Here is a 55,788-nt window from a genome sequence, read left to right on the forward strand (position 1 = left end):
GGCGAACAGGGAGTGCGCGTCCACGGAGAACACCTTGACCGCGCCGACCACCGTCAGGCCCCCACCCACCAGGAAGAACACCGTTCCGACCACCCGGAAGGCGGAGGTTCCCCGCATCGGCGCCGTCAGGCCCGACTGCGCGCGCTGCGCCTCCGCGAAGGCGATGAGACGGTCCACCACGCCCCGGAGGTTGAAGGCGAGGAAGCAGCCGATCGTGAACGCGGCGATGCCCCAGCAGAGCATGAACAGGTGATCGGAACCGGGGTCCGTCGTCCGGCCGGCGATCGGCATGGTCGTGCTCCTTCGGGTGCGCGGTGTTGCGGCACTCCTACCACGGGACGGTGGGGGAGGGAAGATCCACAACCGGCGGGCGGTCAGCCCCCGGACCGGGCCCGGCGCAGCAGGAAGGCGCCCGAGACGGCGGCCAGCACGGCCATGCAGGCGGTGAAGACCAGGCCCGCGTCCGGCAGGCCGAGCGGGCCGTCCAGCAGGCCCACGCCGATCACCGGGATCGAGATGCCCAGGTAGGCGACCACGAACAGCAGCGACAGCACCCCGCCGCGGTGGGCCTCGGGCGCGGCCGCCGCGACCTCGCCGACCGCGCCGCGCAGCGCCATGCCCTGCCCGGCGCCGCCGACCAGGGCCGCCAGCACCAGCGGGGCGAGGGCGTCGGTGGCCAGCGAGAGGGCGAGCAGGCCCAGGCCGCCGATCAGCACCAGGCAGCCCAGCGGGAGCGCCCGCCGCGCGCCCAGCTTCGGCACCAGCAACTGGCCGACGGTGGAGGCGAAGAACGCCGAGGCGACGACCAGGCCGACCACCGCGTGGTTGTGCACGCCCACCTCCTCGGCCAGGAACGCGGGCGTCACCGAGGTGAACACCCCCAGCAGCGAGAACCCGGCGAACGCGGCGACCGCCGCGGGCAGGAACACCCCGCGCACCTCGGCGGGCAGCGACGGCCGCCGCGGCCGCGCGGCGCGCAGCGGGCGCGCCCCCGGCACGCTCTCCGGCAGGGCGCGCACCACCGCGAAGGACAGCGCCAGCAGCACCAGGTGGACGGCGAACGGCAGGGTCAGCGGCCGCGCCGCGTACTGGGCCAGCAGCCCGGCCAGCAGCGGCCCGCAGCCCAGACCGCCCATGTTGGCGGCGGTCGCGGCGAAACCCGCCCGGCCCCTGCGTCCGGGCGGGGCCAGCTCCAGGACGTACGCGGTGGCGGTGCCGGTGAACAGGCCCGCCGCGAAGCCCGACAGCAGGCGGCCCGCGAACAGCCAGGCCAGGCCCTGCTCGGCGAGGAACACCACCGCGCTGGCCGCCGCGCACCCCAGGCCGACCAGCAGCACCGGCCGCCGCCCCACCGCGTCCGAGACGTTCCCGACCAGCAGCAGCACGCCGATCACCCCGAGCGCGTAGACGGCGAACACCACCGTCACCATCAGCTCGGAGAACCCGATCCGCTCCTGGTACAGCCCGTACAGCGGGGTGGGCAGCGTGGTGCCGGCCATGCAGACGGCGAACGCGGCCGCCGCCCCCAGGTACCCGCCGCTTCGACGATCGCTCACCTCCCCACCGTAGGCAGCGCACCGGAGCGGGGGGAACCGGCGCGCCGGGGGCGGACGGGGGCCCGCAGGTCGACGGGCCGATGCGGGCGAACCATCACATAATGGGCCGTATGGCTGACAAGACGAGCGGTGCGGACCGGCCGGCCTCGGTCACCGTCGGCGGCCGCGACGTGCGCATGAGGACCATCGCGTTCCTGCTGCTCGGTGTGCTGGCGATCTGGTTCATCGCCGTGAACACCGCCTCCGTGAGGATCCGGCTGTGGATCCCCACCGTCACGCTGCCGCTGTGGCTGGTCCTGCTGGTCACCCTGCTGGTCGGCGTCGCCCTCGGCTGGCTGCTCGGCCGCCGACGGGCCAGGGGCTGAGCGCCTCACGCGGCGACGGGCACTGCCCGCCGCCCGCCGCCCGCCGCCCGTCCCCGGAAAAGATGCGCCCCCGCCCGGACGGCGGTACGAAGGGCCCACGGACGGCGCACCCGGCAGCGGGGCGGCGTCCGCCGCCGCAGCACGAGGAGAGGACGCCGGGATGTTCGAGGAACGACGGGCCCGCCGCCAGGCCAACCGGGCCTTCGACCACGGGGACGGGGTCACCCGCTACCAGATGCGGCAGAAGCTCCTCGCCTTCGGCGACGACTACTGGATCGACGACGACTCCGGCGACCACGTCTACAAGGTCGACGGCAAGGCGCTGCGCCTGCGCAAGACCTTCCACATCGAGGACCGCTCCGGCCACCGGGTCGCCACCGTCCAGAGCCGCGCGCTGCGGATCAAGGAGTCGATGGAGATCGAGGACGCCGACGGCAAGCGGATCGCCATGGTCAAGAAGGCCCTGATCAACCCGCTCCGCGACCGCTGGCACATCGAGCAGGCCGACGGCCCCGAGCTCGACGTCCACGGCAACGTGCTCGACCACGAGTACACGATCGAACGCGACGGCCGGAAGGTCGCCGAGGTGTCGAAGAAGTGGTTCCGCCTGCGCGACACCTACGGCCTGGAGGTCGGCCCCGACGCCGACCACGCCACCGTGCTGGCCGCCGCGATCGCCATCGACGCGATGACCCACCCGGGCGACTGACGCACCCGGGCGACCGACCATCCGTGCGGCGGCCGCTCAGAACCGTCGCCAGCGGCCCTCGGAGACGACCTCGACCACTCCGTCGACCACCTTGACGGCGGTCTCGTCGTCGATGGCGTAGGCCGGGTTCGGCAGGGCGGCCGCCCAGCGTTCCGCGTCGGCCGTGGAGTTCTCCGGCAGGGCCGGGTGGTCCAGGTGCGGGAAGAGGGAGAAGTCGACGAGCCCCAGGGTCTCGTCGGTGCCGGTGGGCGACCGCCACTCGACGAACTCCGCCCCGATGCGGGGCGTCATCACCATGCTGCCGGCGCTGAGCCCCACCCAGACCTTCTCGGGCAGGGTGGGGATCAGCTCCGCCAGGCCGGACTGCCGCATCCAGTGGCACAGGTACAGCGCGTCACCGCCGTTGGCGAGCAGCACGTCGGCCTGTTCGACCCAGGGCAGCCAGCGCTCCGCGCCGATGCTGGGCAGCGCGGTGAGCTCCAGGACGCCCATGGACCGCCAGCCGAGCTCGCACATCGGGGTGCTGGAGCGCCCGGTGACGAAGCGCCAGGCCCCGGCCGGACTCCCCATGGGGTGCCCGTAGCCCGCGGTGGGGATGCACAGGGCGTCGGCCTCCTCGACGGGCTTGCCCAGCAGGTCGACCAGGGCCTGCCGGATGCTGGGGTTCTTCACCCCGGCGGAGGTGAGGAGCAGTTTCACGGTGCCTCCCGTACGGGGGTGGTCGTTCCTGCGGGCGGGGCGTCGGGCCGGGCCGGCACCAGTGTGGCACGCGGGAGCCGGCGGGAAGCGGCGGTGCGGCGCGCAGGAGTCAGGCGCCGTGGCCGAGTTGGGCCAGTGCCAGGTCGAGGGTGTCGGCGAAGAAGTCGGCGGCGGCGGTGTCCAGGCACAGCGGCGGCTTGATCTTCAGGACGTTGAGGTGGTCGCCGGTGGGCTGGACGACCACGCCGAGGTCGAGCATCCGGTCGCAGAGCTCGGCGGTCTCCTCGGTGGCGGGCTCCAGGGTGGCCCGGTCGCGGACGAGTTCGAGCCCGAGGTAGAGCCCGGAGCCGTGCACGGCGCCGACGATCCGGTACCGGTCGGCGAGCGCCCGCAGCCGCCGCTTCAGGTGGCCGCCGACCCGTACCGCGTTGCCCTGCAGGTCCTCGTCGCGCAGGGTGTCGAGGACGGCGAGGCCGACGGCGCTGGAGACCGGGCTGCCGCCGGTGGAGGAGAAGAAGTAGCCCTGGTCGCGGTAGCGTTCGGCGATCTCCCGGGTGGTGACCACGGCGCCGAGCGGGTGGCCGTTGCCCATCGCCTTGGCCACGCAGACCACGTCGGGGACGACCCGCTGCTGCTCGAAGCCCCAGAACCACTCGCCCAACCGGCCGTAGCCCGCCTGCACCTCGTCGGCGACGGCCAGGCCGCCGTGCCGCCGGACCGCCGCGTACACCTGGGCGAGGTAGCCGTCGGGCAGCGCGACGCCGCCCGCGTTGCCGTAGAACGTCTCGCTGACGAACGCCCCCGCCGGGCGCCCGGCGGCGGCCAGGGCGTCGACCACCGCGACCGCCTCGGGCGCGTAGCGGGCCGCGTCCGCGCCCCGGTGGCGGCCCCGGTAGGGGTTGGGGGAGTCCACCGTGTGGACCCAACCCGGGCGGGTGGCCAGGGCGTTCGGGTTGTCCTGGAGGGAGGTGGAGACCGCGTCGGAGGCGTACGTCCAGCCGTGGTAGGCCTCGCGCACGGCGACCACGTCCGGTCGGCCGGAGGCGCCGGCGGCCAGCCGCAGGCCCAGGTCCACCGCCTCGGAGCCGGAGTTGACCAGGAACACGGTGTCCAGCGGGTCGGGCAGCAGCGCGGCCAGGCGCTCGGTGAACTCCACCACCGAGGCGTAGTGGAAGCGCGAGTTGGTGTTCAGCCGCCGCAACTGCCGTGCCACCGCCCGCTCGACGCTCGGATGGGCGTGGCCCAGCGGGGTCACGTTGTTGACGATGTCGAGGTACGCGCGGCCGTCGGTGGACACCAGGTGGTGACGCCAGCCCCGTTCGATCCGGGGCGGTTCGGCGTAGTAGTGCTCCTGCACGGTGGCGAACACGGCGGCGCGCCGGGCCAGCAGGTCGGCCCGTTCGGTGCGGGCGGTGGCGGTGGCGGCGGCGGTGGCGTCCAGCCCCAGCAGCGGGGCGGGGTCGGCGGTCAGCGGCAGCCAGCCGGCCGCGTACTCGGGGCGCACCAGGGCCGGGACGGTCGGGCCGTCGGCCGCGCGCAGGGCCAGCCGGGCCGGGGCCCCGGCCGGGAGGCGGACCAGTTCCTCGCCGCCGCGCAGCTCGGCCCCGACCGGCACCGACGGCCGGGTCGCGGCGTCGAACTCCAGCACCAACACCCGTCCGTCGTAAGCGAGTTCCAGCAGTCCGGGTGCGGCGGTCAGCACCAGGGCGGCGCCGGGCGCCTGCGCCGGCAGCTCCTCGCCCGGCCACAGGTCGACGCCGGTGGCGACGGTGGCGGGGGAGACGGCGGAGAGCACCGGCGTCCGGGAGAGCCGGGCCCGCCCGTACGGGGTACGGGCGACGGCCGCGCCACCGGCCAGCACGGCCGCGGCCGCCCGCCGCTCGACCCCGGTGTGCGTCGTACCGGCGTGCGGCGAGTCGGTGTGCGTCGTACCGGTGTGCGGCGAGTCGGCCCCGAGCCAGGCCCCGCCGTCCATCGCGTCGGATTCGGTGGCCAGGTCGAGCAGGGCGAAGCGGTCGGGGGCGAGGCCGCGCAGTAGCGGGTGCGCGGGCGGGGCGGCGGCGGTCGGCGGGGCGGCGTACCCCGCCGCGTCCGCGACCAGGTGGGTCATCACCGGGAGCGGCAGGCGGGTGGCCTGCTCGAAGATCCGCCACTCGCGCTCCAGCGCGCCGGTGGCGTACGCGTTGTCCGCGTCGACGGCGGCCTGCTGCCGTCCGCTCACCACCAGCCCGGCCGCGCGCAGCACGACCAGCGGCCACAGCGCCGCCGCCTCCTCGGCGGACAGCGGCCGCAGCGCGTGGAAGGCGCGGACGGCGGGCAGCACGTGGTGCGGCTCCATCCCGTCGTGGTGGAGCAGCGAGGAGAGCGTCACGGCCAGCTCGCTCACCGCCCAACTCGCGGTCAGGTCACCGAAGTCGATGACCCCGTCGGGCACCGGCAGCGGGCTGTCGGGGCGGCGGACCAGGTTGTCGTCGGTCAGGTCCAGGTGCACCGCCTGCACCGGCAGGGCCGCGGCGACCTCCTGCACGCGCGACCAGGCCCCGGCGGTGGCCGCCAGGACGGCGGCCCGCCGCTCGGGCTCGGTGACGTGCCCGGCGAGCCGCTCGACCACCCGGTCCGCGTGCCGCAGGTCCCACTGCAGGACGCGTTCCAGGCCCGGGTGCCGGAAGTCGCGCAGGGCGGTACTGACCCGGGCGGCGACCGCGCCCGTCGCCGCGACCGTGCCGGGGGAGAGGTGGCGGCGCCCGGAGAGCGTCCCGCCGGGCAGGTGGCGCAGCAGCCGGGCGACGGCCGGGCCGCTCCCGGACTCCACCACCGCCCGGCGCGGGGTGCCGTCTGGGCGGCGCAGCACGGTGGCGACCCGCAGCCCGGGGTGGGCGGCGGCGACCAGGTCGGCGGCGGCGTCCTGCGCCTCGACCTCCGCCTCGCCGAACGCCGGGTTGGCGACCTTCAGCACCGCGAGGGCCGTCCCGTCGCCGTCCCGCAGCAGGAAGTTGGCGTCCTGCTGGCTGCCCAGCGCCTCCGCGCGGGCCGCGGTCCCCAGGTGCCGGGCGGCGAGCAGCTCGGCCTCGGCCGGAGTGGTCCGCGGGGCGGGCAGCGCCTCCCGGGCGAAGAAGTCGACGGTGCGGTGGTCGGCGTGCGGCATGGCGGGGGGTCCTCGGGGTGGAGACGGGCGGGGCGAGGGGAGGGCGGCGGGGCCGGTTCAGTCGGTGTGCCAGAGGAAGCGGTGGGTGTGGATCGCGAAGTACGGGAAGTTCTCCACGGCCGTGACGCCCTCGACGGCCCGGACCACGTCGTTGACGAAGTCCAGCAGGTCGGCCGGGCGGGCGCAGACCACCTCGACGAACAGGTCGAAGGTGCCTGCGGTCAGCACCGTGTACACCACCTCGTCGTGCCGGGCGAGCGCGTCGGCCACCGCCCGCGGGTCGCCGTCGACGTGCAGGCCCAGCAGCGCCATCGTCCGGTGGCCCATCGCCATCGGGTCGGTCACCCCGACCACCTGCACCTCCTTGGCGTCGATCAGGCGCTGCAGCCGCAGTCGCGCCGCGGACGGCGACAGGCCCACCTTGGGCCCCAACTCGGCGTAGGGGATCCGGCCGTCCACCTGAAGCTCCCGCAGGATGGCGCGGTCGATCTCGTCCATGGCACACCTCTTCGCTGTCGAAACGGCAACCCGGAAGGCCGCGAGGAGCACAATGCCCCACCTTGACGCTCGAATCAAGCGGAAAACCGCTCGGATCGAGCGTAGCGACGCGCGGATCGATCGCCGGGGCGGCTGCGGCGGCACCAGCGCCGCCGCGCCGCCGGGCGCACCGCGCACCGGACCGCCCGCACCGTGGGCGGCGCCCACACCCCCGCCCGCGGAACTGTGGCCCCTTCCCACATAGGCTCGCCACCTACCCGTTCCTACGGTGTGGCGACATCCCGCACTCCTCCGGAAACGGTGACCCCATGGCCAGCCCCACCCCCGCCGTGCACGGCACGCCCCCCGCACCCCGGCCGGCGGCCCTGCGCCGCGTCGTCGCCGCCTCGCTGATCGGCACCACCATCGAGTGGTACGACGATCCACTCGCCAAGTGCTCCGACCTGAGGGTTTGCTGAGTTCTGGGCTGCCGAGTCAGCACCAAACCAGCACCGTACCTATTGAGCGCGCGAAGACCAGCACTATGTCCGTAGGCGGTCGAGCGTGGAATTGGCAAGATCGCCGCCCACCTCAACGGCGAGAAGTACGCGGATGGGTACGACTCCCTGGAGCCGGCCGAGGTCGACTGACCAGAAGAACCCCTCGCCACATGGCGGGGGGCTCTTGCTGGAACGGTCGCCAAGCGCAACCTGCGCCGGAGGACCCGCATCCCCGAGGTCGTGGTCTTCGGCCTGATGCGGCCCGTCGCGCCGCTGGCCGACCGAAGGGCTCGCCCAGAGTCCTACAGCCAGTCAGGATGGGCAGCCCCGTATGTAGTGCGGCCCCTGTTGGGCAAGGCGCGGGTCAACTACGGCGGCGCTGCATCAGTCGTTCGATGCTTGGGTGTCGCGCGATCGCGTCCGTGTACTCGGTGGTGTCGTCGAACTCGCGGAAGTTGACGATCGGGTCGTCAGCGGCGTGCAGCATCGCGAGTGCACAGCCGAGGCAGAAGGTCTGCTCGGTGTCGAGGTCTAACAGGTTCGCGTACTGGCGGCACCCGGTCCACTGACAGAGCCTGCGGTGCCTGCCCAAGTCTCCCCCTGGCCGATGATCAGTTCTTGCGGTGCCGTCCGGAACCCCGTCGCAGCAGCGCGACCGGCGTGCAGGGCTGTGGGAAGGCTGGGGGCTTCGCCTCAGTGATCAGCCTGTACGCCTCGGCGTAGCTGTCGGCGACAGCGATCGGAATCCACTCGGCGCCGCGCCACTCCACAACCAGGTGCGCAGTGTCGGCGAACGGTCCTGCGGCGCGCTGGGCCTGCGGATCGAGGAGGATGGCGTCACGGGCCCCGAGGGGCGGCGTGAGGCCGGCACGGGCCTCGTACCAACCTTGTACGTTCTTGTCCTCTCCGAGCACGTCCACAGTCCTTCCCGTGTGGCGTCCTAAGGGTGAGGTTAGGCGATGCCAAGCACCGTGCACTGCTGCTTACCCTGAATGGCGCCGCCGGAAGCGATCAGGTCGAGCTGGTCGAGGAACGTCCACAGCGCAGCCCGGGTGTCCGCCACGAGCGCGTCAGCGGGGTAGCCGCTCAGGCCGGGCGGCAGCGCGGCACGCAGCGGAAGGTGCTCCGCGGCCTGGTCGAGGAGCTGGGCGAGGAGCCAGTGCCGCGTCAGCAACTGGATCCCGAAGGTGATGTGCAGGGAGCGCTGGACAGTCGTGTGCCCGAAGTGCACCCAGCCGCGGGGGATGAACAGCACCTGGCCAGCCTTGAGCGTCACTGTGACTGCGTTCGCCTCGATGTCGGCTCGCTGCTCCGCGGTGAAGCCGACCTTCGTCCACCGGTGGACGTCGAGCGGGTCTTCGATGATTGGGGGTGCCAGCCGCCACGTCTTCTCACCCTCGGACTGCGCGAGAAGAACGTGGTGGGTGTCCCAATGGGGCCCGTAGCCCATGGAGTTCGGCGGCGTGAGGTACACGTTCGCGGTCACCGGGTGACCGAGCTCCGCCGCGAGGTGCTTCGACGCGTCGCGTAGCGGCGCCCAGGTCACGTGCAGGCCGTTGAGGACCAGGGTTGCGGTGGGGTGGTCGGCGTTCGGCGCGTCGGGAACGAGCGCGCCTTCGCGAACGTGGCCGAGTTCGATGGAGCGAAGGGTCGGGTCGGCGACGATCCGGCGCGCATCGTCGCTGTCGAAGAGATCGGCCGGGTAGGTCGCGTCACGCTGGTAGACGACCGGTTCGGTGGGCCAGCGAGTGAGGAACGCTTGAGGATCGTCGACGAGACGGGTGATCACGCTCATGGTGGTGCTCCACTCGATCGGGGTATCAAGGGCGGCGGGGCTCCCCGGAGAATTCCGCTCTCCGGGGAGCCGCCGTGCGGGTGCAGGGAATCAGTCGAGGAGGTAGTCGAACTCGCCGGCCTTGGCGCCCTCGATCATGGCGCGGATCTTGGTCCGGGTCGCGGTGAGCGGCACCTGCGACTCGTCGGTGGTGATGCCGATGCGGATCGAGTCGCCCTCGATGGCGAAGCCGATGCTGTCGTCCAGGTGCTGCTGGTTCGACCGGCTCGACTTGCGCCAGTCCAGCCCGGCGGGCGCGCCGACGGGGTTGTAGTTGTGCACGGTGACGGCCTGGCTCACGGTCCTGTTCTCCTTCGGTTCGTCCAGTCCTCCCGGCGGCTGCCGGGGAGGGGTCGTGCTGACCTCCACCTGGTCGGTGGAGGAGTCTTGTCGGCGGCACCCGGAGTCACTTCGGGTGGGTCGGCCCTGCGATGGTCCGGGCCGAGCACGCTCTCCTGCCGGCCTCGGTGAAGCAGCGCCCGGCAACTATCCGCCATGAAGTGGGCATTGGCAGGGTGGCCACGTCGCGGCCGGGTGGTAGGCGTACGAGTCGGGGTCCGAGTCCACGACGGTGAAGCCCGAGTCGTCGTAACGGGTGCCGTCGGCTGCGACCTTGAAGGTGCGGATGTAAAGGCCCTGGCGCCGCTTCTCCAGGGGGACGAAGTCCGGCGACGTCACGTTGCTCGCCTTGGCCACGGTGATCACCGCAGACCCCGGAGTCGGCGACGGCGACCCGCCGCGATCTGAGAGAGGACCGAGCGCCGGCGCTCCGCCCGCGTGAGGTTCTCGACGAAGACCTCGTTGCCCCGGTGGTCGGACAGCCAGATCCCCCACGCGTGGTGGCCGCCTTCGACGATTTCCCGTCGTCGTTGCCGGGCGTCGGCGGTGAGCTGCACGTCATCCTCCTCCGTGTGGGGTGGGGTGCGGCGGCTCCTTCTCGTCGGGGACGCACTGATGGAGCCGCCGCGGGCAGCCAACCCGCGGGCCCCGAGACCGGATGTCCGGCTCCTTGCCGCGGATCAGCGTGACCAGTAAGCCACCGTCAGCTACCGTCTCCCAGAGCGAAGTCCATGCGCTTTCCAGGCGTTTTTCTTGCAACACCCGCGCTGAACTGGGGGTTTGGTGAGCTCAAGGCGTGAGCGGCTGATTGAGCGCCGCAAGATGCTGGGCTTTACCCAGGAGAAGTTCGCCCAGGCGAACGGAGTTGATCCCTCCACGGTGGCCCGGTGGGAGACTGGTCGAGCTGTGCCTCATCCGGCACAGCGGCCCCGGATGGCTGATCTCCTCCAGGTGACCCCGGAGGGCTTGGTCGATCTCCTGACCGATGCGCCGCATGCCGTGGTGGCGCAGCCCCCGTCCCTGCTTCCGGATGGTGACGAAGTGAAACGCCGCACGATGCTGACGCTCGGCCTCGGGATGGGTGCAGCTGCCCTGGTGTCCTCCACGCGGGCCGCAGCAGCCCCTGTCGAGGACGATCCCGTGAGCCGGGCGCTCTTCCGCCTTCCCGACGTTCCAGTGCCCTCACGAGCGGACCTGGACGCCTCCGCCGCCCGCGCCAGGCACCTGCTCCACGAGGCGCAGTACGCCCGCCTTGGGGAGGTGCTTCCCATCCTGATCGCCGGCGCACGTGCAGCCGAGGCCGACGATGTCGCCGCCCGCGCGTACGTCCTGCTCGCTCAACTGTCGATCAAGAACTACCACCCGTCCTACGCCCCGGTCGCCGCCACCTATGCGCGTGTCCACGCGGAGCGAACAGGCAATCCGGTGGTCATGGGCGAGGCCGCGCACTCCATGGCGATCACGATGCGTCGCGCCGGGGAGTACCGCGACGCGATCGATCACCTGTCCACGGCTGCTGCGAACCTGACCACCCAACCCGACCACCTGGCGATGCGCGGCTCCATGCTGCTCACCGCCTCCTACGCCGCTGCGCAGGCGGGTTGGCGCAGCGAGGCACTCGATCTGCTGGCGGCGGCGGAGGACACCGCTGCACGCCGTGAGAGCGCCGGGCGCACGCTGTACCTGTCGGGCGTCTTCGGGTATGAGCAGGTGGCCGGGTACCGGATCTCTGTGCATCAGGCCCTGGGGGAGACAACCGAAGCGATTCGAGCCGGGAGTCTGGTCGACCTTCGTTCGCTGCCGAATGCGGAGAGGCGCGGGCGGATGTGCATGGACATGGCTCGTGTCTGGCGTGACGCCAAGGAGCCCGAGCGGTGCTTTGCCGCACTCCGGGCCCTGGAGGGCCATGCCCCGGAGGAGGCACGGCGGCCGAAGGTCCGGGCGATCACGGCGGATCTTCTTACCACTGGTCGGGAGCTTCCCGGCCTTCGCGAGTTCGCGCAGAGGACAGGGGCGGCGGCATGACGGACGAGAACGGTCGGATCTTCCGCGAGGCATGGATCGCGGGCGTGACGAAGCACTACCCCGGCGAGCCCAAGCCGGGCTACATCGCACCGTGGGAGGAAACCCCCGAGTGGGAGCGCCAGTGCGCCGCCGCAGTCCTCGGCCAAGTCCGAGACTTCATCAGCGTGAGCGCCGGCAACACGGCGAAGCTGAGTCGCGAGCAGAAGGGCCGGTTCATCGCTACGTGCTGGATCGCGCAGATCCACAAGCACATCGAGAACCCGAAGCCCGGCTACGTGGCCGACTGGGATGACCTGCCGAAGTGGCAGCAGGAGACGGACGCGGACATCTTCGAGGCGATCGAACGCGCGTCCTGAGGCCGGACGAAGAGCCGCCTCGCAGTGAGGGCGGGCCCAGACCGCGATCCACGCCCCGCCTGGCGATCGTGCTCTAACGTGTGCGGTCTGGCGTACCACCGCTGGTGCCAGCTTGAAGAGTGAGGGGGGACGAGATGGGGTTGTTCCGCAAGGCGGTGTCAGTGAGCAGTCTCGGCGTGGTGAGCCACCGCTCCAAGAGCGAGGTGCAGGCGAGGCAGGCGAAGGCCGAGACGAAGCGCGCCAAGCTGGAGGCGAAGCTCCTGAAGGAGCAGATCAAGGCCGCCAAGCGAGGAGCGAAATAGTCACCTGGGAGCAACGATCGAGCCCTCAACCCAAAGCCTGGGTTGGGGGCTCGATCGTTGCTCAGGGTCAGCACCGCGCCAGCACCGTAGGGGTGTCATCAGGTGTTGTGAGGTGCGTCCAGGTCAGCACCAAGCCAGCACGGTCGTCTGTGCCGCCTCGATCCGGAGGAACTGGCTCCAGATTCCTTGGCCCGCTCGGCCAGTCCCAGGGTCCATCGCCATGTCAGCCACTCCCTCTATGTGGCCACACCACATAGGCGGCTGACCTGCGTTTTCCTACGGTGTGGCGACGCGACTCCGCCCTCACTCCCAGCAGGAAGTGGTGCCCATGGCCACCTCGACGCCCAACGCAACGAGCAGAGGCTCGCTACCACGCATCGTGGCCGCGAGCCTCATCGGAACAACCATAGAATGGTACGACTACTTCCTGTACGGCTCGGCGGCCGCCCTGGTCTTCGGCCACGTGTTCTTCCCCAAGGCCGACCCGCTGACCGGCACCCTGCTGTCCTTCCTCACCTACGCGATCGGCTTCGCCGCCCGCCCACTCGGCGCCCTGGTGTTCGGCCACTACGGCGACCGGATCGGCCGCAAGAAGCTGCTGGTGCTGAGCCTGCTGCTGATGGGCGGCGCGACCGCGCTGATCGGCTGCGTCCCGAGCTACGACAGCATCGGCGTCGCGGCGCCGCTGCTGCTGACCTTCCTGCGCCTGGTGCAGGGCTTCGCCCTCGGCGGCGAGTGGGGCGGCGCGGTGCTGCTGGTCTCCGAGCACGGCGACCCGGAGCGCCGCGGCTTCTGGGCGTCCTGGCCGCAGGGCGGCGCCCCGGCCGGGAACCTGCTCGCGGTCGGCGTGCTCGACCTGATGACCTTCGTGCAGAGCGACGAGCAGTTCCTCGCCTGGGGTTGGCGCGTCCCGTTCCTGCTCTCCGCGGTGCTGGTGATGGTCGGCCTGTGGATCCGCCTCGCCGTCGACGAGTCGCCGGTCTTCAAGGAGGCCCTCGCCAAGGCCGAGGCGCGCAAGGCCGAGCAGCGGGCCGCGCGGAAGGAGGCCGAACAGCCCCCGCTGCTGGCCGTGCTGCGCCACCACTGGCGCGAGGTGCTGGTCGCGATGGGCGCCCGGATGGCCGAGAACATCTCGTACTACGTGCTGACCACCTTCGTGCTGGCGTACTGCGTCGGGCACCTGAAGCTGGACAAGCAGACCGCGCTGAACGCCGTCCTGATCGCCTCCGCCGTGCAGTTCGCGCTGATCCCGCTGTTCGGCGCGCTCTCCGACAAGGTCGGCCGCAAGCCGGTCTACCTGGTCGGCGCGGCGGGCGTCGGCGTGTGGGCGTGGGCCTTCTTCGGGCTGCTGGACACCAGGTCGTTCCCGGCCGTCCTGCTGGCGATCACCGTCGGCCTGGTCTTCCACAGCGCGATGTACGCCCCGCAGGCCGCGTTCTTCTCCGAGATGTTCGCGACCCGGATGCGCTACTCCGGCGCCTCGATCGGCGCCCAGTTCGCCTCCGTCGCGGCGGGCGCGCCCGCCCCGCTGATCGCCACCGCGCTGCTGAAGGACTACGGCAGCTCCACCCCGATCTCGCTGTACGTCACCCTTGCCGCCGTGATCACCCTGGTCGCCGTCCTGTGCGCCCGGGAGACCCGCGGCCGCGACCTCGCCGACCTGACCGACCGGGAGCGGCAGCCCCGGGAGGAGAAGGCCCCCAGCGGGGTGTGACTCCCCGTCCGCGGCTCCCCCTCCGGCCCGGGCCTCCGCCGCCCGAGCCCTCCCGGACCGGTGGCCATGGCGCGTCCGCACACGGCGGCCGGTCCGGGGGTGGAGGCCGCAGCCATTACCGCGCCCCGCCGGGCGCCGCATGATGCACGCCACGGCCCGCCGCACCGGCCACGACGGCCCCACCCGTCCGGCCCGTTCGGCGCGGCCCGCGGCCATCTCCCCCACCCAGGAGCCCCCCATGACCCTGCCCGGCAACTCCCGTACCAGGCGCTGGATCTCGGCGATCACCGGCGCCCTCGCCCTCACGGCCGGACTGCTGACGGTCGGCGCGCCCACCGCCTCCGCCGCGAGCCTCACCCAGGTCGGCAGCTTCGGCTCCAACCCCGGCAGCCTCGCGATGTACGCGTACGTGCCCGACGGCCTGCCCGCCGGCCGCCCGCTGGTGGTCGCCCTGCACGGCTGCTCGCAGAGCGCCTCCGACTACCACGCCCACTCCGGCTGGGCGCAGTTCGCCGACCAGGACAAGTTCGCGGTGGTCTACCCGCAGACCAACTCGACCAACAACTCGCTCAGTTGCTTCCGCTGGTTCGACCCCGCGCAGAGCACCCGCGGCAAGGGCGAGGCGCTCTCGATCAAGCAGATGGTCGACAAGGCCGTCGCCCAGTACGGCAGCGACCGCAGCCGGGTGTACGTCACCGGCCTGTCCGCGGGCGGCGGCCAGGCCGCCAACCTGCTCGCCGACTACCCGGACGTCTTCGCGGGCGGCTCCATCGCCTCCGGCCTGCCCGCGCAGTGCGCCACCAGCCAGAGCGGCGCCAGCAGTTGCCAGTACGGCAGCCTGAACCTCTCGGCCGCGCAGTGGGGCGACAAGGTCCGCAACTCGTACCCCGGCTACACCGGCCCCTACCCGCGGGTGGCGATCTGGCAGGGCAGCTCCGACTACACGGTCTACCCCGTCAACGGCACCGAACTGCGCGACCAGTGGACCAACGCCTGGGGCATCCCGCAGACCGCCTCCAGCACCCGCTCCCTGCCCGGCGGCACCATGCTGACCAGCTACGACGACACCAGCGGCAAGCCCGCCGTCCAGCTGTACTCGATCTCCGGCATGGGCCACGGCCTGGCCGTCGACCCGGGTTCCGGCCCCGGACAGTGCGGCTCCACCGGTTCGTACTACCTCGACACCATCTGCTCCAGCTACTACACCGCCGCCTTCTGGGGCCTCGACGGCTCCGGTGGCTCCGGCGGCACCGCCACGCTGCCCGCGCCGACCGGCCTCGCGGTGAGTTCCACCACCGACACGACCGCCACCCTGGGGTGGTCGGCGGTCAGTGGGGCCTCGTCGTACGACGTGTACCGGGGCGGGGTCAAGGTGGGTAGTACGGCGGGGACTTCGTACACCGACTCGGGGCTGGCCGCGGGCACCGGCTACTCGTACACGGTGGCGGCGGTCGACTCCGCGGGGACGGTCGGCGCACAGTCCGCCGCCGTCACCGCCACCACCACCGGGGGCCCCGGCACCCCGCAGTGCTTCACCGCCAGCAACTACGCCCAGGTCACCGCGGGCCGCGCCCACACCAGCGGCGGGTACACCTACGCCAACGGCTCCAACCAGAACATGGGCCTGTACAACCTGTTCGTCACCCACACCCTCAAGGAGACCGCGGACGGCTACTACGTGATCTCCGACAGCGGCTGCTGAGCCTCCGTCAGGCGGCCCCCCGCCCCCTCGGCGGGGGCCGCCGTCGCCCGCGGGCGGCGACGGCGCAGGTCCGGCCGTCGCAACAGGAGCAGTTGGGCGAGCGCGCCGAGCGCCATGGCGGCCCAGATCCCCTCGACGCCGACCGCCCGGGCGAGGGCGAAGGCCGCGCCGAGCTGGATCCCGAGGCCGAGGAAGGTCGCGGTGACGACGCCCCGGCCCCGGCCGCTGCCTTGGCGGAACCCGCCGAGGGCGACGACCAGGGCGTACGGGAGCAGGTAGGGGCCGCACAGGCGCAGGAAGTCGACGGCCTGCGCCGCGACGGCGGGTTCGTCGGTGAACAGGGCGGTGACCGGTTCCGCGAGGGCGGCGCACAGCAGCGCGGCGGCGGTGCCCAGCGCTCCGGCGAGCAGGGCGGTGTCGCGCCCGAGGGCCGGCAGTCGGCCGTGCTCGGCGGCTCCCGACATCCGGGCCGCCTCGATGGCCGCGGCCTGGCGGACGGCGTAGAACGCCATCGTCACGACCAGCAGCACCCGGTAGCCGATGCCGTACCCGGCGACGGCCGCCACGCCGAAGTCCGCGACGAGGGCCAGCTGCACCGTCCCGACCGCCATCCGGGAGGTGAAGTCGAGGCCGAACGGCAGCCCCTGGACGAGCAGCCGCCGCGCCGTCCGGGCGGTGCCGCCGGCCGGGGCGGGCAGCCGGTGGCGCCGCCGCAGCGCCGCGGTGACCGCGAGCGCGACGGTGCGGGAGGCGACCAGCGCCAGTGCCGCCCCCTCGACGCCGAGCCCGGGGACGGGGCCGCAGCCGCGGATCAGCAGCGGGTCGAGCCCGAGCAGCAGCACGTTGGACAGCAGGGCGATCCGCATCGGGGTGCGGGTGTCGCCCGCGCCCTTGAAGAGGTCGTCCGCCACGCGCTGGCCGAAGAAGACGACGAACCCGGGGAAGGCGATCGCCAGGTAGCCCGCGGCGAGGGCGGCCGACGGTCCGTCGAGGAACGCGCGGGCGAGCGGTTCGCGCAGCAGGTAGCCCGCGGCGGCCAGGATCGGGGCCGCCACGGCGCACAGCGTCCAGGCGGCGCGGGCGGTGCGCCCGGCCAGGTGCCCGTCGCGGGCCCCGAGTGCGTGGGAGAGCAGTTGACTCGTGCCGGAGCAGACCGTCAGGACCAGGCCCAGCAGCAGGTTCTCGACCGACCCGGCGAGCGTGACGGCCGCGACCGCCGGGCCGCCCAGTCCGGCCACCCAGAACGTGCTGATGATCGACGCGATCACGCCGGACAGCAGTTCGCCGTAGACCGGCCCCGCCAGTGCGGCCAGTCGCCGCAGGTGTCCGTGCCCCCGCACCGTGCCCCCTCGTCCCCGCTACCTCTTGTCGTGCTACCTCGAATCGAGGTAGAACGACAAGAGGTAGCATCAATCGACCGGGCGCACAACACGGAAAGGCCGCGAGCTTGTTGACCCTCGCCGTCCTCGGCTTCCTGCACCAGCAACCCCTGCACGGCTACCAGCTCAAATCGAAGATCCAGCGCCTCACCGGACACGTCCGGCCGGTCAGCGACGGCGCCCTCTACCCCGCGCTGACCCGGTTGGAGAAAGCCGGCCTGCTGCTGCGCCGCACCGAACCCGGCACCGGGCCCGCCCCGCGCCAGGTCCTCGAACTCACCGACGCCGGTCGCGCCGAACTGCTCCGGCGCCTCGCCGAGCCCGCCGACGCCGAGATCAGCGACCAGATGCGCTTCTTCGCCGTCGCCGCCTTCCTCGACCTCCTCCCCGACCCGGCCGCCCAGGCCGCGGTGCTCCGCCGCCGCCTGCACTTCCTGGAGACCCCCAGCAGCTTCTTCCACGACGCCGACGGCGCCCCGGTCACCGCCGAGGCCGAACCCAGCCCCTTCCGCCGCGGCATGCTCCTCGTCGCCCGCGCCTCCAGCGCGGCCGAACGCGACTGGCTCGCCGCCACCGTCGACGCCCTCGAAGCCGACTCCGACCGTTCGCCCGGCCGTTGACCCGAGTGTTCGTCCGACCGGTCGCCCGGCCGGGGCCGGTGACTCCGGGCGGGTGCCGTCCGCGCACCGCCCACCACGAGAGGACCCCCCACCTGATGAGCCGCCTGATCCTAAGCGACGCCCTGACCGCGCTCGGGGCCCGCGACCTGGAACTGCTCGCGGAGGTCTCCCGGACCGGCCGCCGGGCCCGCCCGGTCCGCGGGTGCCGACGCCGCAGAGGGGAGGGCGTCGGCGCCCGCGGGGGCCGGGGCGTCCGGCTCAGCGCTTCCGGGGGCCGCGCCGGACCAGGTGCCAGGCGCTGTGCTGGACCAGCAGGGTGAGGACCCCGGCGAGGACGATGCCGGAGAGGTTGAGGGCCAACTGCACCGCCGACCCCCAGCCCTGGGCGTACTCGCCGTAGGCGACGGCCACGGCGGCGTTGGCCGCGGCGGGGACGGTGGTGACCGAGATCGCCACGCCGACCAGCGCGGACGCCTTGGCGGAGGTCAGCGAGAGCAGGCCCGCGATGCCCGCCAGGAACGCGACCACGAAGGACATCGCGTCCGGCTGCCAGATGAACGAGGTGTTTGGGCGCTGGGCCGCGAACTTCGCGTCGCTGAACAGGCCCAGGGCGTCCATCAGCAGGGAGAAGCCCACGGTGAGCGCCATCGCCACGGCGAAGCCGACCGCCAGGGCGAGCAGGGAGCGCAGCGCCGGTCGGGCCCGGCGCTGCACCACGGCGACGCAGAACCCGGCGAGCGGGCCGAACTCGGGGCCCACGGCCATCGCGCCGACGATCAGGACCGCGCTGTCCAGCACGACGCCGCAGGCGGCGAGCATGGTGGCGACCGTCAGCAGCGCGAGGAAGACCCAGCTGAGCGTCGACTCCTCCTGGACGACCTCGGAGACCTCCTCCCACACCAGCGCGTCGACCCCCTCGCCCGGTGCCTCCCGCTCCGCCCGGTCGGCCGCCCGGGAGAGGGTCAGCCCGACCTGGTCCACGCTGATGGCGCCGCGCTCGGCCAGCCCCAACCCGCGCAGCTCGCCCAGCAGTTCGTCCGCCGCCTCACGGGCCACGTCGCACAGCACCAGGTCGCCGGCCGGACGCACCGCCCCGCCGGGCAGCACCGCGAGGTGGGCGACCCCGACGCGGGCGTCGAGCCGCTCCAGGACCTGCGCGCGCAGGTCGGGGGGAACGATGAGGCGGAGCTGGAGCACGGGATCCTCCGGGCGGGCGGCACGGTCTGCGCCCACCCTAAGGGCTGTCCGCAAAACCTCCGTCGCACTGGTTGCCGGGTACGGCCGGTCCTGTCCGGCCGGGCTGCCGCTCGGTTCCGCCTGGGCGGCTGACACACTCGATGGAACTGCCGGGTTGTGGCATCGAGGCTAGGGAAGAGGCTTACAGGCATGACGGTGGAGCGGCTCGGTGAGATTCTGGGGGCGCCGTCCACGCGCCCGGCACCCGTGCCGTGGGAGGGCAGCGCGGCGGCCTTGAACGGTCTGCTCTTCCCGGCCGACTACCGGTGGCTGGTGGACACCTACGGGGAGATCAGGATCAGGTTCGACTTCGGAATCTGTATCCCGCGGCTGGACAGGGGCGGCTTCGAGACGTTCCGCGACTACGCGGCGGACGCCCACGAACAGGTCGAACTGGTCCATGAGGAGCCGCTGTTCCCGGAGACCTCTGATCGGCCGCCCTACGAGATGTTCCCGGCTCCGGGGGGCATGGTGCCCTGGGGCGGCGACAACCGGGGCAACTACGTCTTCTGGCTCACCGCGGACCCCGACCCCGACCGGTGGCCCGTTGTCGTCTGGATCCAGGACCTGGAGCAGTGGGACCTCTTCCCCGGCGGCGTTGCCTCGTTCCTCACCGCGGTGCTCGTCGGCGAGTACCACCTGGCCCATGAACTGCTGGGCAGCGAGGACTACCCCCTGTGGGAGTCCGCGGCCGACTGGAGCGGCCGAACGTGACTGCCGGTCCGCTCGTCATCGACGCCCGCACCCGGATGGTCGTCGCTGTCGGCGAACCCCCGCCGGGCAACCGGAACGACTGCAAGGCCTGGGAGGAGACCGGCGCGAAGGCCGCAGTCGGCCGGACGACGACCATCGCCGACGGCGGCTACCCGAGGACCAGCAGGTCCGCGCCCGCGTCGAGCACGTCTTCGCCCGGAGGAAGACCTGGAAGATCCTCCGCGACTGCCGCCTCAAGGGCGACGGCGTCCACCACGTCATGCTCGGCATCGCCGCCTACGCAACCTCCTCCAGGCTGCATGGACGAAGCCACCCGGAGGCGGATCCCGCCCCGGTGGGGGTGGCAGGATGGGCGGATGGCTGACGACGCTGTTCCCACCCGGGCCGACCGGGTCCGGCTCTACCTCGACACCCTCCGGGCGCGGATGGACCCCGACGAGTTCCGGCTGCTGGGGCGGCTGCTCAGTGGTGCGGTGGGCTCGCTGGCCGCGGCCGGGGACGCGTACGTGGTCGAGGTCGGGGAGCAGCAGGTGAGCCGCCAGGTGCAGGAGGAGTTCCTCGCGGTGCTGTCGATCGTCGCCACCGGCACCATGGAGCACCGGCTGGTCGACCTCGGCGACGGCGCGGTGACCGTGCTGGACGCCGCCGCCGCGGAGAACCCGGAGGCGGTCCGGCGGATGCGGGAGTGGGCGGCCCGGCAGCGCGCCCAGGGGGCCGGGTGAAGCGGGGGAGCCGGATGAATCGGGCGAAAGGGGCGCAGGTAGGGTTCGTGGCATGGGAAGGGTGAGGCGGCGGCCGCGGTTCCACGCGTTGCTGGGGGTGGCGGTGCTGGCGGTGCTGGCGGTGGCGGCGCTGGTCACGGTGGTGGTGGTGCGGAGCTTCGCGATGGTGACGGTCGGCCCGGCGCAGGCGCGCGAGCGGGGGAAGGGACCGGTCGCGGCGGGGCAGGTGGACTGCGCGCGGGCGAAGTGCATCGCGCTGACCTTCGACGGCAGCCCGGGCGAGCCCACCGCGCGGGTGCTGGACCTGCTGGCGCAGCACCACGCTGCGGGGACGTTCTTCCTGGAGGGCCGGGACCTCCACCTGCACCCGGACCTGGTGCGGCGGATCGCCGCGGAGGGGCACGAGATCGGCGACCACACCTGGAACCACCCCCGGCTGACCGAGGCCTCCGACCGGCAGGTCCGCGAGGAGCTCGGCCGCACGGCGGACGCGATCGAGGAGATCACCGGACGGCGGCCCACCCTGATGCGCCCGCCGGAGGGGCGCACCGACGACCGGGTCTCCGGGATCTCCCGGGAGCTCGGCCTGGCCCAGGTGCTGTGGACGGTGACCGCGAAGGACTACGCGACCGAGGACACCGCGCTGATCACCCGGCGGGTCCTGGACGGCGCCGCGCGCGACGGCATCGTCCTGCTGCACCCGCTGCACGGGGGCACCGTCCCGGCCCTGCCCGCCGTGCTGGAGGCGCTCGACGGGCAGGGGTACACCTTCGTGACGGTCAGCCAACTGCTCGCCCCCGGCACGGCGGAGCCCGGCACGATCTACCGGTGACGGGCCCGGCCGGGCCCGGTTGGCGTTCAGTCGGCGCGGTGCGCCTCGACCAGGGCCAGGAACAGGTGCAGGTTCGGGACGCTCTTGGCCGCGGCGCGGGCCCAGGTGGCCGGTTCGCCGGTCTGCTGCAACAGGACGGCCCCGCCGCGGAGTTCGATCCCGGCCAGCCGGTTCCAGGGCAGGAGCTGCCTGCGGTGGGCGATGCCCGCCGAGGAGAGGTCGAACTCGCCGAAGTCCAGCACCTCCCCGGCCAGGAACGCCCGCTGCGCCCGGTCGCCCTGGGCCCGCAGGACGGCCTGCTGCATGGCCTGCGACCAGACGCGGGGGTGCTGGTAGAACTGGGTGACCACCGCGCTCGCGCCCGGGGTCCGCAGCACGCAGGTGTACAGGACCGGGCCGGGGACGCCGTTGATGACCTTCTGCGTCTGCTCCTCGTGGAGCCGGACCTCGTCCCACCGCACGACCGTCCGGCCGGGGCCCCTCTCGTCGTCGACGACCAGGCCGTGCTCGAACAGGTGCAGCCGCTTCGCGGCCTGGCGGGGGTTGAAGTCCGGGGTGCGGCGCAGCGACACGTAGTAGAAGACCACGGCGGGCACGACGAAGAGGAAGAGCAGCACCGCGAGCGTCACGTAGAACGAGGCCTTGATCAGCACGCCGAACCTCTGCGGCTTGAAGGTCGCGGTCAGGGCGCCCAGGTGGTGCTGCGCGGCGAGTTCGGCGAGGGCGGGCGGTAAGGGCGGCGGGGGAGTTGCGCGGACCTGGCCGGGCATGGGCCTCAACTTCTTTGGAGAGGAACGCTGTTGACTGCCACACCTTTCCCTACTCGGGGAGCGGCGTCCAGAAGGCCCGGTCAGGCGGCCTCGCCCAGGTGGGCGGCGGCGGTGCGCCAGGCGGCCGTCACGGCGGCGTGGGCCCGGGCGGTGGCGGTCGCCACGTCGCCGTCCAGCCGCAGCGGCGCGCCGAAGTGGACGTGCACGGCGGGGCGGCGCAGCGGGGCGGTGGCCAGGCCCGCGAGCTGCTTGGCGGGGGAGCCGGAGCTGATCCGGCGGGCCCCGGCCTGGCCGAGCGGGACGACCGGGGCGCCGGTGGCGGCGAGCCGGGCCAGGCCGGTGCGGAAGGGGGCGGGCGGGCCGTCCGCGGCGTCGCTGCGGAGCGGGAGGCGCCCCTCGGGGTAGAGGACCACGACCCGTCCGGCGGCCAGGGCGGCGGCCGCGGCCTCCAGCGCCTCGGCGGCCCGCGCGGTGCCCCGGTGCACGGGGATGTGGCCCTCGCGGGCCAGCGCGCCGCCCAGCAGCGGGATCCGCCACAGCCCGGCCGTCGCCAGGACGACCGGCCGGACGCCGAGGCGGCGGACCGCGGCGAGCACCACGCCCGGGTCGACCAGCGAGGAGTGGTTGGCCGCGACGATGCTGCCGGGCGCGAGCACCGCCGCCTCGTCCGCGGTCACGGTGAACCGCCCGAGCAGCGGGACGACGGTGCGGGCGACGGTGCTCAGCACGGCTGGTGGCCTCCGGGACGGGACAGGACGGGACGGGCGCGGGCGCCGTCCACGGCGGTCCGGGGCGGCCCGTCCATGGTGCGGGAGGGCCGCCCCGCCCGGCCTGAGCCCGGGTACTCATCCCGCCCCGGGTGCCGTCGCTACGGGTGCTGGGTCAGCAGGTGGGCGCGGTAGCCCTCGCCGAAGGTGGACGTCGGGGTGCCGTTCCAGTCGGTGACCAGCACGTTGCCGCCGCTGCTGCACCCGCCCCAGGGGTTCCACGTCCAGGCGCTGTAGCCGACCCCGTGCGCGTCGGCCCAGGCCATCACCTGGTCGATGTAGTCGTGGGCGCAGGTCTTCTGGCCGATCTCACCGGCCTGGACCGGGACCTTCGCCGCGACCGCGCCGATCGTGCTGTCCCAGCAGGAGGCGGTGACGCAGCCGTTCCAGCTGTACGAGTGCCACGAGGCCATCAGGTTGCCGGTGGGGTCCTTCGGCGCGTAGGCGAGCCACTGGCTGAGGTCGTTGGTCCAGGTCAGGCCGCCGGTCATGACCACGTTGGTGGCGCCGGTGGCGCGCACCGCGTCGACCAGGGACTGCATGCCCGCGACCGGGTAGCCGATGCCGGGGCAGCTGCCCCCGTCGCGCAGGCAGGTCCAGGCGGCGGTGGCGTCGGCCCAGTTGTCGGCGGCGTCCGGGTAGGGCTCGTTGAACAGGTCGAACAGGACGGCGTCGTTCCCCTTGAAGGTCTGGGCGACCTGCGTCCAGAAGGTCGGGGCGTACTGCTGGTCGGGCATCGGCTTCTGGCAGGTCGCGCCGGTGTCCGGGCAGCCCGTGCCGGGGCCGGTGTACTGGCCGTGGCTCCAGTGCAGGTCGAGGACCACGTTGATGCCGTTGGCGACCAGCAGGTCGGCGTAGTCCTTGACCGCCTTCCGGTACGCGGCGCCGGTGGTCCCGCCCGCCGGGGTGCCGCTGGTGGTGTCCAGCCAGCACTCCTCGTTCAGCGGGAGCCGCACGGCGTGCACGTTCCAGCCGCGCATCGCGTCGACCGTGGCCTGGTCCGCGGGGCCGTCCCACACGCCCTTGCCCTGGACGCAGGCGAACTCGCCGCTGGAACGGTTGACGCCCAGCAGGCGGTACGGGGTGCCCGCGGCGGTGACCAGCCGGTTGCCGGAGACGTGCAGGGCCGGGGCGGGCCCCGCGGACGGGGTGGTCGGCGGGTCGGTCGGCGGCGGGGTGGTGGGCGGCGGGCTGGTCGGCGGGGCGGTGGGGCCGGAGCCGTCGCACGGGACGCCGTTGACCGTGAAGGCGGTCGGGGCGGCGTTGGCGCCGCTGTAGCTGAAGGTCGCGGCGGGCGCGACGCTGCCGCCGGACGGGACGGCGGCGTTCCAGGGCAGGCTGGTGACCGTGACGTTGCGGCCGGACTGCGTCCAGTTGCCGTTCCAGCCGGAGGACAGCGCCTGGTTGCCGCCGTACGAGAAGCCGAGCGTCCAACTGGTCCACGCCGTACCGAGGTTGGTGACGGTCACGGTGCTCTGGAAGCCGCTGCCCCAGTCGTTCTGCACCGAGTACACCGCCTTGCAGTGGACCTCGGCGGCCTGGGCGGCCTGCGGCGGGGCGACCAGGGCGGCCGTCGCGAGGGCCAGCGCGCCGGCGGCGGCCGCGCCGACGACGGTGCGGGCGCGGGCGCGGGTGCGGTGGGGGACGGGTGCGGGTGCGGGGAACGTGCGACGCATGGAGAACCCTCCTGGAGGCGCGTCGAATCCGGTGGGGGAATTTCCGCCGGAACGGGGAACCGGGCGGTGCGGTGCGGTGCTTATGCGCTTAAGTTCGCGGCGCGAAGAGGCGGCCCGGCCGGTTTTCCGGAACGTAGGACAGCAATTGACGGACCGTCAATCACCGGCGGGCGGAGCGGCGGAAAGGGCGCGTGGCGGACCGAAAGTTTCTCAGCCCGCCGGAACCGCCGCGGTGCTGCCGCGGACGGTGAGGACGGGCGTCCGCTCCTGGTGCGAGCGCGCGGGGCCACCGTCGATCAGCTCCAGCAGCACCTGCGCGGTGTGCAGCCCGGTCCGCCGCCCCGCTCCGCGATCTCCCCGATGGTGACCCGCCTCACCGCTGTGCCGTCACTTCGTCGCCCCCGGGTGAAGCCGTCGCCGTGGAACCGCCGCCGGAACAGGAGTACCACCGGGGCCGACCGGATGACGAGGACGGTGCACGGGGAGGGCGCATGCGGACGGGCGTACCGGGCAGAAGGCCGCCGAGCGCACCGGACGCGGACGAACGGGAAGGATGAGCATCAGTGAAGGGTTTCCGTGGCTTCGTCCTACGGGGCAACGTCGTCGACCTGGCCGTGGGCGTGGTGATCGGAGCGGCGTTCTCCGGCGTCGTGACCGCCCTGGTCCGCGCCTTCCTCACCCCGCTGGTCGGCCTCGCCACCGGAGCGGTGGGCGACTTCAGCCGACGGACCGTCAGCATCCACCACGTGGAGTTCCCGTACGGCGGCTTCATCGACGCCGCGATCACCCTCCTGCTCACCGCGCTGGTGCTCTACTTCCTGGTCGTGCTGCCGTTCAACAAGCTGCACGAGCGCTTCGCCCCGCACCAGGACGTCCAGGCGCCCAAGCGGGACTGCCCCGAGTGCCTGTCCGCGATCCCCGCCCGGGCGACCCGGTGCGCCTTCTGCACCGCCCGGTTGGCCCCGGTGCCCGACCTGCCGTGACCGCCTCCGGCCGCGCGGCGTCGTGGCGCCGCAGGACGACCGACGGGTGGCGGGCCGTCGGCCGGACGCTGCGTCACCCCGCGCGAGGGTTCCGGTCGCACCGCGAGTCGGTGGCGCAGACCGTCCGGGTGGCGGCGGCCTGCGCACTGGCCTGGGAGGCCGCGGTGCTGCTGCTGGGCGAGGACGAGCAGCCCGTCCTCGCGCCGCTGGCGGCGCTGCTGACCGTCCAGCTCACGGTGCTGCGGACGCTGGCGCAGGGCCTGCGGCAGATCGGCGGTGTCGTGCTCGGGGCACTGGCCGCCCTCGGCCTGCTGCGCCTGGCCGGGGCGAACTTCGTCAGCATCGGCCTCGCCGTCGGCGTCTGCCTCGGCCTGGGAAAGCTGCTGCGCCTGGGCGAGCAGGCCACCGAGGTGCCGGTCACCGTCCTGCTCGTGCTCAGCACCGGCGCCCCGTACGCCCCCGTCCGGATCGGGGACACCCTGATCGGCGTCGCCTCCGGCGTCCTGGTCAACCTGGTCGCCGCGCCCCCCACCTACGTGGGCCACGCCGCGCACCGGACCGCACGGGTCGCCCACCGCCTCGCCGACATCGCCCACGACACCGCCCGCGGACTGCGCGGGGGTTGGGACGAGGGGACCTCCGACGGCTGGCTGCGCCGGGTGGAGGCGGCCGCCCGCGAACTCGACCGGGCGCGGGAGACGGCGGGCCAGGCCGAGGAGGGCATCCGCCTCAACCCCCGGCGGCTGCGGCAGGGGACCGATCCCGCGGTCGCGCTCGGACCGCTGGGGGAAGGGCTGACCTGTCTCGGCCACGTCTGCGACCAGCTCGGTTCGGTGCTCCGCGGCCTCGACGACCTGGCCCGTGGCGAGCGCCAGTTCCCGCACGAGGCCGACGCGCGCGAACGGCTGCGGCCCCTCGCCGACGTCCTGGAGGCCGTCGGCGACGCGCTCGACGTCCTCGCCCGCATCCAGCGCGACCACGTCCGCGAGCCCGGGCACACCGACGACCTGACGGCCGCCCTGGAACGGGGCCGCGACCACCACGCCTCGGCCGCCGAGACGCTCTGCCGCACCGACCACGGTCCGGCCGTCTGGTCCCTGCACGGCTCGATCATGGACGAGACCCGGCAGATCCTCCACGAGCTGGACCCCCGCCACGGCCCCCACCCGTCCGCCCTGCACCCCCGGCCGCTCCGGCTCGCGGCCCCGCGCGAGGAGAGCCCGGACCCGGCCCGGTGAAACGGGAACGCGCCGCGAGGACCGGAACGTCACCGCTTAAACGGTTGAGCACGTTTCGGGATTGCCGGACCCGGCATTGGCCCGGGCGCCGACCGGCCCTATTGTGAGCCGTCATGGCATTCCTCTCCATGGACCTGCCGGAGCTGCGCAAGCACCGGCCCGAACGCACCGAACCCGACGACTTCGACGCCTTCTGGGCGGACACCCTGGCCACCGCCAGAGCCGTCCCCGCCCGCCTGGACACCGCACCGGCCGAGACCGGCCTCAGCACCGTCACCGTCGAGGACGTCACCTTCCCCGGCTACGACGGACAGCCGATCAAGGGCTGGCTGGTGCGTCCCCGCGGCGCCGAGGGGCCGCTGCCCGCGGTCGTCGAGTACATCGGCTACGGCGGCGGCCGCGGGCTGCCGCACGACCACCTGCGGTGGGCCAGCGCGGGCTACGCGCACCTGGTCATGGACACCCGCGGGCAGGGCGGCACCTGGGCCACCGGCGACACCCCCGACGACGGGCCCGGCGCGGGCCCGGCCCACCCCGGGTCGATGACCCGCGGCGTCCTCGACCCGGCCGCGTACTACTACCGCAGGCTCTACACCGACGCGGTGCGCGCCGTCGACGCCGTGCGCACCCACCCCGGCGTCGACCCGGACAAGGTCCTGGTGGCGGGCGGCAGCCAGGGCGGCGGCCTGGCGCTGGCCGTCGCGGGCCTGGTGCCCGACCTGGCCGGGGTGATCACGGACGTCCCGTTCCTGCAGCACATCCGCCGCGCCACCGAGATCACCGACGCCTTCCCGTACAAGGAGGTCGCCGACTTCTGCAAGGTCCACCGCGACAAGGTGGAGACCGTCTTCGCGACCCTCGCCTACTTCGACGGCCTCAACTTCGCGGCCCGCGCCAGTGCCCCGGCGCTGTACTCGGTCGCGCTGATGGACGAGACCTGCCCGCCCGAGACCGTCTTCGCCTCCTACCACCACTACCGCGGCCCGAAGGAGATCAGCGTCTACCCCTACAACGGGCACGAGGGCGGCGGCAGCCACCACTTCGCGGTGGCGCTCGCCTTCGCGGCCTCCGTGCGCTGAACCGGCCGGGACGGGCGGCGGGCGGGCCGTCCGTCCCGGTGCGGCCGTGGAGCCGTGGGGTCGTGCGGTCGTGGGGTCGTGCGGTCCTGGACGGGCCCGCGCCGCTGCCGTACGTTCCGGGGATGCGCATCCGAATCGTCGACGCCTTCACCGACCGTCCGTTCTCCGGCAACCCGGCCGGGGTCGTGCTGCTGGACGGCGGCGGCTTCCCCGCGGACTCCTGGCTCCAGAAGGTCGCCGCCGAGGTCAACCTCTCCGAGACGGCCTTCGCCCACCCGCTGCCGCCCGGCGGCGACGCGGACTGGGCGCTGCGCTGGTTCACGCCCCGCACCGAGGTGGACATGTGCGGGCACGCCACCCTGGCCACCGCGCACGTCCTGCGGACCACCGGCACCGCCACCGGGCCGGTGCGCTTCACCGCCCGCTGCGGCCTCCTGACCGCCGAGGCCGAGGAGGACGGCGCGATCACCCTGGACTTCCCCACCTCCACGCTCACCCCCGTCGCGGCCCCGGCCGGACTGGCCGAAGCGCTGGGCGCCGAACCGGTCGCCGTCCACGACACCTCCGCCGACCTCGGCGACCTGCTGGTCGAACTCGCCGACGAGAAGACCGTCCGCGACCTCGCCCCCGACCTCGCCGCCCTGGTCGCCACCCCGCTCTCCGCCCGCGGGATCATCGCCACCGCCGCCGCCGACGACCCCGACGGCGCCCACCAGTTCGTCTCGCGCTGCTTCTTCCCCGCCCTCGGCGTCGACGAGGACCCCGTCACCGGCAGCGCCCACACCGCCCTCGCCCCGTACTGGTCGGCCCGCTTCCGGCGCGACGACCTCACCGGCCGCCAGGGCGGCTCCCGCACCGGCACCGTCCGCACCCGCCTGCGCGGCCCCCGCACCCTGCTCACCGGCCGGGCCGTCACCGTCATCGACGGCGACCTGCACGCCTGAACCCCGGGGCGCGGAGCCGTCGGTCCGGTCAGCCGTGGTGCCCGGGGACGACGGCGGTCGGCCCGCCCCGGGGTGCGGGGCGGGCCGACGCGGTGGGCGGGCGTTCAAGGGCCGGGCGTGCGCGGGTCACGCGCTCACAGGGTCACGACCTTGCCGCCGATGGTGACGACCAGGCGGCCGTCGGAGGCGAAGGACCAGGCGAGGGCGCCCGAGTAGGGGGCGCAGCGGGAGCCGTTGGTGCCGGTCCAGAACTGGTTGCCGGCGTCGGCGTCGCCGACGGTCTTGTCGTTGGAGCCGCTGACGGCGAAGCGGCAGGAGGTGTTGTCGCGGAACACCGAACTGCCGCCGTCCCAGGAGTAGTTGCGCTCGGCGTTGTCGATGCCCAGGTTGTCGGAGACCGTCATGGTGCCCGGGTTGCTGTTCCAGGTGAAGCCGTGGTGGCCGTTGCGGTAGGCGATGCTGCGCCGGACGGTGTGGTTGACCGCGATGTCGTCGCCGCCGAGCTTGTAGCCGTTGCGGTCGCCGTTGGCGTTGACGGTGCCGTCGGAGAGCGTCCCGTTGTCGTAGGAGAGCGAGTCCTCGATGGTGACGGGGCCGATCGGGCCGGTGTCGGTCTTGGTGTAGAGGTCCCAGCCGTCGTCGATGTTGTGGTGCGAGACGGCGTAGCGGAAGACGTTGCCGGGGCCGACGGTGAGCTTGGCGGCGAAGCCGTCCGCGTCCTCGCCGTCGGAGTCGGCGTTGTCGTGCGACTCGGCGCTGAGGATCAGGTTGTCGGACGGCCACTGGGAGGTGGGGGTGGTGGAGGAGATCCGGCCGAGCTGCAGGCCGGAGTCGCGGTTGTACCGGGTGACGGTCCGTTCGATGACGTTGTGGCTGCCGCCGACGTAGATGCCGTTGTCCCCGGCGCGCTGCACGGTGAGGCCGTACACGTGCCAGTAGTCGGCGTTGACGACCAGCCCGCGGTTGGCCGGGGCCTCGGTCATCGCGGAGAAGTCGAGCACCGGGGTCTCGCCCGGGTACGCGGACAGGGTGGTGCGGGCGGCGGCGGTGCCGTTGCTGCCCGCGGGGACGGTGACGGTCTTGTTGAACGCGTAGGTGCCGCCGCGCAGGTAGATGGTGCCGCCGGGGGTGATCCGGGAGATCGCGGAGGTGAGCGTGGTGGGGGCGGACTGGGTGCCCGCGGCGCCGTCGGTGCCGTTCGGGGCGACGTAGAGGGCGCCCGCGGCGGGCGGGGGAGTGGTGGTGGAGGAGGAGGTGATCTGGGCGTCGAGGTAGTCCAGGTTGGGCAGGCCGGCCGCGGTGGTCGGGGTGAGCCGGATCGTGTTGCTGCCCGAACGGACCGGCACGGTCACCGACTTGGTGGTCCAGCCGGTCCAGCTGCCGGTGCCCTCGAAGGAGAGCGTGCCGGTGGCGGTGCCGTTGACGGCGAGGTCGGCGGGCCGGGCGGCGGTGGTGCCGTTGGCGAACCGGAACTGCAGCGTCGCGGTGCCCGCGGCGGTGGCGTTCACGGTGAACTGGACGTACGCGCCGGTGGCGTTGGTGCCGTTGCAGAAGCCGGAGCCGGAGAAGCCGCTCCAGTCGGTGTCGACGGTGCCGGTGCAGACGGCGGGGGAGGCCTCGGCCTCGTAGCGGGTGGCCGCGGCGCTGGCCGGGCCGCCGGTCAGCACGGCCACGGTGCCGGCCAGCAGGGCCGCGGACGCGAGGGCTGCTCTCTTGCGCATGCGTTCGTCTCCAGGGGGTGGGGTCACGGATGTGAACGTGGTGCGGGTGCGGCGCCGCTCCAGGGACAGTAGGAGCCCGTTCCGGGTGCGTCAATGGACTTGTACGTGACCGGAGTTCATAGACGTGAACGGGAAGGCTTTCGGCAGGTCGGGGCCCGGGACGGCCGGAAAACTCCCGCCTGAAAACCCCCGGGCGACTTTCACGCCCGGCCACCGGCGGCGCCCACCGGCGGCGCCTACCGGCACCCCCTACCGATACGTGACGGATTCGCCCGGCCGGGCCCGCGCGTAGCGTCGACCGCGTCGACCCCACTCCCGCAGACCCCGCGACCCCAGGGAGCAACCGTGACCGCCTACGCCCTCGCCCAGGTCCACGCCGTGGACTTCGGCCCCGACGTCGTCGAGTACCTGCGACGCATCGACGCCACCCTCGACGCCTTCGGCGGCCGCTTCCTCGTCCACGGCGGCGCCTTCGAGACCCTGGAGGGGAGCTGGGGCGAACTGGGCCTGATCCTGATCGAGTTCCCCGACTACCGGCAGGCCCGCGCCTGGCACGACTCGCCCGCCTACCGGGACATCGTCGAGCTGCGCACCCGGCACATGACGGCCGACGTCATCCTCGCCGAGGGCGTGCCGCCCGGCTACCGCGCCGAGCAGGCGCTCAAGGGCGACGCGGCCTGACGGGCGGCGCGGCCTGGAGGGCGCCACGCCCTGGAGGGCGGCCTCGGGAGGGCTCAGCGGGCGGGCGCGAGCAGCCCTCGGGCGGCGAGCACCGGGAGCAGGCCCTCGCCCACCCGGTACGCCTCCTCCAGGTGCGGCACCCCGGAGAGGACGAACTCCTCGACGCCCAGCCGGTGGTACTCCTCGATCCGGTCGGCGACCTCGGCGTGGCTGCCCACCAGCGCGGTGCCCGCGCCCCCGCGCACCAGGCCGAAGCCGGCCCACAGGTTCGGGTGCACCTCCAGCCGGTCGACCGACCCGCCGTGCAGCTCCCGCATCCGCCGCTGTCCCTCCGACTCGCTCTCGGCCAGGGCGAGTTGGGCCGCCCGGATCCGCTCGGCCCCCATCCCGGCCAGCAGCCGGTCGGCCTCCGCCCACGCCTCGGCGGCGGTGTCCCGGGTGATGGCGTGCAGCCGGACGCCGAACCGCGGACGGCGCCCGTGCGCAGCGGCCAGCGCCCGGATCCGTTCGACCTTCGCCGCGACCTGCGCGGGCGGCTCCCCCCAGGTCAGGTACACGTCCGCGTGCCGGGCGGCGACCCGCTCCGCCGCCGCCGACGAACCGCCGAAGTACACCTCCGGCACCGGGTCGGGCCGCCGGGTCAGCTCCGCGCCCGCCACCCGCAGGTGCTCGCCCGCGTGCTCGACCCGCTTGCCCCGCCACAGCCGCCCGGTCACCGAGAGGAACTCGTCGGCCCGCGCGTACCGGCCGTCCTTGTCCAGGAAGTCCCCGTAGGCCCGCTGCTCCCGGGACTCGCCGCCGGTCACCACGTTCAGCGCCAGCCGCCCGCCCGACAGGTTCTGGAAGGTCGTCGCCATCTGGGCCGCCAGCGTCGGCGAGAGCAGGCCCGGCCGGAACGCCACCAGGAAGCGCAGCCGTTCGGTCAGCCCGGTCAGCATCGCCGTGGTCAGCCAGGCGTCCTCGCACCACGGGCCGGTCGGCGTCAACACCCCGGCGAAACCCAGCTGTTCGGCCGCCCGGGCGACCTGCCCCAGGTAGCCGAGGGACGGCGGCCGGTCCCCGCCGGACGCCCCCGGTACGGAGCCGTGGCCCCCGCCGACCACCTCGCGGCTGTCCCCGGTGGTCGGCAGGAACCAGTGCACGGTCAGCGCCACGGGCCCTCCCCGGCGCCCGGCGCGAACCCGCCGAAGGCGCCGTCGTGGTGCACCAGCGGCTCCCCGCCGGGCGCCTGGGCCGCCAGCACCTCGCCCACCACCAGCAGGTGGTCGCCCACCGGGTGCAGCCCCACCCGGCGGGCCGTCAACCGGGCCGCGACCCCCGCCAGCAGCGGCGTCCCGTGCGGGCCCTCCTGCCACTCCACCCCGGCGAACCGGTCTGTGCCGCTCCGGGCGAACGCCCTTGCCAGCGGCTCCTGTTCGCGGCGCAGCACGTGCACGGTGAACGCCTCCGCCGCGCGCACCGCCGGGGCGGTGGACGCCCCCGCAGCCAGGTAGAAGGAGACCAGCGCGGGCTCCAGGCTCACCGAGGTGAACGAGGTCGCGGTGAACCCGGCCGGCCCCGGCACGGTGATCACCACCACCCCGGACGCGTGACGGCGCAGGGTGCTGCGCAGCAGCTCGGCGGGCGGGGCGGTGGTCGTCGTGGTGGCGGGGCGTTCGTCGAGCGTGGTCATCGGACGGTCCTTCCGAGGGTTTCGAGGGGAGCGGGAGCACCGGCCCGGGCGGGCGGGAACGGGCCCGGGCCGGGCGGTCACCCGTGGAGGTCGAGCGGGACGAGCAGCGGGGGCGGGAGGGACGGCAGCCGGTCGAGGCCGGAGCGCAGCCGCTCCAGCCACAGCACGGTGCGGGCCGCGACACTGCGGTGCACGGCGTCGTTGAACACGTCGTGGCGCCCGTCGGCCACCGCGACCGCTTCGACGGACGGCAGCCGCCCGGCCAGCTCCCGCAGCGCCCCGACCGGCGCGACCTCGTCGGCCAGGCCGTGGAACGCCAGCACCGGTACTTCCGGGCGGGCCGCGGCCGCCGCCCCGGCCAGGGCGGCGGGCACCGGCTCGAACAGCGCACCGGGCCGGAACCCGGGGTCGTCGGCCAGCAGACCCCGGTGGACCGGGCAGGCCGTCCGCGCCGACAGCTCGTCGTCCGTCCGGACCGGCCCGCCGCCGCCCGGCAGCCCGGCCAGCAGCAGCCCGTCCGGGCGGACCTCGGCGACGAGGGCCAGCGCCAGCAGCGCGCCCAGGTCGGACCCCGCCAGCACCACCGGCCCGCCGTCGTCCTGCTCGGCCCGCGCCCGTGCGAACAGGACGACCGGACCGGCGGCGACCGGGGAGGTGGAGCGCGGGTCGGGGAACGGCACGGCGTGCGCGGGGACGAGCAGGCGGTAGCCGTCGAAGGCCAGCCGCCGACCGAACCGGGCGTACAGACCCGGGTGTTCGCCCCGGCCGGGCAGCAGCACCACGGTGCCCCGGACGGTCGTGCCGGGGGCGGGCTCCCAGCGGCCGTCCGCTGCCGCGGCCGGCGCCGCCGGTTCCGTCGCGGGGACGGGCCCGGCGGCGGGGAGCGCGGGCGCGGTCACCGGGCGCCGACGGTGGCCGGGGCGACGGTGGCCGGGGCGGCGTCGGCGGCGGCCCGGGCGGCGGCCGCGTCGCGGTGGGCGACCTCCTGGCGGACCAGCGGCAGCAGCTCGCGGCCGTAGTCGAGGGCGTCGTCCAGCGGGTCGTAGCCGCGGATCAGCAGCGTGGTCGCACCGATGTCCACGTAGTCGAGCAGGGCCTGCGCCACCGTCTCCGGGGAGCCGACCAGGGCGGTGGAGTTGCCCCCGGCGCCGGTGGCCCGCGCGGTGGCCGTCCACAGCGCCCGGTCGTGCCGGTCGCCCTTCGCGGCGGCGGCCAGCAGCCGCTGCGAGCCGACGTTCTGCGGCGTCGCGTCGGCGCCGTTCAGCGCCGCCCCCCGCCGCCAGCCGAGCGTGCTGCCGCGCTGCTCGATGGTGTTCAGGATGCGGTGGGCCCGCTCCCACGCCTCCTCGTCGGTGCGGGCCAGGATCGGTCGGAAGGAGACGCTGATGCCCGGCACGTCGGTGCGCCCGGCGGCCGCGGCGGCGGCCCGGACCCGGGCGATCTGCTCGGCGGTCTCGGCCAGCGGCTCGCCCCACAGCGCGAAGGTGTCGGCGTGCTTGCCGCCGACCCGGTACGCGGCCTCGGAGGAGCCGCCGAAGTACAGCGGGATCCGCGGCTCCTGCACCGGCCGGACGTCGGAGCGGAAGTCGGCCAGGCGGTAGTACGGGCCCTCGTGGTCGAACGGGGCCTCCTCCGTCCAGGCCTTCTTCACCACCGTCAGGTAGTCGTCGGTGCGGGCGTAGCGCTCGTCCTTGCTCAGGTAGTCGCCGTCGCGGCGCTGCTCGGCGTCGTGGCCGCCGGTGATGACGTGCACCGCGACCCGGCCGCCGGAGAACTGGTCGAGGGTGGCGAAGGTGCGGGCCGCGACGGTCGGGGCGAGGAAGCCGGGGCGGTGCGCGACCAGCAGGCCCAGGCGCTCGGTGTGCGCGGCGGCGAACGCCGCGACCTGGTTCGGGTCCGGGCTGCCCGAGGACTGGGCGATCAGGATCCGGTCGAAACCGGCCCGTTCGTGGGCCTGGGCGAACCGGCGGGTGTAGTCGACGTCGACCACCGGGCCGGTGGCCGGGCGGGTCTCGGAGACGTCGTGGGTGGAGATCATGCCGACGAACTCGACGGGCATGGCGGGGTCCTTTCGGGGAGGGGCGGAGAGGATCGGAGAGGGGAGGACGGGATGGTCAGAGCGGGCGGACCCGGCCGAGCGCGGCGCGTCCGGCGGCGAGCAGGACCGAGTCGTCCTGCGGGGTGTGGACGCGGGCGCACAGCACGTCGCGCAGGTGGCGCTCCAGCGGGTGGTGGCGGGTGAGGCCGTGGTTGCCGACCAGGGCCACCGCCTGCTGGACGGCGTCGATCGCGGCCCGGGTGCCGAGCACCTTCGCGCCGCCCGCCTGCTCGGCGGCCCCGGGCTCGCCCGCGTCCACGGCCGCCGCGAGGGCGTCGACCAGCCGGTCGGCCCCGGCCAGTGCGACCTCGAGCTCGCCGACCGCGCTCTGGAAGCGGGGCAGCGAGGCCAGCGGCGCGCCGAGCGCGCTCGGGGTGCGCTCGTGCAGGAAGCCGAGCAGCCAGTCCCGGGCGGCGCCCGCGACGCCCAGGTAGAGGGCGGTCAGGCCGAGGGCGTTCCAGGCGCCGCCGACCGGGTCGCGCCCGCCGTCGGCGCCGGGCGGGACGAGGGCGGCGACCCGGTCGCCGGGCACCGGGACGGCGTCGAGGCGGACGTCGTCGCTGCGCGAGGCGCGCAGGCCCAGGTGGTCCCAGACCGGTTCGACGGTGAGGCCGGGGCTGCCGGAGCGGACCAGGAAGGAGCCGACCCGGGGCTGCTCCTCGTCGGTGGCCGCCCAGACCAGCAGCCAGTCCAGCAGGTACGCGCCGGTCGAGTAGATCTTGCGGCCGGTCAGTTCCCAGCCCCCGCCGCGGCGGCGCGCCGTGGTCGCGGGCAGGCCGCCGCGCACCGGGCTGCCGAGCTCGGGCTCCACCCGCAGCGCGTTCACCAGCACCGGGCGGCGGGCCGACTCGGCGAGCAGCTCGGCGAGCGGGCCGGTCGGCCAGTGCGGGGCGCGGGCCTCGGCGGCGTGGGTGAACAGCGTCATCGCGGTGACCAGCGCCACCGCCGGGTCGCCCGCGCCGAGCGCCCGCAGGATCCGCACGGTGTCGGCCAGCCCGGCTCCGGGGCCGCCGTGCCGGGCGGCCACCGTCGCGGTCAACAGGCCCGCACCGTGCAGGAGTTCGAAGTCGGCGAGCGGGAGTTCGGCGTCCCGGTCGTGCGCGGGGGCGCAGGCGGCCAGGGCGCCGGTCACCGCGGGCAGCCCGTCCAGGGCGGGGGCCGGGAAGCGGGGCGGGGCGGCGGTGGTGGTCATCGGGCGGCCTCCGGGGACGGGTCGGTGCGGGGGACGGGCGGCGGGCCGGGCGGCGGTCCGGGCGGCGGGCCGGGGTCGGTGCGGCCGTCGTGCGCGGGGCGCGGGTGCGGGCCGGGGCCGGGGTCGGGGAGCAGGACGGGCGGGTGGCGGACGGTCACCGGCGGCGGGTCGCCGCCCGTCCAGCGCTCCAGCTGCACCTGGGCGTGCTGGCCGGTGCAGCCCTGGGACAGCCGGGAGCTGGGCAGGTCGGCGGTCAGCACGTTGGGGTTGCCGTGCGCGCACAGCGGCGGCTCGGTGCCGGGGACGGGATCGAACCAGGCGCCGGTGGGCAGCCGGAGCACGCCCGGCCGCAGCCGGTCGCTGATCCGGGCCCCGGCCAGGCAGGCGCCGCGGTCGTTGAAGATCCGCACCAGGTCGCCGTCGGCGACCGAACGCGCCGCCGCGTCCGCGGGGTGCAGTTCGACGGCCTCCCGTCCGGCGACCTTGTCGGCCAGACTGGCCGCCCCGACGTCGAGTTGACTGTGCAGCCGGGTCGCGGGCTGGTTGGCGACCAGCAGCAGCGGGTGCCGCCGGGCGTCGGCGGGGTCGGGGCGCGGGTCCAGCCAGGCGGGGTGGCCGGGGCAGTCGGGCAGGCCGAGCGCGGCGACCGCGGGGGAGTACAGCTCGATCCGGCCGCTCGGGGTGGCCAGCGGGTGCTGCTGCGGATCGGCCCGGAACGCGGCGAACAGGGTGCGCTCCGCGGGCTGTTCCGGCAGCTGCCACTCGCCGGCGGCCCAGAACCGGTCGAACGGCGGCGGGTCGCCCGCGCCGTCCGCGCGCAGCTGCTCCGCCCACTGCCCGTACAGGTGCTCCAGCCACTGGCGGGGGGTCCGCCCCTCGGTGAACTCCCTTGCGAAGCCCAGGCGTTCGGCGAGCGCGGCGAGGACGGCGTGGTCGTCACGGGCCTCGCCGACCGGGTCGACGGCGCGGTGCATGGCGACCAGGTGGGTGTCGCGCCGGCCGCCGCCGAAGTCCTCGCGCTCCAGCGGGGTGGTGACGGGCAGCACGATGTCGGCGTGCCGGGCGGTGGCCGTCCAGTGCGGCTCGTGGACGATCACGGTCTCCGGGCGGGCGAAGGCGCGGCGCAGCCGTCCCAGGTCCTGGTGGTGGTGGAACGGGTTGCCGCCCGCCCAGTGCACCAGCCGGACGTCCGGGTAGCGACGGGTGGTGCCGTCGTAGGGGTACTCCTCGCCGGGGTGCAGCAGCAGGTCGGCGATCCGTGCGCAGGGGATGAACTCCTCGACGGGGTTGGCCGGTTGGGGCAGGGACGGCAGGCGCAGCGCGGGCCCGGGGTCGCCGACGTCGCCCATCGACCCGTAGCCGTGGCCGAACCCGCCGCCGGGCAGCCCGATCTGGCCGAGCGCGCAGGCCAGCGCGAGCGCCGCCCAGACCGGCTGCTCGCCGTACCGGGCCCGCTGCAGCGACCAGGTGACGGTGACCAGCGTCCGGGTGGCGGCCATCCGCCGGGCCAGCGCGCGGATCCGCTCCGCGGCCAGGCCGCAGATCGGCGCGGCCCAGTCGGCGTCCTTGGGCGTGCCGTCGGCCCGGCCGTCCAGGTAGCGTTCCAGCACCGGCCAGCCGCTGGTGCAGCGGGCGAGGAAGTCCCGGTCGTGCAGGCCCTCGGCGACCAGGGTGTGGGTGAGGGCCAGCATCAGCGCGGCGTCGGTGCCCGGGACGACCGGCAGCCAGTCGGTGACCGGCCCCTCCGGCAGGTCGTCGCGCAGCGGCGAGACCAGCGCCACCTCCGTTCCGGCGGCGGCCAGTCGGGCCAGGAACCCGGGCGTGCCGTGCCGGGTCACCCCGCCGGGCGTGACGTACACGTTCTTCGCCGGGACGCCGCCGAACGCGACGACCAGCCGGGTGTGCCGCACGATCGTCGGCCACGAGGACGCGGCCCGCAGCACCGCCTCGGCGTCCCCCACCACCCGGGGCAGCAGCACCAGCGAGGTGCCCAGGCTGTACGAGTTCCGGGACGCCGTGTACCCGCCGAACAGGGCCAGGAAGCGGTGCAGTTGACTCTGCGCGTGGTGGAACCGGCCCGCCGACGCCCAGCCGTACGAGCCGCCGAACACCGCCTGTGGTCCGAACTCCCGCTTCACCCTGGCCAGTTCACCGGCGACCAGGTCCAGCGCCCGCTCCCAGGACACCTCCACGAACGGCTCCCGCCCGCGCCCGGCGCCCGTCCCCGGCCCGCCCCGCAGCCACCCCTCCCGGACGGCCGGCCGACGCACCCGGGTGCGGTGGCGCAGCGACCCCGCGACGCCCGCCAGCAGCGGCGAGGGCGCCGGATCCGCCGGGTGCGGCTCGACCAGCACCCCGCCGTCGGGGCGCGGGCGGACCCGGAAGGCACCCCAGTGCGAGGTGGTGGGACGACCGGACATGGTGTTCGCGCTCCAGGAGTCGACGGATGGTCAGGAAGCTTCGGCGGTGCGCCACCCGGTGGCCCGGTGGCAGGCCACCGTCCGGCCCGGCAGCGGCTCGGTCTCCGCCGGGCGGTCCGCGCAGCCCGCGTCGGCGAACGGGCAGCGGTGCGCGAACGCGCACGCCGAGACCTCCGGCCGGGCGGCCGCCGGAGCGCGCAGCGCGGCCAGTTCGGCCCGCCGCGCCGCGCCCCCGCCCGGTGCGGACGCCGCCAGCAGCGCCGTGTACGGGTGCAGCGGTCGGCCCAGCACGTCCGCCGCCGGGCCGCTCTCCACGATCCGCCCCCGGTACAGCACCGCCAGCCGGTCGGCGACCCCCGCCAGCGACTCCAGGTCGTGCGAGATCAGCACCACCGCGAGGTCCAGCTCGCGCCGCAACCCGTCGAGCAGGCGCAGCACGTGGTTGCGGTTCGAGGCGTCCAGGGCCGACACCGGTTCGTCGGCCAGCAGCAGCCGCGGGCGGGTGACGACGGCCCGGGCCAGCGCGACGCGCTGGCGCTGGCCGCCGGAGAGCAGGGCCGGGCGGCGCCCGGCCAGCGCGTGGTCCAGGCCGACCAGGTCCAGCGCCTCCAGCACCCGCTGCCGCCGCTCACCGGCCGGGACGCCGGCCACCGCGAGGGGCTGGCCCACCAGCCGCAGCACCGTCAGGTCCGGGTCCAGCGAACGCAGCGGGTCCTGGAACATGTACTGCACCGCCCCGGCCCGCCGCACCTCCCGCAGCGCCCGCCCGCGCAGCCGGGCCCGGTCCCGCCCGTCCACGGTGATGCGCCCCCCGACGACCGGCGCCAGCCCCACCACCGCCCGCGCCAGCGTGGTCTTCCCGGAGCCGGTCTCCCCGATCACCCCGAGGATCTCCCCGGCCCGCACCTGGAGGTCGATCCCGTCCAGCACCGGGACGCCGCGGTCGAACTCCACCTCCAGCGAACGGACTTCGAGCAGAGCGGTCATGACAGGCACCTCCGGTAGGACGAGGGGGACGATCCAGGGGCCCGGGGAACGGCGGGCACGGGGCTGCTGACGGTTCACTGCTCGTGCGTGCGGTGGCTCCGGGTTCCGTTCACGGGCCCGAAGCAGCACGGGCCTCCGACGGGCTCCGGCCGCCAGCAGCTCGGACCCGCCGTTCCCCGGGCCCCTAACTGCTGCGCAGGCAGCGCACCTTGCGGCCGTCCGCCCCCGTGGCCAGGGGGACCGGGGCGAGCGTGCACTCCGGCGTCGCGTACGCGCAGCGCGGGGCGAAGCGGCAGCCCGGGGCGGAGGTGCCGGGGGCGGGGGGCCGGCCGGGGATGACCGGGAAGCGGGTGCGGGTGCCGCCGCCGAGCCCGGCGACGGCGAGCAGGGCCTCGGTGTACGGGTGGGCGGGCGCGGCGACCACGTTCGCGGTCGGGCCGTCCTCGACGACCTCGCCCGCGTAGAGGACCAGCAGCCGGTCGGTGGCGTCGGCGACCACCGCGAGGTCGTGGCTGACCAGCAGCAGGCCGAGGCCGCGTTCCTCCCGCAGCCGGGCCAGCAGGTCGAGGACCTCGGCCTGGACGACGGTGTCCAGCGCGGTGGTGGCCTCGTCCGCGACCAGCAGGTCGGGGTCGCCGCTGACGGCGATCGCGATCAGGACGCGCTGCAGCATGCCGCCGGACAGCTCGTGCGGGTAGCGGTCGTGGACGGCCTCCGGGTCGCGCAGCCCGACCGAGTCGAGGAGTTCGACGGCGCGGCGGCGGGCGTCCGCGCGGGAGAGGCCGCCGTGCACCCGCAGCGGTTCGGCGAGTTGGCGGCCGACGGTGAGCGAGGGGTTGAGGTAGGAGCCGGGATCCTGGAACACCGCGCCGAGCCGGGTGCCGCGCAGCCGCTGCCAGCCGCGTCCGTCCAGGCCGAGCAGGTCGGTGCCGCCGAGGGCGAGGGTGTCTGCGGCGGCCTCGACGCCGGGGGCGGGCAGGCCCAGCACGGCCCGGCAGGTGAGCGTCTTGCCGCTGCCGGACTCGCCGACCAGGCCGACGCACTGCCCGGCGCGGACGGTGAAGGACACCTCCCGCACCGCCTCGGCGGCGCCCCGGCCGACGGACACCCGCAGGTTCTCGACCTCCAGGACGGGGCGCTCAGACGTGGACGCGGTGGTCATCGCGGACCTCCTCGGGGTGCGGCGGCGGGACGGGGACGGCGTCCGCCGCGGTGTCGGGCGCGGGCGCGGCCGGTTCGGCGTCCCGCAGGGCGTCGGCGAGCAGGTTGAGCGCCCCGACGGTCAGCATGATCAGCGCGGTGGGAACGGCCGGGGCCCACGGCTGCTGGGCGAGGAAGCCCAGGTCGCTGGCGAGCATCCCGCCCCAGGTCGGGGCGGGCGGCTGGACGCCGATGCCGAGGAAGGTCAGCGAGGCGACCGTCAGCAGGGCGGTGGCCAGCGCGTGCGCCGTGGTGACCGCGACCGTCGGCAGCACCTTGCGCCACACGTGGGTGCGCAGCACGGTGAGCCGTCCGGCGCCCATCAGTTCGGCGGCCTCCACGTACTGGGCCCGGTCCAGGCCGAGCGCCGCGGCCCGGGTGACCCGGAAGAACAGCGGGGCCAGCAGCACGCCGAGGGCCAGCATCGCCTGGTGCAGCCCGTTGCCGAGCACGCCGACCGCGGCGATCGCGAACAGCGTGAACGGCAGCGTCATCAGGGCGTCCACGGCGCGCAGCGCGGCCCAGGCCAGCGGGGCGGAGAAGCGCACCGAGGCCAGGCCGGGCAGCACGCCGAGCAGCAGGGCGGTGCCGACCGCCTCGGCGGCCGCGGCCACCGACGGGCCGGTGCCCGCGAGCAGCCGGCTGAGCACGTCCCGGCCCAGGTAGTCGGTGCCCAGCAGGTGCCCGGCGCCGGGCCCCCGGAGCAGGTGCGCGGTGTCCTGGGCGAGCGGGTCGAGCGGGGCGAGCCGCCCGCCGAGCACGGCGAGCAGCGCGACCGCGGCCAGCACCGCGAGCGAGGCCCGCACCACCGGGCGGCGCAGCGCCGCGCTCACCGCGCACCCGCCGGGGCCGGGCGGCGGGCGGCCGGGTTGAGCGCCAGCAGCCCGGCGTCCACCGCCAGGTTGGCGACCAGCACCACGGCGACGGTCACCAGCAGGGTGCCCTGGATCACCGGGACGTCGTGCTGTTCGGCGGCGCGCAGCGAGAGCTGGGCGATCCCCGGCAGGTTGAAGATCCGCTCGGTGACGACGGCGCCGCCGATCAGCATCGGCACGCTCATCCCGAGCACCGTCACGGCGGGCCCGGCGGCGTTGCGCAGTACGTGCCCGAACAGCACCCGGCGCCGCGACAGCCCGCGCATCGTCGCACCGGTCGCCCAGTTCTCGCGCAGCGCGCCGACCAGCGAGGTGCGCAGTTGCCGGGCGATGCCCGCCGCCGCGTCCAGGCTCAGTGCCAGGGCGGGCAGCAGCGCGAACCGCAGCCACTGGCCCGGGTCCTGCCCCAGCGGCACGTAGCCGCCCGAGGGCAGCAGCCGCAACTGCACGGAGACCAGGGTGATCAGACCGATCGCGACCACGAACGCGGGGAGCGTGCCCAGCAGGGTGCACAGCGCGGTGACCGCGCGGTCCACCCGGCTGCCGGGGCGCAGCGCGGCCGCGACGCCCCCGGCCGCGCCCAGCAGCACGGCCAGCAGCAGCGCCAGCCCGGCGATCGACAGGTCCACCGGGAGGGCGGTCGCGATCGAGTCGCCCACCGGCAGGGTGGTGAACCAGGAGCGGCCCAGGTCGCCCTGCACGGCGTGCCCCAGCCAGCTGCCGAACTGCGCCCACAGCGGCCGGTCGAGGCCGAACTCGTGGTCGAGGCGGGCGATGTCGGCGGGCGTCGCGGTCTCGCCGAGCACCGCCGCCGCCGGGTTGGCGTCGGAGACCGCGCCGAGCCCGAAGGTCAGCACCGAGGAGAGCAGGAACACCGTCGCGGCGGAGGCCAGCACCCGGCCCAGCGAGCGGGGCGCCCGGGCGGCCCGGCGCACCACCCACCCGGCGGTGCGCCCGGTCGGGACGGGCAGCGCCGCGCTCACGCGACCCTCACCCCCTCGAAGCGCTGCACCACGGTGAACGCCGGGATCGGCGACACCGCCTTCCGCCGGGCCAGCAGCCGCGGCACGCTGTACAGGAACACGTTCGGCATCGTCCGCACCGCCAGCGCGGTCGCCGCCCGCAGCGCCTTCGGGTAGTCCGGCGAGTCCAGCGGGGTGCGCGACACCTGCTGCACGGCCGCCAGCAGCTCCGGAGGGGTGGTGCGGCCCGGGTTCATCAGTCCCTGTTCGCCGAACAGCACCTGGAACGCCTGGGCGGCCGAGTCGCGGCCCGCGAACTGGTCGGTGAACAGCGCCTTGGAGTGCTGCACGTAGACGATCTGGGTGGCCTGCGCCTGCGGGATCACCTCGATGGTGGCCCGGATGCCGACCTGCTTCAGCTGCGCCTGCAACTGCTCGGGCAGCCCCTGCGCGGCACTCGTGGTCAGCGTCAGGTCGACGCCGTCCGGGTGCCCGGCCTTCGCCAGCAGCGCCCGGGCCCTGTCCGGGTCGTAGCGGAACAGGTCCGCCGAGCCGGGGTCGTAGCCGACGTAACCCTTCGGGAACGGCTGGTAGTTGGCCTCGCCGTGCCCGAACAGCTGGGTCTTCACCAGGGCCTCGCGGTCGATCGCGTACTTCAGCGCCTCGACCACGTCCGGGTTGTCGAACGGCGCCTTGGTGGTGTTGACGTCCAGCACCGCGACCACCAGCGACGGGATCTCCTGCACCTCCAGGCCCGCGGCCCGGGCGGCCTCGACCTGGCTGCCGGGGATCTGGGCGACGTCGAACTGCCCGGACTGCAGGCCGCTGACCACGGTGGCGGCGTCCGGCAGCGGGTAGACCTCGAAGTTCTCCAGCCCGATCGAACCGGCGTCCCAGTAGTGCGGGTTGCGGCGCAGCACGGCCTTGCTGTTCTGCACGTAGGAGACCAGGCTGAACGGTCCCGCGCCGGCCGGCGCGGAGGCCAGGGCCGCGGCGTTCGACTCGAACGCCTTCGGGTTCACCACCAGGCCGGTCTTGCCCGCCAGCAGGTTGGGCAACTGGTAGTCGGGGGAGGCGAGTTCGAGCACCACGGTGGTGGCGTCCGGGGCCGAGACCCGCTTGACCTGGGTCAGCTGCGGGGCGACCAGCGACTTGGGCTCGGTCCGGCCCCGGTCCAGGCTCTTCTGCACGGCGGTGGCGTCCAGCGGCGTGCCGTCCGCGAAGACCAGCCCGGGGCGCAGGGTGAAGGTCAGCCGGGTGCCGTCGGCGTCGTACGTCCAGCCGGTGGCCAGGGCGGGGACGGCCCTGCCGCTCTCGTCGAGCTTGGTCAGCCCGGCGTAGACCAGGGACAGCACGTGCACGTCCCAGCCGGCCGAGGAGAACACCGGGTCCCACGAAGTGGGCAGCGCCCAGCCCCACTTGAGGGTGCCGGAGCTGCCGGAGCCGGTCTGCGCGACCGTGGCGCCGCCGCAGGCGGCGAGGGCGAGCGCGGCGCCCGCTCCCAGGCCGAGGCCGAGGAAGGAGCGTCTGGCGAGGGTGGCTGAGGGCAGGGCGGAGCTGGTCATGGGCGTGCGTCACCTTTCACGGCGCGGCGGGCACCCGGACGCGCGCCTCGACGCGGGCGGACCGCGGACGGCGGGGAACGGGTGCGACGGCGCGGCGGGGCACCGGAGGGGGGAGGGGGCGGCAGCTGCCGCCGCCCGGTCAGGGGCGAGGCGGCGGTGCCTGGAGGGGGAGGAGGCCCGGGGACGGCGGCCGGGGCCTGCCGGGCGGCGCGGGACGGCCGCGCTCCGGGAGCCGCGGGCGGTCGTGCCGCCGGCGGAGGAGGGCACTCAGAGACAGAGGTCGCTGCTGGTGCGCCGGAAGTCCACGTAGCGGCACACCACGTTGGGGTGCGTCGAAACCATGCCGTCATCCTGTCGGGCGGTCCGGCCCGGTGTCAATGGACACCAAAAGGTGTCCCATTGGGGCGCGGGCTGCTTCGAGCCGCCGGGGGAATGAATCCGCAGACAGCGGAAGGAAACTGACGGAGCGTCAGGAAGGGTCGCGCGGTTCGGGACGTGTCCGGAGCGTCTCAGGATCCGGAGAGCAGCGGCGAGACGGCGGCCTCCTCCGCCGACAGGTGCAGCGGGCCGCCCGCGGTGGCGAGCGTCACCGCCCCGGGCGGCGGGCCGTCCGGCAGCTCCGGCGCCGTCAGGCTCCGGTGGTGGCGCAGCAGCTCGGCCGGGTCGGGCCGCTCCTCCGGCGTCGCGGGCAGCTCCGGGCACACCGCGCGCGCCGCCGCCAGGTACTCCGCCGCCGGACGCCAGCCGGGCACCACCCGGCACCCCGCCGGGCCGCGGAACAGCAGCGTCGGCAGGGCGTAGCGGTGCCCGTCCGCGATCTCCTTCGCCCCGCCCGGGTGCGGGCCCGGCCCGCGCAGTCCCACCACCTCCGGCCGCGGCGCCCTGGTCTCGGCCCGGTCGCGTGCCACCCGCTCCCGCACCGGCGCCGAGGCCGCGGCCGCGGCCAGCGCCGCCGCGTCCAGGTCCGGCACCCCGCGCAGCGCCGCCGCGATCCGTTCCGGGGTGTCGGCCGGCTCGCCCCGGACGAACATCGACTCGCGCAGCCGCCGCAGCACCCGCTCGGCCACCCGCGGGCCCTGCGCCTCCGCGGCCGCGGCCGCCAGCGAGGCGGGCCAACTGCTCGCCGCGACCCAGCGCAGCCGGGCCGGGCGCGGCGCGCCCGTGTGCCCCGACACCCGGGCCACGAACTCCCCGTACCAGGCGGCCTCCGCGGCCGGATCCGGGGCCGGTTCCTCGTCCTCGTCGAACAGGATCCCGAACACCCGCCGGTGCGCGGCGCTCCCGCCCAGCGAGCGGCGCAGCGCCCGCAGCACCGGCTCCGAGCCCCAGGCCCAGGGGCAGAACGGGTCGGTGAACTCGACGACCTCCAGCGGGGGGACCGGGCCCGGACGGCCGGTCACACCGCCTCCGCGACCGGGCGGGGTGCCGGGCGGCGGGAGCGGCGCACCAGGGCGGCCACGGTGGTGGCGGCCAGCAGTTCCCCGGTGCGCTCCTCGACCTCGCGCCAGATGCCGGGCAGCGCGTCGGCCGGGCCCGGGTAGGCGAGGTGGGCCAGCGGTTCGCCGCGCAGGGTGATCAGTTCGCCGTCCACGGCGCGCACCACGTCGAGCAGCGTGATCTCCGCGGCCGGACGGCCCAGCCAGTAGCCGCCCTCGCAGCCGCGCTGGCTGCGGACCAGCCCGGCCCGGCGCAGGTCGCCGACGACGGACTTCAGGAACCGGAACGGGATCTCCTGGGAGGAGGCGATGGCCTCGCAGGTGAGCGGACGTCCCGTGTCGCACGCCAGCTCGACCAGGGCGCGGGCGGCGTAGTCCGCCTTCGCGGAAATATGCATACCCCGAAGTATCCACCGGGGCGGGAGATCATCAAGTCCCGCCCGGAGCAGTCGATCCGGAGCTCCGGGCGAAAGGACACCTCTTGACATCCTTTTCGGGGCGCGCCTAGCGTTCCCCCCGTTCCGCGCACCCCGCCGACCCCGGGAGGACCCGTGTCCGCCGCACCGCACCACCCCGTACCGGCGACCGACGGGAGCGCGACCACCTGCGCGGGGGAGGGCTTCCACCCGCACCTGCCCGCACCGGGCGCCGCCGACCCGGGCGCCGCCGTCCCGCTGCGCGCCCGCCTGCACCACATCAGGGCCGACGGGCTCGACGGCGACACCGCGCAGAGCGGCGGGATGCGCAGGTTCGCGGCGATCAGCGGGCGCACCGTCGGTTCGGAGAAGCTCTGGATGGGCCAGACCCACGTCGCCCCCGCCACCGCCTCCTCCGACCACCACCACGGCGAGTCGGAGACCGCGATCCACGTGGTCAGCGGCCACCCCGAGTTCGTCTTCCTGGACCACTCCTCGGGCGAGCCGGTCGAGGTCCGGCTGCGCACCGGGCCGGGGGACTACGTCTTCGTGCCGCCCTACGTCCCGCACCGCGAGGAGAACCCCGATCCCGCGCACGAGGCGGTGGTGGTGATCGCCCGCAGCACCCAGGAGGCGATCGTGGTCAACCTGCCGAGCCTGCACGCCGAACCCTGAGCGGGCCCGGTCGGCGAACTCCCGGGCGATCGACGGCCGTTCGTTCGTTTTCCGGGGCGGTGACGAGCCCGGCGGACGGTCATATTCGTTCATGATGCGATCAATAGGAAAAGTAGGTCCGGGGCGAACGGTCCGGCGCCTTACCTTGGTCCGCGGCGTGACCTGACGCACCGTCAGGTCAGCTGCTGATCCGAGGTGGAGAAACCGTGCTGAGAAGCCAACGTCCGCCCCTGCCGATCCGTCGAGCCGACCGCACCCGCCGAACCGGGACGCCCCGCGCCGCCCTGGCCGCGGCGCTCACCACCGCCCTGCTGCTGGTCGGCGCGGGCGGCACCCTCCCCGCGAGCGGCCGGGCCGCCGCCGCGGACACCGCCACCGCCGCCGACCCCGCGTCCGGCTCCGCGCTGGTCAAGAGCGTGCAGAACACCACCCACCCCGGCGCCGCCACCGCCGAGCACGGGGACACCCTCAACTGGACCGTCCAGTACCGCAACGGCACCACCGGCGACACCCCCGCCCCGGCCACCGTCACCGACGCGATCACCGGGGCGGGCGGCGCCCAGGCGTACGTGCCCGGCTCGTTGAAGGTGCCGCCGGGCTGGACCGCCTCCTGGTCGACCGACGGCAGCACCTTCGGGCCGAACGACACCGGCGCCGCCACCGTCGCGGTCCGGGCCGAGAACCCGGTCTCCCGGGCGGGCGGGACGGAGGTCTCCCCGCTGCTGCTGGCCCCCGTCCAGCCCACCGCGCAGGCCACCGGCGGCGACGGCTACACCCCCGTGCTGTACCGGACGCCCACCGGCGAGGTGCAGGCCTGGAGCATCTACCACCACGCCACCCCGGCCGCCGCCAAGGTGGTGTGCAGCAGCCTGACCACCGGTCAGCCCTGTACCGGCGGTCCCTGGCCGCGCCCGCTGAACAGCGCCGCCGGACCGCTCGGCACCGGCAACACCGGCGACCTCGGCAGCCCGCTGACCTCCAAGTACGTGCTCGACCCCCAGCAGCCCAACCTGCTGTACTACCCGGCCTCGACCGCCACCGGCGTCGGCATCGCCTGCCTCGACCTGGCCGCCCACGCCAACTGCGGCTACACCGCGCTCGCCGCCAACGGCACCAGCCCCAGCAGCGCCAACAGCCTCGCCGGACTGGCGAAGGTCGGCGACCACCTGTACGCCGTCGCCAGCACCGGCCAGGTGCTCTGCCTGGCGCTGCCCGCCCGCACCCCCTGCGCCGGACAGCCCTACGGCCCGGTCGTCGCCCCCAACCACGACCTGCCGAACACCCCCACCGCGCTCTACCAGGGCGGCCTGACCACCGTCGGCGACAAGGTGTTCGCCTCCTCCGCCCCGCTGGGCGGCGGCTCCAGCGTCACCGGACCGCCCGCCATCGGCTGCTTCGACACCGCCACCAACACCGTCTGCGCGGGCTGGGACACCCCGCACACCGCCGGGCCCAACTCCTCCTACAACACCTACAACGCCTACACCGCGTACGACACCGCCGGGCACCCCGTCGGCGCCTGCACCAGCACCGTCGGCGGCACCACCGTGCTGACCACCTGCTACGCCGTCGACGGCTCGCCGCTCACCCCGCCCACCGCGCTGTCCGCCCTCAGCGGCGGGACGCTGAGCTTCGACCCCGAGACCGTCACCACCGACGGCGGCACCCGCAGCTACTTCCCCGTCTGGAGCGGCAGCGGCGGCAACGGCGCCACCGTCTGCTACGACTGGACGGCCGCCGCCCCCTGCGCCGGGTTCCCGCAGATCGCCACCCACCCCACCGCCAACAACGGCGTCACCCGTGACTACGGCTACCGCTACGACAGCACCACCCGCTGCCTGATCGGCCTCGGCGACGCCGGGATCCTCTTCTCGATGGACCCGGCCACCGCCGCCAGCCCCTGCCAGCACAGCGGCGCCACCGTCACCCTCGCCCCCGCCGACTTCTACTGCGACGGCAGCACCGGCCACGTCCAGGCCTACACCCGGGCCCGGCTCACCGGCCTCGACCTCACCCACCTCGACCTCGCCGCCTCCCGGGTGCTGGTCACCGACCCCGACGGCACCCCCGTCGCCAACCCCGGCCTCGCCCCCGACGGCACCGTCGACCTGAGCGGCATCGACCCCGCCGCGCACCCCGCGCTCACCGTCACCGCCCAGCTCGTGCTCACCAGCACCGGCGACTTCACCGCCACCAACCACCCGATGCTGGTCGTCGAGTACCGGGGCGACGCGCCGCAGATCTGCTTCCGCACCACCGTCGGCGCCGACTGCGCCACCAGCAAGGTCACCAACACCGCCACCGGCACCGACGCCACCGGCGCGCTCACCTCCAACACCGTCACCACCGCCGTCGCCCCCGGCAGCGGCTGCCAGCCCAAGGTCGGCGTCGAGAAGGAGATCTGCGGCTCCGCCAACCCGCACGACTGCGGACCCGGCGGACCCGGACCCTGGGCCAAGACCAGTCCCGTCGGCCTGCTCGGCCTGCTCGGCACCGCGTACTGGCGGATCACCGTCACCAACGCCGGACCGGTCGACGCCGCCCAGGTCACCGTCAACGACCCGACCACGCCCGCCTGCCGGAACGCCGCCGGGACGTTCGCGCTGGCCGCCGGGAGCAGCCGCCAGGTTTACTGCAGTTCGCTGCTGCTGGCGCTGCCGCTGAAGAACACCGCGTCCGCGAACTTCGTCGCCGCGAACGCGCCCGCGGGCACCACCCCGACCACCAGCGCGGCGTCCTCCGCGGTGGCCTGCTCGCTGCTGTGCATCCTGGCGGTGCCCGGCAAGGAGTAGCCCGACCGACGCGGTGCGGACCGGCCGCCGGGGGAACGCCAGTTCCCGGCGGCCGGTTCTGCTGAGGGCAGAGCGGCGCGGGCTTCCGCCCGGGGGCGCGGTGCCTAGGCTGGGGAGATGACAACTCACGCCTCGCCCGCGCCGGCCGACCTCCGGCCCCGCGTCGTCCCGCTGCGCCCCCGGCCGGAGGCGCAGCAGCCCAGGCAGCCCAAGGAGCCGCTGCTGCGGGACGTGGTGGGCGGCGTGCTGCGACGCGAACGCCTGGCCCAGGAACGGACGTTGAAGGACGTCGCGGAGGCCGCCCGGATCTCCGTCCCCTACCTGTCGGAGCTGGAGCGCGGCCGCAAGGAGGCCTCCTCGGAGGTGCTCGCCGCCGCCGCCCGGGCGCTCGGCCTCGGGCTCGGCGACGTGCTCTCGCTGGTGCAGCGGGAACTCGTCGCGGCGCACAGCACGACCGCCCTGCGCAGCACCACCGCCCTGGGCGGCCGGACGGCCACCGCGGGCCGGTACGGCGGGCTCTGCCTGGCGGCCTGACGGCTCCCCGGCAGAGCGGCCCGCCGCACCGGGGTTCAGGCGGCGGGGAGGCGGCTGTTCAGCACCCGGTCGGCGAGACCGTACGCGACGGCCTCCTCCGCGCCGAACACCTTCTCCCGGTCCATGTCCGCCCGCAGTTCGGCCACCGGGTGGCCGGTGTGCCGGGAGAGCACCTCCTCCACCTGGGCGCGGATCCGCAGCACCTCCTTGGCGGCCAGGCTCAGGTCGGAGACCGTCCCGCGCCGCCCGCCGCTGGCGGGCTGCCCCAGCAGCACCCGCGAGTGCCGCAGCACCGCCCGCCGCCCCGGGTCGCCGCCCGCCAGCAGCACCGCCGCGGTGGAGGCGGCCTGCCCGACGCAGTAGGTGGCGATCGGGCACTGCACGAAGCTCATCGCGTCGTAGATCGCCATCAGCGCGGTGTACGACCCGCCGGGCGAGTTCAGGTAGATCGCGATCTCCTGGTCGTGGCCCGCGGACTCCAGGTGCAGCAACTGGGCGATCACCACGTTGGCCACGCCGTCGTCGATCTCGGTGCCGAGGAAGACGATCCGCTCGTTGAGCAGCCGACTGAACACGTCGTACGAGCGCTCGCCCTGCGCGGTCCGCTCGATCACGTACGGGATCGGGTAGGAGGCCATGGTCACAGCCCCGCCCGTCGCCGCGACGCCCCGGCGCCGACCTCGGACAGCGACTCCAGCACCCGGTCGACCATCCCGTAGTCGCGGGCCTGCTCGGCCGTGAACCAGCGGTCCCGGTCGCCGTCCCGGGCGATCGTCTCCGGGCTCTGCCCGGTGTGCTCGGCGGTGATCCGCTCGATGGCCCGCTTGGTGTACTCCAGGTTCTCCGCCTGGATCTCGATGTCGGCCGCGGTGCCGCCGATGCCGGCCGAGGGCTGGTGCATCATGATCCGCGCGTTCGGCAGCGCGAACCGCTTGCCCGGCGCGCCCACCGTCAGCAGGAACTGGCCCATGCTGGCGGCGAACCCCATCGCCAGGGTCGACACGTCGTTCGGGATCAGCCGCATGGTGTCGTAGATGGCCAGACCGGCCGTCACCGACCCGCCCGGGCTGTTGATGTACAGGCTGATGTCGCTCTCCGGGTCCTCCGCGGAGAGCAGCAGCAACTGCGCGCACACCCGGTTCGCCGACACGTCGTCGACCTGGGTGCCGAGCAGCACGATCCGCCGGGCCAGCAGCAGCGCCGCCAGGTGGTCGTCGAACGGGCTGGGCGGCGTGTCGCCGTCCTCCGCCCGGGGGCGGAGCTGCTGGAGGGTGGGGGGCAGTGGGGTCATCGCTTCTCCCGGTGCTGACGGAGGGTCGGTGACTCCACTGTCGGCCCCCGGCGGCCCCCGGCGAAGGGTTCTCTGCCCGCCGCAGATTCGCCGCGGGCAGAGGGCCCGGCCGCCGGGGGCCGCCGGGGTTCGGCCTTAGTCCTCGGGGCCCGGCCTCAGCCTTCGGGGCCTTCCGGGACCAGGCCGCAGGAGAAGGGGAACTCCGCCAGGAACTCCCGCCGCCGCGGGTCCGGCTCCGCCGCGGCCAGGCCCGCCAGCACGGCCAGGAAGCGGTCGAGCTGCTCCGGCGGCAGCTGCTTCAGCACCCAGCCCACGTCCTCCGTCATGCGGACCGCGGAGTCGGGGTCGACCTCGTCGTCCTCGCAGTCGTCGAGGAAGCGGACGAGGTCGACGACGAGTCCGGCGAGGACGGGGACCAGGGGATCGGTGTCGGGCATGCCGGGAACCTACCCGACCCCGCCGACGGGGACCGCCGCCCTCGGCATCCCGACGGACGCCGCCGGGGCCGCGCCGCCCTACCCGACCCGGGCGCTGCGCCACCCGACCCCGGGCGCCCGCGGCGCGGGCGCGGCCGGGCGGCGGCCCTCCGCCGTCGTCCCGCCCGCTGCTGCGCTCGTTGCCGTGCCCAGGCCGTCCAGGCCGTTTGGGTGGCGCAGCCGTTCGGCGAGGCGGTGCAGGTGGTGGCGGGTGGCGTCGAAGTGGCGGTGGTCGGCGGGCGCGGGGACGGGGGCGAGGGCGGCGTCCACCGTCCGCTCCACCTCGTCGATCAGCGCGGCCCACCGCCCGGTCGCCCCCCGCCGCCACGGCGGCTCGCGCCGGGCGCGCTCGAACTCGGCGCGGGCCAAAGCCAGGTGGAGGTACGGGGCGAGCGCGGTGCGGGGGCGGTGGGGGGACAGCGCGAGGGTGGCCTGTTCGACCGCGGCGGCGAGGCGGCGGGCCACCGCGAGCTGCCGGTGGCGGGGGCCGAGCAGTTCGCAGGCGAGGGCCGCGGCCAGGCAGCCGATCGCGCAGGAGGCCAGGTTGGGCAGCAGCAGCGGCAGTCCCGGGTCGCCCGCGAGCTGGGTGACCGTCATGACCACCGTGGCCAGCGCCGCCGCCTGGTAGAGGTAGCCCGTCCCGGAGAGCGCCGGGACCAGCCCGGCCGCCGGCGCCAGCACCGCCAGCAGCACCGCGTCCGACCCCGCCCAGGCCAGCGCCAGTCCGCTGCACAGCAGGCCGAGCGCCGTCCCGCAGAACCGTTCCAGCGCACGGCCGGTGACCGGCCCGATGTCCGGACGGCACACGAAGGTCACGTTCAGCACCGCCCAGTACGGGTGCGGCAGGTCGCAGTACGCCGCCGCCGCGCCCGCCAGCAGCAGCGCCAGGCCCACCCGCAGGCCGCCCAGCCAGGACCGCGGATCCGCCGGCACCGCCCGGGCCGCCGCCCACCGACCGTCCGCCCGGACGGACCCCGCCCCCGCCCCCGTCAACGCGCCTGCGTCCGACGGGACTTCGGGCGCGACCGCCGCCCTGGCCGCCCGCGCCAGCCGCACGTCCAGCGGCCCGCGCCCCGGCGGCCACGGCGCGTCCGACGCCGGGCGGCCCGCCGCGATCCGCTGCGCCTCGGCGCGCAGCCGCTCGCGCAGCGCCCCGTCGGAGGCCAGCCCGCGGGCCCCGGCCGCGGAGGCCGTCCCGGCGAGGGCGAGCAGCCCGGGCAGGTGGCGGGCCGGGAGCGGGCCGCCGCCGACCGTGCCGGTGTGCCGGGCCCGTTCGAGCGCGTCGTGCAGGGCGCGTCGCCGGGCGGTCCCGGCGGGCCCGGCGGCGTCCGGTTCCAGCACCGCCGCGCAGCCCGTCAGGCACTGCGCCAGCAGCGCCCGTTCGGCCCGGCCGCGGAAGAAGGGCCACCCGGCCAGCGCCGGTGCGACCACCGACAGGCCGCCCAGCAGCATCAGCGCCGGGGGCAGCCAGAGCGGCCCGGGCAGCGGCAGGTCCATGGCCACCTCGGCGTCCATCAGCAGGATCATCGCGCCGAGCGAGCCCTCCGGGCCCAGGCAGGCCAGCACCCCCGCCACCACCCCGAGCGCGGGCAGCACGTACGGCGCGAGCGGCTCGCCCTCGGCCGTCAGGGTCGCGAACGCCCCGGCCACGCCCAGCAGTTGGGGCGGCAGCATGGTGACCGCCCGGTGCCGGTAGCCGACCGCCACGTCGGTCAGCACCGCCGAGAGCGCGCCCAGCGCCACCATCACCCCCTCGGCGGGCCGCCCGGTCAGCAGGCCGAGACCGGCCGGGGCGGTCACCGCCAGCAGCGAGCGCCAGGCCGCGGCCGGGACGGCGGGTCGCCGCCGGGGGGCACAGGTCTGCCGCACCCAGGGCAGCAGCAGGTCGGACCGGAGCGTGCGGTGACGCCCGTGTCGAAGAGTTGACATGCGCCCCATGCAAAGGGACGACGCCCCGCTGCCACCCCGGCCCCGCCGCCGCCCTGCGCCGCCTGGAGGCGGGATTTCGCTTGGCCGGGGGAGACCGCGTGACCTCGCGGTTTCCCCCGGATGGAGCGCGTGACCCCCCGTTCGGGGGCGTGCGGCGGATCAGGCGAGGGCGGCCAGCACCTCCCCGGCGGCCCGGGCGCCCTCGACGGCGCCGCCGTTCATGTAGCCCTGGAAGTCGTAGGAGGTGTGCTCCCCCGCGAAGTGCAGGTTGCCCTGCGCGGTGCCCTCGTACCCTGCGTAGCCGGTCAGGTAGCCGACCGGCCAGTAGGAGTAGGCGCCGTACGAGTACGGGTTCAGGTGCCAGGCGGAGAGGGTGGCCCGGCCGTTCCAGGCGGCCTTGGTGCCGGGCCAGACGCTGTCGATCTGGCTGAGGTAGTCGTCGACGAGGTTGCGGGTGTACGGGGTGGCGGCGTCGGTGAACGCGGTCGGCGGGGTCAGGCCGCGGGCGAGGCTGCCGCCGCCGTACTGGACCAGGATGCCGTTGCTCCCGGCCTGGCCCCGGGTGACGTCCCACGCCTGCTGGTAGGGCAGGTCGGCGAAGCACTCGCCGTTGGAGACGCCGGGCCAGGCGCCGGTGCCGGACCACGAGTCGCGGCGGGTGAACTGCATGTTGAGCTTGGTGCAGGCGCCCATCCGCATGTGCGCCAGGACGCCCTTCATCATCGGGTCGAGCCCGGCCCGCGACAGGTCCACGCGCTCCTGCAGGATCGGCAGCGGCACGGCCAGGACGGTGTGGTCGGCGACGACCGTCCTCGTGCCGCCGCCGTCCAGGGCGAAGGTGAGGGTCTGGGTGCCGTCGGCGTTCCGGACCACCGCCTGCAGGGTGTGGCCCGGCTGCACCGTCCCGGCGGGCAGCGCGGCGGCGATGGCCCGGGGCAGTTGGTCGTTGCCGCCGGTGATGTGCCAGCGCTCGTCGGAGCCGCCCCAGATGGAGAGGTTGCCGGGGCTGGACTGCCAGGAGAGCATCACCAGCATCGCGTAGGAGGACTGCGCGGTGGTGTCGGCGCCGTACTCGACGGCGTAGGCGCAGTCGAGCAGCGCGCCGAGGTCGCTGCCGAAGCCACCGGGGACGCGGGACTCGATCCAGTCGCGGATCGACATGCGGTCCAGGGCGACCGAGGCGGCGTTGTGGCTGTTCCAGGTGGGGGCGGAACCACCGGCCTGGACGTCGTTCTTGACGGTCTGCCAGATCTGCTTGAAGTCGGCGTCGACCCGGTCCTTCGGGTAGTAGTGCCCGTTGAAGTGGAAGACGCCCTCCGCGCCGGGCGGCAGGGCGGCGCCGACGTCGGTCAGGCCGAGGCCGAAGCGCTGGCAGAGGGTCTTGATCGCGTGGTGGCCGGTGTCGACCAGCTCGCCGCCCCACTCGGAGACCTGGCCCTGGTTCCAGGTGCCGGGGTTGGCGGGGCTGCCGCCGGAGTACATCCGGCCGCCGATCCGGGTGGGGTGGGCCTCGTAGACGGTGGCCGCGACCCCCTTGTCGGCGAGGGTCAGGGCCGCGTTCAGGCCGGATATCCCGGCGCCGACGATCGCGATCCGGGGGGAGCCGCCGATCTTCGGGACGGGAGCGGGGGCGGCGTGGGCCCGGGCGCCGCCGCCCAGGGCGGACGCCCCGGCCAGGCCGACGCCGACGGCCGCGGCCCGGGCGAGCAGCGCGCGGCGGGAGGGGCCGTCGGCGTCGGCGCGGGCCTCGTCGCGGAGGCCGCGGTAGTCGTCGACGGGCAGTCGCAGCCGTTCGGCCACCGCCTGGTCGGCGAGCAGGTTGCGGATCAGTCGGGCCTGGTGGGTGCGCGCCATGGGGGAGGGCCTTTCCGTTCTCGGTGGGGGGCGAGGGGGTGTCGACAGCGGCGGGAGGGGGTGGCGGGGCGTCAGCGCGCGGCGGTCGCGGGCGCGTCGTCCGGGTGCTCCTCGTCCGTGCGCTCCTGGGCGCTCTCGACGACCAGCCGGCCCATCACCTCGTACCGCTCCGGGCGCCTGGCCCGCATCCAGAGGGCGAGCGCGATGCCGCCGAGGAAGACCGCGACGACGATCCACGGGATGAACCGGAAGAAGAGGATCTTCGAGGCCGCACCGGCCGCGGTGTCCAGGTTCGTCACCAGCAGCACGATCGCGGCGAGCATGCCGAG

Annotated in this window: 56 protein-coding genes and 1 pseudogene (2 of these 57 only partly in view); 21 read left to right on the forward strand and 36 right to left on the reverse strand. The window is 74.8% G+C overall.

Going from position 1 to position 55,788, the window contains the following annotated elements:
- A protein-coding gene (locus tag ACFY00_RS25565; RefSeq protein WP_388033886.1) for a hypothetical protein crosses the window boundary here: on the reverse strand, positions 1-291 show its 5' portion. It extends 279 nt beyond the left edge of the window; the window shows 291 of its 570 coding nt (coding positions 1-291); its start codon is at positions 289-291; its stop codon lies off the left edge, out of view.
- 83 nt (positions 292-374) lie between these two features.
- Entirely contained in the window at positions 375-1,556 is a 1,182-nt protein-coding gene (locus tag ACFY00_RS25570) for an MFS transporter (RefSeq protein ID WP_388033887.1), read from the reverse strand.
- A gap of 110 nt (positions 1,557-1,666) precedes the next feature.
- Here ACFY00_RS25570 and ACFY00_RS25575 point away from each other — a divergent pair, with 110 nt between their 5' ends.
- Together ACFY00_RS25575 and ACFY00_RS25580 are read left to right on the forward strand one after the other, a co-directional pair.
- Positions 1,667-1,921, forward strand: coding sequence for a lipopolysaccharide assembly protein LapA domain-containing protein (locus tag ACFY00_RS25575; RefSeq protein ID WP_388033888.1), 255 nt, complete (start codon positions 1,667-1,669; stop codon positions 1,919-1,921).
- A gap of 160 nt (positions 1,922-2,081) precedes the next feature.
- The gene (locus tag ACFY00_RS25580; RefSeq protein WP_388033889.1) at positions 2,082-2,630 is read left to right on the forward strand and encodes an LURP-one-related/scramblase family protein; all 549 of its coding nucleotides are present in this window, start codon (positions 2,082-2,084) and stop codon (positions 2,628-2,630) included.
- 36 nt (positions 2,631-2,666) lie between these two features.
- Here ACFY00_RS25580 and ACFY00_RS25585 read toward each other — a convergent pair whose 3' ends face one another.
- From ACFY00_RS25585 to ACFY00_RS25595, 3 genes are all read right to left on the reverse strand, one after another.
- Entirely contained in the window at positions 2,667-3,329 is a 663-nt protein-coding gene (locus ACFY00_RS25585) for a Type 1 glutamine amidotransferase-like domain-containing protein (RefSeq protein ID WP_388033890.1), read from the reverse strand.
- Between the two features lie 109 nt (positions 3,330-3,438).
- Positions 3,439-6,474: an aminotransferase gene (locus ACFY00_RS25590; protein WP_388033891.1), complete on the reverse strand. Its 3,036-nt coding sequence runs from the start codon at positions 6,472-6,474 to the stop codon at positions 3,439-3,441.
- 57 nt (positions 6,475-6,531) lie between these two features.
- The gene (locus ACFY00_RS25595) at positions 6,532-6,972 is read right to left on the reverse strand and encodes an Lrp/AsnC family transcriptional regulator (RefSeq protein ID WP_388033892.1); all 441 of its coding nucleotides are present in this window, start codon (positions 6,970-6,972) and stop codon (positions 6,532-6,534) included.
- Positions 6,973-7,280: 308 nt separating this feature from the next.
- Here ACFY00_RS25595 and ACFY00_RS25600 point away from each other — a divergent pair, with 308 nt between their 5' ends.
- Positions 7,281-7,430: a hypothetical protein gene (locus tag ACFY00_RS25600; RefSeq protein WP_388033893.1), complete on the forward strand. Its 150-nt coding sequence runs from the start codon at positions 7,281-7,283 to the stop codon at positions 7,428-7,430.
- A gap of 385 nt (positions 7,431-7,815) precedes the next feature.
- On the opposite strand, the gene ACFY00_RS25605 is transcribed toward ACFY00_RS25600, so the two are convergent.
- From ACFY00_RS25605 to ACFY00_RS25630, 6 genes are all read right to left on the reverse strand, one after another.
- Complete coding sequence (locus ACFY00_RS25605) at positions 7,816-8,043, reverse strand: hypothetical protein (protein WP_388033894.1); 228 nt, start codon at positions 8,041-8,043, stop codon at positions 7,816-7,818.
- Between the two features lie 19 nt (positions 8,044-8,062).
- Positions 8,063-8,365: a DUF6087 family protein gene (locus ACFY00_RS25610; RefSeq protein WP_388033895.1), complete on the reverse strand. Its 303-nt coding sequence runs from the start codon at positions 8,363-8,365 to the stop codon at positions 8,063-8,065.
- A 38-nt stretch (positions 8,366-8,403) separates the two neighbouring features.
- Positions 8,404-9,246, reverse strand: a complete 843-nt coding sequence (locus ACFY00_RS25615; protein ID WP_388033896.1) for a JmjC domain-containing protein — start codon at positions 9,244-9,246, stop codon at positions 8,404-8,406.
- 90 nt (positions 9,247-9,336) lie between these two features.
- On the reverse strand, positions 9,337-9,585 hold the full coding sequence (locus tag ACFY00_RS25620) for a hypothetical protein (RefSeq protein WP_388033897.1): 249 nt from the start codon (positions 9,583-9,585) through the stop codon (positions 9,337-9,339).
- Between the two features lie 186 nt (positions 9,586-9,771).
- Positions 9,772-9,990, reverse strand: a complete 219-nt coding sequence (locus ACFY00_RS25625) for a hypothetical protein (protein ID WP_388033898.1) — start codon at positions 9,988-9,990, stop codon at positions 9,772-9,774.
- Entirely contained in the window at positions 9,987-10,181 is a 195-nt protein-coding gene (locus ACFY00_RS25630; protein ID WP_388033899.1) for a hypothetical protein, read from the reverse strand. The genes ACFY00_RS25625 and ACFY00_RS25630 overlap by 4 nt, the downstream gene beginning before the upstream one ends.
- A 226-nt stretch (positions 10,182-10,407) precedes the next feature.
- On the opposite strand from ACFY00_RS25630, the gene ACFY00_RS25635 reads away from it, so the two are divergent.
- The 5 genes from ACFY00_RS25635 to ACFY00_RS25655 all read left to right on the forward strand — a co-directional run bounded on the left by ACFY00_RS25635 (position 10,408) and on the right by ACFY00_RS25655 (position 15,723).
- The gene (locus tag ACFY00_RS25635; RefSeq protein WP_388033900.1) at positions 10,408-11,649 is read left to right on the forward strand and encodes a helix-turn-helix transcriptional regulator; all 1,242 of its coding nucleotides are present in this window, start codon (positions 10,408-10,410) and stop codon (positions 11,647-11,649) included.
- Complete coding sequence (locus ACFY00_RS25640; RefSeq protein ID WP_388033901.1) at positions 11,646-12,005, forward strand: hypothetical protein; 360 nt, start codon at positions 11,646-11,648, stop codon at positions 12,003-12,005. The genes ACFY00_RS25635 and ACFY00_RS25640 overlap by 4 nt, the downstream gene beginning before the upstream one ends.
- Before the next feature lie 155 nt (positions 12,006-12,160).
- Positions 12,161-12,307, forward strand: coding sequence for a hypothetical protein (locus ACFY00_RS25645; RefSeq protein ID WP_388033902.1), 147 nt, complete (start codon positions 12,161-12,163; stop codon positions 12,305-12,307).
- A 328-nt stretch (positions 12,308-12,635) separates the two neighbouring features.
- Positions 12,636-14,021, forward strand: coding sequence for an MFS transporter (locus tag ACFY00_RS25650; protein ID WP_388033903.1), 1,386 nt, complete (start codon positions 12,636-12,638; stop codon positions 14,019-14,021).
- 238 nt (positions 14,022-14,259) lie between these two features.
- Entirely contained in the window at positions 14,260-15,723 is a 1,464-nt protein-coding gene (locus tag ACFY00_RS25655; RefSeq protein ID WP_388033904.1) for a PHB depolymerase family esterase, read from the forward strand.
- On the opposite strand, the gene ACFY00_RS25660 is transcribed toward ACFY00_RS25655, so the two are convergent.
- The gene (locus ACFY00_RS25660; RefSeq protein ID WP_388033905.1) at positions 15,696-17,063 is read right to left on the reverse strand and encodes an MATE family efflux transporter; all 1,368 of its coding nucleotides are present in this window, start codon (positions 17,061-17,063) and stop codon (positions 15,696-15,698) included. The genes ACFY00_RS25655 and ACFY00_RS25660 overlap by 28 nt on opposite strands.
- Positions 17,064-17,173: 110 nt before the next feature.
- On the opposite strand from ACFY00_RS25660, the gene ACFY00_RS25665 reads away from it, so the two are divergent.
- The gene (locus ACFY00_RS25665) at positions 17,174-17,722 is read left to right on the forward strand and encodes a PadR family transcriptional regulator (RefSeq protein WP_388033906.1); all 549 of its coding nucleotides are present in this window, start codon (positions 17,174-17,176) and stop codon (positions 17,720-17,722) included.
- Positions 17,723-17,980: 258 nt separating this feature from the next.
- Here the strand turns inward: ACFY00_RS25665 and ACFY00_RS25670 are convergent, their stop codons facing one another.
- Positions 17,981-18,919, reverse strand: a complete 939-nt coding sequence (locus ACFY00_RS25670) for a DUF389 domain-containing protein (protein ID WP_388033907.1) — start codon at positions 18,917-18,919, stop codon at positions 17,981-17,983.
- Positions 18,920-19,192: 273 nt separating this feature from the next.
- Here ACFY00_RS25670 and ACFY00_RS25675 point away from each other — a divergent pair, with 273 nt between their 5' ends.
- The 4 genes and pseudogenes from ACFY00_RS25675 (at position 19,193) to ACFY00_RS25690 (ending at position 21,226) form a co-directional block, all read left to right on the forward strand.
- Entirely contained in the window at positions 19,193-19,672 is a 480-nt protein-coding gene (locus tag ACFY00_RS25675; protein WP_388033908.1) for an SMI1/KNR4 family protein, read from the forward strand.
- 11 nt (positions 19,673-19,683) lie between these two features.
- Positions 19,684-20,036, forward strand: a pseudogene (locus tag ACFY00_RS25680) (hypothetical protein); the annotation flags it as partial.
- Positions 20,029-20,394 carry a hypothetical protein gene (locus tag ACFY00_RS25685; RefSeq protein ID WP_388033909.1) on the forward strand — a complete coding sequence of 122 codons (366 nt, stop codon included), beginning with the start codon at positions 20,029-20,031 and terminating at the stop codon, positions 20,392-20,394. The pseudogene ACFY00_RS25680 and the gene ACFY00_RS25685, both read left to right, overlap by 8 nt.
- A gap of 52 nt (positions 20,395-20,446) precedes the next feature.
- Positions 20,447-21,226 (forward strand): polysaccharide deacetylase family protein, encoded by a 780-nt coding sequence (locus ACFY00_RS25690; protein WP_388033910.1) that lies wholly within the window; start codon positions 20,447-20,449, stop codon positions 21,224-21,226.
- A gap of 26 nt (positions 21,227-21,252) precedes the next feature.
- Here the strand turns inward: ACFY00_RS25690 and ACFY00_RS25695 are convergent, their stop codons facing one another.
- The 3 genes from ACFY00_RS25695 to ACFY00_RS25705 all read right to left on the reverse strand — a co-directional run bounded on the left by ACFY00_RS25695 (position 21,253) and on the right by ACFY00_RS25705 (position 24,439).
- Positions 21,253-21,996, reverse strand: coding sequence for a DUF6585 family protein (locus ACFY00_RS25695; protein ID WP_388033911.1), 744 nt, complete (start codon positions 21,994-21,996; stop codon positions 21,253-21,255).
- A gap of 80 nt (positions 21,997-22,076) precedes the next feature.
- Entirely contained in the window at positions 22,077-22,724 is a 648-nt protein-coding gene (locus ACFY00_RS25700; protein WP_388033912.1) for a lysophospholipid acyltransferase family protein, read from the reverse strand.
- A gap of 140 nt (positions 22,725-22,864) precedes the next feature.
- Entirely contained in the window at positions 22,865-24,439 is a 1,575-nt protein-coding gene (locus ACFY00_RS25705; RefSeq protein ID WP_388033913.1) for a cellulase family glycosylhydrolase, read from the reverse strand.
- A 563-nt stretch (positions 24,440-25,002) separates the two neighbouring features.
- On the opposite strand from ACFY00_RS25705, the gene mscL reads away from it, so the two are divergent.
- The 4 genes from mscL to ACFY00_RS25725 all read left to right on the forward strand — a co-directional run bounded on the left by mscL (position 25,003) and on the right by ACFY00_RS25725 (position 28,683).
- Entirely contained in the window at positions 25,003-25,422 is a 420-nt protein-coding gene (gene mscL, locus ACFY00_RS25710) for a large conductance mechanosensitive channel protein MscL (RefSeq protein ID WP_388033914.1), read from the forward strand.
- 110 nt (positions 25,423-25,532) lie between these two features.
- Positions 25,533-26,660 (forward strand): aromatic acid exporter family protein, encoded by a 1,128-nt coding sequence (locus tag ACFY00_RS25715; RefSeq protein WP_388033915.1) that lies wholly within the window; start codon positions 25,533-25,535, stop codon positions 26,658-26,660.
- A gap of 113 nt (positions 26,661-26,773) precedes the next feature.
- Positions 26,774-27,739 carry an acetylxylan esterase gene (locus ACFY00_RS25720; protein ID WP_388033916.1) on the forward strand — a complete coding sequence of 322 codons (966 nt, stop codon included), beginning with the start codon at positions 26,774-26,776 and terminating at the stop codon, positions 27,737-27,739.
- Positions 27,740-27,861: 122 nt separating this feature from the next.
- Positions 27,862-28,683, forward strand: coding sequence for a PhzF family phenazine biosynthesis protein (locus ACFY00_RS25725; RefSeq protein ID WP_388033917.1), 822 nt, complete (start codon positions 27,862-27,864; stop codon positions 28,681-28,683).
- 134 nt (positions 28,684-28,817) lie between these two features.
- On the opposite strand, the gene ACFY00_RS25730 is transcribed toward ACFY00_RS25725, so the two are convergent.
- Positions 28,818-30,404 carry a carbohydrate-binding protein gene (locus tag ACFY00_RS25730; protein WP_388033918.1) on the reverse strand — a complete coding sequence of 529 codons (1,587 nt, stop codon included), beginning with the start codon at positions 30,402-30,404 and terminating at the stop codon, positions 28,818-28,820.
- Positions 30,405-30,749: 345 nt separating this feature from the next.
- Between ACFY00_RS25730 and ACFY00_RS25735 the strand changes: the two genes are divergently transcribed.
- The gene (locus ACFY00_RS25735) at positions 30,750-31,085 is read left to right on the forward strand and encodes a DUF1330 domain-containing protein (protein ID WP_388033919.1); all 336 of its coding nucleotides are present in this window, start codon (positions 30,750-30,752) and stop codon (positions 31,083-31,085) included.
- A 53-nt stretch (positions 31,086-31,138) separates the two neighbouring features.
- Here the strand turns inward: ACFY00_RS25735 and ACFY00_RS25740 are convergent, their stop codons facing one another.
- The 13 genes from ACFY00_RS25740 to ACFY00_RS25800 all read right to left on the reverse strand — a co-directional run bounded on the left by ACFY00_RS25740 (position 31,139) and on the right by ACFY00_RS25800 (position 45,890).
- Positions 31,139-32,239 (reverse strand): LLM class flavin-dependent oxidoreductase, encoded by a 1,101-nt coding sequence (locus tag ACFY00_RS25740; RefSeq protein ID WP_388033920.1) that lies wholly within the window; start codon positions 32,237-32,239, stop codon positions 31,139-31,141.
- Positions 32,230-32,757 (reverse strand): flavin reductase family protein, encoded by a 528-nt coding sequence (locus ACFY00_RS25745; protein WP_388033921.1) that lies wholly within the window; start codon positions 32,755-32,757, stop codon positions 32,230-32,232. Before ACFY00_RS25745 ends, ACFY00_RS25740 begins: the two co-directional genes overlap by 10 nt.
- Before the next feature lie 77 nt (positions 32,758-32,834).
- Entirely contained in the window at positions 32,835-33,656 is an 822-nt protein-coding gene (locus tag ACFY00_RS25750) for an alpha/beta hydrolase (RefSeq protein WP_388033922.1), read from the reverse strand.
- Positions 33,653-34,816 carry an LLM class flavin-dependent oxidoreductase gene (locus ACFY00_RS25755; RefSeq protein WP_388033923.1) on the reverse strand — a complete coding sequence of 388 codons (1,164 nt, stop codon included), beginning with the start codon at positions 34,814-34,816 and terminating at the stop codon, positions 33,653-33,655. Before ACFY00_RS25755 ends, ACFY00_RS25750 begins: the two co-directional genes overlap by 4 nt.
- A 55-nt stretch (positions 34,817-34,871) precedes the next feature.
- A complete protein-coding gene (locus tag ACFY00_RS25760; RefSeq protein WP_388033924.1) occupies positions 34,872-36,047 on the reverse strand; it encodes an acyl-CoA dehydrogenase family protein in 1,176 nt (391 codons plus the stop codon).
- Positions 36,044-38,467 (reverse strand): molybdopterin-dependent oxidoreductase, encoded by a 2,424-nt coding sequence (locus ACFY00_RS25765; protein ID WP_388033925.1) that lies wholly within the window; start codon positions 38,465-38,467, stop codon positions 36,044-36,046. The genes ACFY00_RS25760 and ACFY00_RS25765 overlap by 4 nt, the downstream gene beginning before the upstream one ends.
- Before the next feature lie 30 nt (positions 38,468-38,497).
- The gene (locus ACFY00_RS25770; RefSeq protein WP_388033926.1) at positions 38,498-39,454 is read right to left on the reverse strand and encodes an ABC transporter ATP-binding protein; all 957 of its coding nucleotides are present in this window, start codon (positions 39,452-39,454) and stop codon (positions 38,498-38,500) included.
- A 184-nt stretch (positions 39,455-39,638) separates the two neighbouring features.
- Positions 39,639-40,616 (reverse strand): ABC transporter ATP-binding protein, encoded by a 978-nt coding sequence (locus tag ACFY00_RS25775; RefSeq protein ID WP_388033927.1) that lies wholly within the window; start codon positions 40,614-40,616, stop codon positions 39,639-39,641.
- Positions 40,594-41,487: an ABC transporter permease gene (locus tag ACFY00_RS25780; RefSeq protein WP_388033928.1), complete on the reverse strand. Its 894-nt coding sequence runs from the start codon at positions 41,485-41,487 to the stop codon at positions 40,594-40,596. The genes ACFY00_RS25775 and ACFY00_RS25780 overlap by 23 nt, the downstream gene beginning before the upstream one ends.
- The gene (locus ACFY00_RS25785; protein WP_388033929.1) at positions 41,484-42,512 is read right to left on the reverse strand and encodes an ABC transporter permease; all 1,029 of its coding nucleotides are present in this window, start codon (positions 42,510-42,512) and stop codon (positions 41,484-41,486) included. The genes ACFY00_RS25780 and ACFY00_RS25785 overlap by 4 nt, the downstream gene beginning before the upstream one ends.
- Positions 42,509-44,056 carry an ABC transporter substrate-binding protein gene (locus tag ACFY00_RS25790; protein ID WP_388033930.1) on the reverse strand — a complete coding sequence of 516 codons (1,548 nt, stop codon included), beginning with the start codon at positions 44,054-44,056 and terminating at the stop codon, positions 42,509-42,511. The genes ACFY00_RS25785 and ACFY00_RS25790 overlap by 4 nt, the downstream gene beginning before the upstream one ends.
- Before the next feature lie 509 nt (positions 44,057-44,565).
- A complete protein-coding gene (locus tag ACFY00_RS25795; protein WP_388033931.1) occupies positions 44,566-45,456 on the reverse strand; it encodes a DsbA family protein in 891 nt (296 codons plus the stop codon).
- Positions 45,453-45,890: an RrF2 family transcriptional regulator gene (locus tag ACFY00_RS25800; RefSeq protein ID WP_388033932.1), complete on the reverse strand. Its 438-nt coding sequence runs from the start codon at positions 45,888-45,890 to the stop codon at positions 45,453-45,455. Before ACFY00_RS25800 ends, ACFY00_RS25795 begins: the two co-directional genes overlap by 4 nt.
- 153 nt (positions 45,891-46,043) lie before the next feature.
- On the opposite strand from ACFY00_RS25800, the gene ACFY00_RS25805 reads away from it, so the two are divergent.
- The 3 genes from ACFY00_RS25805 to ACFY00_RS25815 all read left to right on the forward strand — a co-directional run bounded on the left by ACFY00_RS25805 (position 46,044) and on the right by ACFY00_RS25815 (position 49,909).
- Positions 46,044-46,583 (forward strand): cupin domain-containing protein, encoded by a 540-nt coding sequence (locus ACFY00_RS25805; RefSeq protein WP_388033933.1) that lies wholly within the window; start codon positions 46,044-46,046, stop codon positions 46,581-46,583.
- Positions 46,584-46,789: 206 nt separating this feature from the next.
- The gene (locus tag ACFY00_RS25810) at positions 46,790-49,375 is read left to right on the forward strand and encodes a hypothetical protein (RefSeq protein ID WP_388033934.1); all 2,586 of its coding nucleotides are present in this window, start codon (positions 46,790-46,792) and stop codon (positions 49,373-49,375) included.
- 117 nt (positions 49,376-49,492) lie between these two features.
- A complete protein-coding gene (locus tag ACFY00_RS25815; protein WP_388033935.1) occupies positions 49,493-49,909 on the forward strand; it encodes a helix-turn-helix domain-containing protein in 417 nt (138 codons plus the stop codon).
- Positions 49,910-49,944: 35 nt separating this feature from the next.
- Here the strand turns inward: ACFY00_RS25815 and ACFY00_RS25820 are convergent, their stop codons facing one another.
- From ACFY00_RS25820 to ACFY00_RS25845, 6 genes are all read right to left on the reverse strand, one after another.
- On the reverse strand, positions 49,945-50,547 hold the full coding sequence (locus ACFY00_RS25820) for a ClpP family protease (RefSeq protein WP_388033936.1): 603 nt from the start codon (positions 50,545-50,547) through the stop codon (positions 49,945-49,947).
- A gap of 2 nt (positions 50,548-50,549) precedes the next feature.
- Positions 50,550-51,200, reverse strand: a complete 651-nt coding sequence (locus ACFY00_RS25825) for a ClpP family protease (RefSeq protein WP_388033937.1) — start codon at positions 51,198-51,200, stop codon at positions 50,550-50,552.
- Between the two features lie 155 nt (positions 51,201-51,355).
- Positions 51,356-51,637 (reverse strand): hypothetical protein, encoded by a 282-nt coding sequence (locus tag ACFY00_RS25830; RefSeq protein WP_388033938.1) that lies wholly within the window; start codon positions 51,635-51,637, stop codon positions 51,356-51,358.
- A 78-nt stretch (positions 51,638-51,715) separates the two neighbouring features.
- On the reverse strand, positions 51,716-53,605 hold the full coding sequence (locus ACFY00_RS25835) for an FUSC family protein (RefSeq protein WP_388033939.1): 1,890 nt from the start codon (positions 53,603-53,605) through the stop codon (positions 51,716-51,718).
- A gap of 159 nt (positions 53,606-53,764) precedes the next feature.
- The gene (locus ACFY00_RS25840; RefSeq protein ID WP_388033940.1) at positions 53,765-55,459 is read right to left on the reverse strand and encodes a flavin monoamine oxidase family protein; all 1,695 of its coding nucleotides are present in this window, start codon (positions 55,457-55,459) and stop codon (positions 53,765-53,767) included.
- A 71-nt stretch (positions 55,460-55,530) separates the two neighbouring features.
- Positions 55,531-55,788 carry the 3' end of an APC family permease gene (locus tag ACFY00_RS25845; protein WP_388033953.1) on the reverse strand. 1,188 nt of this gene lie beyond the right edge of the window, so the window shows 258 of its 1,446 coding nt (coding positions 1,189-1,446); its start codon lies off the right edge, out of view; the stop codon is at positions 55,531-55,533.

The organism is Kitasatospora sp. NPDC001540, from assembly GCF_042894345.1.
Lineage (GTDB): Bacteria > Actinomycetota > Actinomycetes > Streptomycetales > Streptomycetaceae > Kitasatospora > Kitasatospora phosalacinea_C.

Coding starts and splice junctions, on each gene's coding strand:
- ACFY00_RS25820 (WP_388033936.1), bottom strand. CDS start 50,547: ATGGCCTCCTACCCGATCCCGTACGTGATCGAGCGGACCGCGCAGGGC.
- ACFY00_RS25590 (WP_388033891.1), bottom strand. CDS start 6,474: ATGCCGCACGCCGACCACCGCACCGTCGACTTCTTCGCCCGGGAGGCG.
- ACFY00_RS25745 (WP_388033921.1), bottom strand. CDS start 32,757: ATGACCACGCTCGACGAACGCCCCGCCACCACGACGACCACCGCCCCG.
- ACFY00_RS25815 (WP_388033935.1), top strand. CDS start 49,493: ATGACAACTCACGCCTCGCCCGCGCCGGCCGACCTCCGGCCCCGCGTC.
- ACFY00_RS25575 (WP_388033888.1), top strand. CDS start 1,667: ATGGCTGACAAGACGAGCGGTGCGGACCGGCCGGCCTCGGTCACCGTC.
- ACFY00_RS25725 (WP_388033917.1), top strand. CDS start 27,862: ATGCGCATCCGAATCGTCGACGCCTTCACCGACCGTCCGTTCTCCGGC.
- ACFY00_RS25830 (WP_388033938.1), bottom strand. CDS start 51,637: ATGCCCGACACCGATCCCCTGGTCCCCGTCCTCGCCGGACTCGTCGTC.
- ACFY00_RS25770 (WP_388033926.1), bottom strand. CDS start 39,454: ATGACCGCTCTGCTCGAAGTCCGTTCGCTGGAGGTGGAGTTCGACCGC.
- ACFY00_RS25650 (WP_388033903.1), top strand. CDS start 12,636: ATGGCCACCTCGACGCCCAACGCAACGAGCAGAGGCTCGCTACCACGC.
- ACFY00_RS25835 (WP_388033939.1), bottom strand. CDS start 53,605: ATGTCAACTCTTCGACACGGGCGTCACCGCACGCTCCGGTCCGACCTG.
- ACFY00_RS25615 (WP_388033896.1), bottom strand. CDS start 9,246: ATGAGCGTGATCACCCGTCTCGTCGACGATCCTCAAGCGTTCCTCACT.
- ACFY00_RS25825 (WP_388033937.1), bottom strand. CDS start 51,200: ATGACCCCACTGCCCCCCACCCTCCAGCAGCTCCGCCCCCGGGCGGAG.
- ACFY00_RS25595 (WP_388033892.1), bottom strand. CDS start 6,972: ATGGACGAGATCGACCGCGCCATCCTGCGGGAGCTTCAGGTGGACGGC.
- ACFY00_RS25800 (WP_388033932.1), bottom strand. CDS start 45,890: ATGCATATTTCCGCGAAGGCGGACTACGCCGCCCGCGCCCTGGTCGAG.
- ACFY00_RS25690 (WP_388033910.1), top strand. CDS start 20,447: ATGGGAAGGGTGAGGCGGCGGCCGCGGTTCCACGCGTTGCTGGGGGTG.
- ACFY00_RS25685 (WP_388033909.1), top strand. CDS start 20,029: ATGGCTGACGACGCTGTTCCCACCCGGGCCGACCGGGTCCGGCTCTAC.
- ACFY00_RS25840 (WP_388033940.1), bottom strand. CDS start 55,459: ATGGCGCGCACCCACCAGGCCCGACTGATCCGCAACCTGCTCGCCGAC.
- ACFY00_RS25760 (WP_388033924.1), bottom strand. CDS start 36,047: ATGACCACCACCGCCGCCCCGCCCCGCTTCCCGGCCCCCGCCCTGGAC.
- ACFY00_RS25580 (WP_388033889.1), top strand. CDS start 2,082: ATGTTCGAGGAACGACGGGCCCGCCGCCAGGCCAACCGGGCCTTCGAC.
- ACFY00_RS25720 (WP_388033916.1), top strand. CDS start 26,774: ATGGCATTCCTCTCCATGGACCTGCCGGAGCTGCGCAAGCACCGGCCC.
- ACFY00_RS25695 (WP_388033911.1), bottom strand. CDS start 21,996: ATGCCCGGCCAGGTCCGCGCAACTCCCCCGCCGCCCTTACCGCCCGCC.
- ACFY00_RS25755 (WP_388033923.1), bottom strand. CDS start 34,816: ATGCCCGTCGAGTTCGTCGGCATGATCTCCACCCACGACGTCTCCGAG.
- ACFY00_RS25705 (WP_388033913.1), bottom strand. CDS start 24,439: ATGCGTCGCACGTTCCCCGCACCCGCACCCGTCCCCCACCGCACCCGC.
- ACFY00_RS25790 (WP_388033930.1), bottom strand. CDS start 44,056: ATGACCAGCTCCGCCCTGCCCTCAGCCACCCTCGCCAGACGCTCCTTC.
- ACFY00_RS25730 (WP_388033918.1), bottom strand. CDS start 30,404: ATGCGCAAGAGAGCAGCCCTCGCGTCCGCGGCCCTGCTGGCCGGCACC.
- ACFY00_RS25775 (WP_388033927.1), bottom strand. CDS start 40,616: ATGACCACCGCGTCCACGTCTGAGCGCCCCGTCCTGGAGGTCGAGAAC.
- ACFY00_RS25600 (WP_388033893.1), top strand. CDS start 7,281: ATGGCCAGCCCCACCCCCGCCGTGCACGGCACGCCCCCCGCACCCCGG.
- ACFY00_RS25640 (WP_388033901.1), top strand. CDS start 11,646: ATGACGGACGAGAACGGTCGGATCTTCCGCGAGGCATGGATCGCGGGC.
- ACFY00_RS25765 (WP_388033925.1), bottom strand. CDS start 38,467: ATGTCCGGTCGTCCCACCACCTCGCACTGGGGTGCCTTCCGGGTCCGC.
- ACFY00_RS25655 (WP_388033904.1), top strand. CDS start 14,260: ATGACCCTGCCCGGCAACTCCCGTACCAGGCGCTGGATCTCGGCGATC.